The organism is Flavobacterium lindanitolerans (genome assembly GCF_002846575.1).
Lineage (GTDB): Bacteria > Bacteroidota > Bacteroidia > Flavobacteriales > Flavobacteriaceae > Flavobacterium > Flavobacterium lindanitolerans.
In genome coordinates this window covers 1,843,820-1,900,964 of the sequence record NZ_PJND01000007.1, presented here as the reverse complement: position 1 = coordinate 1,900,964, position 57,145 = coordinate 1,843,820, and the positions used below count along the sequence as shown (strand labels likewise).

Sequence of the window (57,145 nt, the reverse complement as noted above, 5' to 3'; positions counted from 1 at the left end):
CCAAAAATCAGTCCAAAGCTGATGGTTATTACACAAAACCACTTTGGAAGCCGCTATGTATATGTGATGAACATTATTGCTGACAGAATCACGACCGACTATCCTAGCTATGGCATTATTGCAACACTAACCAGAGGCTTTAATGAAAAATGGTCCGGGTTTATCGAATTGCAAGGCTATCAGAGTGATTTTTATTCTGACGCTATTGGTCGTATAGGTGCCGCTTACCTTCTTCAACCCAACCTTCAGGTTGATGCCTCCATCAGCAAAAATATAAAAGACACTCCTTCTATTTTTTATGGAGGTGTTGGTGTTTCCTGGAGATTTGACGGTTTTTACAAGGACATTATGATTCAGGGACCAGACAAGAGTGACAAAAAAGACAAAAAGAAAGACAAGAAAAAAGAAGACGAGAAAAAACGAATCGACGAAGTCGGTGGAGAAAAAGAATAGCCTGTAATGATAACAATTAAAGAAGCTAATACCAAAGCCCTGCTTTTGGACTATGTAAAATTTCCATTTTCCTTATACAAAGGCAACAAATACTGGGTTCCGCCTATCATAAACGATGAGCTCGAAACTTTTGACAAAGATAAAAACCCGGCTTTTGCAAGTGCCGAGGCCAAGTTTTATCTTGCTTATAGAAACAATACAATCGTTGGCAGAATTGCAGCCATTATCAACTGGAATGAAGTAAACGACCAGGATAAGAAAAAAGTGCGTTTCGGCTGGTTTGACGTAATTGACGATATCGAAGTGACCAAAGCATTAATGGAAAAAGTTTATGAATTTGGACGCGAACACCAACTCGAATATGTTGAAGGCCCTGTAGGTTTTTCCAATCTGGATAAGGTAGGCGTACTGACCGAAGGTTTTGACCAAATCAGCACAATGATTACCTGGTATAACCTGCCTTATTATAAAGAACATTTTGAAAAGTTAGGAATGAAAGTTGAAAAAGAATATGTTGAGAGCAAATTCTCTTTCACTAACATCAACCCTGAAACTTTTATAAAAGCAAACGAACTAATCAAGCAGCGATACCAGCTTAAACCTTTAAACTTTACCAAAACCAAAGACATCATGCCCTATGTTGACAAGATGTTTGACCTGTTTAACAAGTCTTATGCAAACCTGTCTTCATTTGTGGCAATAACTGATATTCAGAAAGAATATTTCAAAAAAAAATACATCAGTTTTATCAATCCTGAACTGATTAAATTTATTGTTGACAAAGACGATAATATAATTGCCTTTAGCATTGTAATGCCTTCTTTTTCTGAAGCACTACAAAAAGCGAAAGGAAAGATTTTCCCTTTTGGTATTTTTCATCTGCTTAAAGCCCGGAAGCACAGCAAAGACATGATTTTTTACCTGATAGGGATTGATCCGGAATACCAGAACAAAGGTGTAACGGCTATTGTTTTTAACGAATATTACAAAACCTTTAAAGAAAAGAATGTACAGACGTGTTACAGAACTCCTGAATTAGTTGACAATGTTGCCATTCATAATATCTGGAAACATTTTGATCCGATTATTCACAAAAGAAGATGTACTTATGTACAAAACCTATAGCGTAAAATAATTACAAATAAAAAAGTTCCGATTGATTTCGGAACTTTTTTATTTTCTGTGGATTCACTACTTACATGCTACTTTTTTCAACATCATTTTTTCATCAAACTTTATCGATTTTCTGTCTTTGAAAAGTTGTTTGTTTCCTTTTTCGGTTATATCACCATATCCTTGCAGCAGGTTGTCACCTTTGCGTATCAAAACAATTTCCCGGATTGAAGTCATGCCTTCAGATTGGAATGTATAGTCAGCATATAAAGTATCACCTTTAAACATTCCTGAAAACATACCGGTATTACTGTCTTTTTCAAACCAGGCATATTTCAAATCACCTGCTACATTATTGCCATTAGTTGTTGCCATTGACAAATGTATGGTGTCTTTTCCGTTCGTATATTCGTAACATTCTTTGGCTGGTGCTGTCATTTCAGGCTGCTCCATTTCCGGTTCCGTGACTACTTTTGTATCTTCTTTCTTATTGCAGGCTGTCAGACTGATGACCAACCCCATAACTAAAAATCTGATTTTCATGTGCTTGTTTTTTTGATTAGTAGTATTAAAGATACAGTTTTTAGATGGGAATTGGAAATTAAGTTTCTAAGGTTCTAAGGTGTGAAAATCTGAAATCTCAATAAAAAAGCCATTCTTTTCAGAATGGCTTTTTAAATTATCTTTCGTCGCTTACATCGACCGTAGTTCTGGCTGCGATTTCTTTATATGTACCGTTAACCAGTTTTTCGCGTATAGCTTCAAATGCAGCTAATGTTTCCTCTATATCTTCCATAGTATGGGAAGCCGTAGGAATCATTCTCAACAGGATGATACCTTTTGGAATTACAGGATATACAACAATTGACAAGAAAATACCGTAGTTTTCTCTCAAATCGTTTACCATTACCATTGCTTCCGGAATGCTTCCTTCCAAATACACCGGAGTAATACAAGTGTTGGTATCGCCAATATTAAATCCTCTGTTTTTCAAGCCGTTTTGAAGGGCATTCACATTTTCCCAAAGCTTGTCTTTAATTTCAGATGAATTACGAAGCAATTCCAGACGCTTTAAGGAACCAATAGTCTGAATCATTGGCAGTGCCTTAGCAAACATCTGCGAACGCAGGTTGTATTTCAAATAGTCAATAATATCTTTATCTGCCGCAACAAATGCCCCAATATTTGCCATTGATTTTGCGAATGTAGAGAAATACACATCTATTCCATCTTGACAGCCCTGCTCTTCTCCTGCTCCGGCTCCTGTTTTTCCAAGCGTACCAAAACCATGTGCATCATCAACCAAAAGACGGAAATTGTATTTTTCTTTCATTGCTACAATTTCTTTCAGTTTTCCTTGCTGTCCTCTCATTCCAAAAACACCTTCCGTAATGAAAAGAATGCCTCCTCCTGTTTCCATAGCCATTTTTGTAGCACGTTGCAGGTTTTTCTCCATGCTTTCCAAATCATTGTGCTTATAAGTAAAACGCTTACCCATGTGAAGACGAACACCGTCAATAATACAGGCATGTGAATCTACGTCATACACAATGATATCGTTTTTGGTTACCAATGCGTCAATAATAGACACCATTCCCTGGTAGCCAAAATTTAAAAGATATGCGGCCTCTTTCATTACGAAAGCTGCCAATTCATTTTCTAACTGCTCGTGATATTTGGTGTGGCCACTCATCATACGCGCTCCCATCGGATAGGCTGCTCCAAATTGCGCCGCCGCTTCAGTATCTACTTTGCGTACTTCAGGATGGTTTGCCAACCCTAAATAATCGTTAAGACTCCAGTTCAAAATATCCTTCCCATGAAATTTCATTCTCGGTCCCAAATCACCTTCCAACTTAGGAAATACATAATATCCTTCTGCCTGTGAAGCCCATTTTCCAAGAGGACCTTTATTTTGCTGTATTCTTTCGAATAAATCTTTTACCATAATATGATATAGTTAATTTTCTTTTATGAATTGCATCTTTTTAACCTGCGTGCAAAAATAATTATTTATAAGTTATTATGCTTCTGAATAGGCATTTATTTTAAGTAGAAACAGATACTTTTTTGCAATGGCACAGCACCAAAAAGCGAAACCGCTCCTGTGCAGGGGAGCGGTTAAAGGGTTGGGAAAAAATTTGTAGTGTATAGTGGATAAATTTAGAAATTCATTCTGCTAAGCTGGCCAGATGAGGAACTTTTTGCAATTGCTCCATCTCTACCTCTAAGGTTCGGATTTCTTCCTTCCAGACCTGTATTTTTTTGTTTGCTTCTTCAATCTCTTCTTTCCTGTCATCAGTCATCCTTAAAAACTGGAAAGATTTGGCTCCTAAAAGCTCTTGTTTTGCTGCCTCCAGATTTTGTGTTGCCATATCCAGTTCGATTTCTATTTGCGTCATCCTTTTGGCCGCAGCTCCGTTTTCATCTGACGTTAATAAACTTTCCTGTCCGGACAAGGCAATCCCTATTGCCTCATCATTATCGGCTGAACGCTCTCTCCAGAATAACTCTCTGGATAACTGCAATTCATTATAACTTCGCTGTTCGTCTTTAGAAATGCTACTTGTAATATAAAAACTATAAAACAAGATCCCAAATCCAAGAATCAGTCCCAATGCTACAAAAAGCAACAGCCGGTCCTTTAAAAAAGAAGCTGTTTCGTCATTCATAGATTTGCGGAACCCTTCTTTCCTTTTATCCCGGTTTGCCCGAAAAAGCTCTTTTAATTCCGACATGTTTCTGACCCTGGAGCCACGACTTATACCAAAGAACCAAATCAGCGTATCTCTGCCAATTCCTTTTGATTTCAAATCATTCAAATCAAAAGGACCCAGATTTTGTTCCCCACTATTTATGTAATACTTTTTCATAAAAACAGTGAATTCAAAATAGATAGACCTGAGACAAACAATTAATATCAAATGTAATTCTACAAAAACCAATTTCCTTACGGATTTCCGTAAAAGCATTCTTTTTTCAGAAAAAATAATATTAAATTCTCGTAATACTCATAAATCGTGTCGGTTATCATTCTATCAACTATCATTTTTTCGTTTTTGACGTATATTAAATTTTAATTCCATCTTCTTAAAAACAAATATGTCAGAAAAACAAAAACCGCCCGAAGGCGGTTTAGTCCGGATTGCATCACTATTATGGCTAGATCCGCGTGTCCCAACTGTTAATCAAAATATACTTAACTCCAAATTTATATGTATTGAGAATTATTTCCTTACGGCTATCCGTAAAACAATGCTTTTCTTAAAAAAAATATTCACATTACGAGAATTTAAAACCCTTAATTGTTTGTAAAAACTTTCATTTACAGATTTAATTCCAGTAAAAACATGATGATACCCACAGCAAGGGCAAAAAGGAAGAGCAACAAAAATTTATCGATATGCTTGAGGAAAAAGGATTCTTTTTCCATTTTAGAAATATAATATTTTTCAACGCCCTGGCTACTTGTGAGCTCATGACCGGGAATACTCTCAAACAGAGGACGCAGTTCCCTAACGTTTCTAGCAGGTGTCCAGCCCTCAAGCCCTATAAACCATACCATTGTTTCAGGGGATATCCTATGTTCTCTCAAATCTTCCAGACTAAAAGGGCCCAGATTTTCGTCTCCCCTGTTCAAATAATACTTTTTCATGGTTTACATTTTATACACCTTATGTCGCTTTTGTTACATATTGCCAAAAATAGGCTCCGATAAAACAATTGCCTTACGGATTCCCGTAAAACTTATTATTTTTTGTATTTCTGTTACAAATTAGCAAATAAAAAAACCCGAAGCAATGCCACGGGTCATAATTTTTATTAAAATAGTAATTATTTTTTTCTTATTTTAACACATGATGTGCCAATACTTTCTGCACTTCATAGACATTAACCGATTTATTAAACTGTTTTTTAATACTTGGATTGGCTTCGCTGGACACCCAAATTTTTAATTCGGCATCCAATTCAAAAGTTCCTGCTGTTTCTATGCTAAAGCGGCTGATGGCTTTATAGGCAATAGACTTGTATTCGGTCTTACTCCCGGTAAGTCCCTGCACGTCAATCAGGATTAATCTTTTATTAGTAAATATAAATGTATCACGAAGCAGCTTAAAGCCCAATTCTATTGACTCACCTTCTGTTAGAAGCTGCCCGTATTTTTTTTGAAGTTCGTCCTGGCTTACCGCACCTGCGTTGCCTAATAATGCCGAAAATAATCCCATTTTTGTTATTTTTAAATTAAGTTGTTCGATGTTTTAGGGCGCTACCGTCAGAAGAGCATTTTCTATTTTTTTATCGGTTCCGAATGCATCATGGTAGGCTTTGGAAACTTTTTGTGGAGTATCCGATATTGTAATCTGCACCTTTTCTTCTTTTAATCCTTTCGGGTCTGTGTCATATATGATGCCTCTTGATTTTTTGCGAAGCTTTTTTTCAGTATCTATTACAATTGTACCTATATAATAAACTTTTCCTGTTTCGGGTACCGAAAAATTTGCATAGCCTATTGGCAGATTGACAGAACCATAGGGTGTGTATATGTATTTGATAAAATGATTTCCTTTAGGAAGCTTCATCATAACGAGTCCGTCGGCTGCAAGTTTGTAAAACAATACACCTTTTGTATTTTCGTCAAAATAGATTTTGGAATTTTTGGTTACTTCTTTATCCCCATTCATAATTCTGATTTCTCCAATAATGACAGTTTCTGATTGAGATAGCGTGTCTTGGGTTGATAATTTCCCAGTCTTGCATGAGACAAAGAACACAATGACAAAACTGAGCAAAATATAGTTTTTCATAGCCAATTGTTTTTGCTAAGGTACGAGTATTTGTCAAAATATTTTCTTGTTTCGAAAACCTTAAATTTATTTTGTATTAAAGCAATATTTAACACTAAGGAGCAGACTTTCCATTATAATTCTTTAATTAACTTGTCCATTCGATGCTGTGCATTTGGGGCTTTTGATTTTTTAGCTATCAGGTGAAGAATCTTTTTAAGAAAGATTTTTTCCTCTTCTGTCCTCTTTGAATTTTGTTTCCTTTGAGCTATAATTTCATTTCCTTCAACAGCTTCTATATATGTTAATAGCATGTTTTTATCAATATATTGTTGTTTTTCTCTCGTAAGTTTGATTGCTTTATAAAGAACTGAGAGAGAATCCGTCTCTTCTTTTGACAATTTGAAGACGTCAGGAGATAAGGAGTGATTTCCAACTGGCATAACAGAATATCTGTTATGCAGCAAATAACTTTCTTTCAGGTTAATAATTACGTCCATATCAAAATAACCATCTTTCACAAACTCTACTGATAGTAATGAAATTGAAGCCTTCTCCTTACAAGACAAAAATGACAAACCAAATAATACAACCACTATAACTTTAAAAAAATGAGAACTACTCATAATCGCAACATTTCTTTTTTAATCTTTGGATCATTAGATTTTTCTTTTACAATCCCTATTAAAGCCTTGCGCAGCTCGTAAATTCCTTCACCATTATGAATGCTGACAAGTTTGTTATTTTCTATTGCCTGAATAAGGATGGTTTCTCCATCCGGAGGTGTTAATACTTCTTCCTCAGAAATAATGATTTTATCATAGAGCATTACAAGCGAGTCTACTTCGCTATCTGTTAGAGAAATTAAAGTATTTTCACTTGCTTCATTACGTAAAACCCATCTTTCTTCATCAACAAAAGCGCTTAGATTTTTATATAACAAATATTTTTCTTTTACATTAAATACAATTTTTTTCTGAAACCAAAATGAGGGTGAAATCTGCATTTCGATTATTGTAATATCCTTTTTAATTCCTTTTGGAGAACAACAAGTAAAAATTGTAACGATAAATAAAACAAAACATTTTTTCATGGGAAGGATAATGGTTTTACAAATCTAAAGACTGAAATCAGAAACTATTATAATCCTTTAATCAAATCGTCCATTTCACGCTGTACATTAGGATCTTTTGATTTTTTAGCAATGGTTTTCAAAACCGCTTCAAAAAAAGCAATTTCATCCGCATGTCTGTCATTTAGCTGGTCTATATTTAAGACCTTTCCATTATCTGAATGCGCTTCAATAGAAGAATACATGCCTTCGGCAGACTTATTCCGTTCCTGCGGTGTCATGTGTATGGCATAAAAGAGGTCCATAATTTTACTTAGCGACGTTTTATCAAGAGATACTATTTGATTATGGGGTATGGTTTTGTCAGCATCAGCCGAAGCAGCCAATACCACATTCAGATTCTGATACCCAATCTGACTTTTTTGGATATCAATGATAATCTGTGTAGGATACTGTGAATGGCCCAGGTTAATTATAATAGTAGAAAAATCTTCCTTCCGTTCATTTTTCACACAAGAACTTAAGAAGACAAGAGTCATTAAAAAGAATAGTTTTTTCATAACAAAATGTTTTTACTAAGATAAATATTTTCATCTAAAGCAAATTGAAAAGTACGTTTTATCTGATTAATCTCTATTTATATATCTTTATACACATAAGATTTAAAATCACTTACAAACAATCCTTAAATTAACATTTTTATGAAAAAAAATTACCTCTTATTCTTCTTACTCTGTTTTTTTAATTTATCAGCGCAAAACGGCACTTATTACCTGAGCAACTTGCTGACTTCACCGCATAATTTTACAAATCTAAATGACGCTATTAATTATTTGAATTCACAATCAACTCCATCTACATTAATAATGAATGCCAATATTGGCCTAACGTCAGACCTTACGATAACCGAAAAGATTTCTTTAAAATTTCAAAATGGTTTTAAAGTAACAATTCCGAATGGAACTATCTTAACACTAAACTGTCCAATAGATGCAGGTATTTTTCAAATTTTTGATACATCTGTCAGTGGAAAAACAAATGGTTATCCTTTAATAGAACAAGCTTATCCGGAATGGTGGCATAAGCCAAACGATTTTTATTGGACAGAAGCCATTCAAAGCGCTGTCGATTTTTATCCAAAAGTTTTCTTTTCCAGCAAAAGCACTCCTTATGAAATATCAAAATCTATTGCTCTCGATCTTAGCAGAAACGACCAAGCAGGTTATATACTGACAGGTGTCGGACGCAGTTCAGCTTTCAGCAACTATACATCCCAGACACCTGAATTTATTTTTAAATGCGTCAATATACCTGCTACAGGGTATCTTGGCGGACTTAAATTTGAAAACCTGAACTTTTATTGCTACAATGCAATCGCTATCGAATCACCGGGAGGTTTTGGTTCGATGGATGAAAGCTCACCTATCCAAAATGTAAAGATCAATAATTGTCGTTTTTATCAACAAATCAGTAATAGTAATCCCAGTGTTATAAGCAACAACAATGTTGCTATTTCTTTTAGAAAAGTATTTGATTCGGAAATTTCAAATAATTACATTATCGGGTTCGGAACCGGAATCAAGTTTCAGGGTTCCGATATTAATACAATCCATGATAACAGGGTTATGAATTTTTATCACTATGCCATCTGCGATTTGGCTTTCGGTACTTTTGGCTCTCAAAACACTATCATACACAATGATTTATTAGGTTATAAAGGCGACCAAAACAAAGGAGCTTTTATAAAATCAACTTCCCGACACATCATTATCCGTGACAATTATCTTGAAAACCAACCTTCTACTCAAAATCCTCAACATCCTAACAGTAGAATTTATTCCTATATTGACTGCTCTAAACGCAACTTGACTCCTGGCACAGATTACTATCCTGGTGAATTCACAAAAATTATCGATATTACCGGAAATAGAAGTGATGTTGAAAATAATACCTGCACTAACTATATCTACTTTATAGATGAAAAATTCAAGAGCTTGAATTTGGTCGAATCACCTAACATATCTGCTTATACGTTAGGCTCTACCTTCTGTACATATGAAACAAGCAATCCTGTATCCCATATTCTCTTACAGATGGACAATATTAACCGATGGGATAAGGTCATTAACATACAAAGCGAATCCTTTAAAGGTTGGGAAAACTTTTCGTCTTCACGATATTTCGCAGATGCTTCCAATGGAGATCTCCTAATTTCTCCAAAAAACTTTTCTCACACGATCGTACAGGGTCAGTATGAAATGCAAAGATTTAATTCCAGAGGACTTATGCTACAGAAAGACCAGGCTATTTTTGTACAAATTAACCAAAAAGACAGTACTAATCTTTCTTTTGGAAGTTTGCCAAAAAAATTAAATTTTAAAATCAAGGTTCGCAATTATAGAAAAACAGCCCAGGATCCGCTTGACACCAATAACAACGATCTTTATTTCAGTATCAAAACCAGTACTGTAGAAATGCCTCTTCCGTTGTATTGGACCAATATTGAAATTCCTGACGGAGATAACTTCTCAACTTTAAGTGTTACTATTCCTTATCCTTTTTCAAATGCAGCTTCTAATCAGGTACCAGCAGATTATTTCGATCCTAGCAAAATCTATTATATTTCGATTGCAGCACGAAATTCCACAAAAGAAATTAGAGAAATGATATTAGAAGCTGTTCCACCGGTATCTTCTGCAAAACAAAAAGAAAAGGAAGAAGAAGGGAAAGATTTAAAAAGCGATGAAACAGAAGATGAAACTACTGAAGAAATACAACGCATCATTGTAAACAATGAAATAAAAACGTACCCAAATCCGGTTAAGGACAAAATTACTTTTGATATTAAAGAAGGTGATTCTTTAAAAGCTGTAGAACTATATGACACTAATGGAAAGTTCATACAAAACCTGACCAATAAAATAACCGAGAATTCCGTAGATATTAGCACACTGGAAAGCGGAACTTACTTTGTAAAAATCATCAGCCTTTCTACTACTTCAAAAACTATTATCAAAAAATAAAATCAGAAGTTTAGTCCGATAAAAAACAGAGGAGTACTAAAATAGTGCTCCTCTGTTTCTATAAGCCAATACTACAACCGGCTATAATTTTCCGAAATAATAGCTTTACTGCAATATGGCTACAATCTCTTTAAAGCCTCTATTCTTGGCATGCTGCAAAGGACTTACGCCATCACTATCCGGAATATCCAAACGGGATCCGGCATCTTTTAAAATTTGAATAATTTCCTGGTATTTTTTGCTGCCATTTCCTAACACAATTGCTTCCATCAAAGCTGTCCAGCCTAAACGGTTGACATGGTCTATTGGAAAATTTTTAGTATTTGCTAATAATCTGACGGTTTCCACATGTCCGCGTTCGCAAGCCGGAATAAGTGCCGTTCCATTATATTGGTTAAAAAGATCAAAGCGTGCTCCATTGTCTAAATACAGCTGTACCAATTCTGTTTGTCCGCTTGCACCTGCATATAAAAAAGCGCTATCCAAATTATCCGACTGCTGGTTGACATCAGCTCCGTGTTTTATCAGCAACTTTGCCATTTCTGTCTGTCCGTTTCTGGTTGCAATTAATAACAACGAATTTTTATTAGTATCGGCTGTATTTGCATTAGCTCCATTTTCTAGTGCTTTTGTCATTCCATTTACATCATTTTTCTGCACTAATTCTAAAACATTCTGATTCATTTCTTGAGTTGTTTGAGTTAAAGAAGGGCAAGAAGCAGTTACTGCTATCATTGCCATTAAAAGTATACCTTTCATAATAGCTTTATTAAATATTTATACTCTTTTACCGGTAAATTATGGATTGCAATCTTTCTTTAAAATCTATATAAAAGATGATACTGCAAAGATAAAGCGGCTTGTTCTCAAACAAGTAGGACGATTTCTGCCATTGCTTGTAAAATTTATCTCTTTTCTCTAAATGCACTGGGAGTCATTCCTGTCTGGCTTTTAAAAAAATTAGAAAAATAAGCATGGTCAGCAAAACCCAATTCAAAGGCTATTTCTTTGATAGAAAGATTGGTATTGCTCAACAAACGTTTGGATTCTGTACTGACTCGCTGTTGAATCAGTTGTGTAGCAGAAGCCTTTAAATGCTTTCTGCAAAGAATGTTTAGGTAATTGGCAGAAACATGTAATTCATTTGCATAAAAGGCTACCTGCTTCTGTTCTTTAAAAAATTGGTCAACTAGCGTATTGAATTTTGCCAATCTTGGATTAGACTCATAAGCTTTAAGTGTTGACAACAACTTTTCGGCTTCATTGCTAACTAAGCTGGCAATGATAGCAGCACGCAGGTAAATGATATGATTTTGGGAATCGGTTTTTTGTAATTCTTCTTTAACAGCCTTGAATTCATATAGCAAACTGTTAAACGTAGAATTTTCCAACTCAAACACAGGATGATTCTGATAGTCAGTAATCGAAAATCGGAAATAGGGTGCAAACTGTTCAAAAAATGTCCGCTCCGCCATTAACTGATAACCAATTGTACCTGATTTGATATTCCATTTATGCAACTGTCCCGGAAAAAGCAAATGAACCTGGCTATTTTTTATTTCGTATTCAACCGAATCAATCGTATGATTCCCTTCTCCTTTTTCAAAAAGTAATATCGAAAAAAAGTCATGTTTATGCGGTTCGTCAATATGCCTTTCTCCATGAAGCTCATTAAACAAAAGTTCATCCTTACCGGCTAGTTGCCCCGCACGGAACTTTTCGATGTTGAGTATAGGTAATATCATTTTTTGAAGCAATTATAAATTACAACTGATCTATATAATAGAGATTTTCAAAAATTAGTTGAATCTATAATGCATAACTATCACTGCTTTTTAAAAAAACTTATAATAAGTTCGGGTGTTATAGCAAACACATCTTCGTCTTTAATTTCAAAACCATTAATTAAGTAAAATAAATTATTTAAATTGACTGGCAAAGAAAAATCAGACTTAGCGATTTTTTTTAACACTTCAATTCTATCAAGTTTTAAAATCTTTTTCCCTATTACCATTTTTTTATCCAAAATATCTATTATTTCAGAGTTTAAAGATCCCATCTGAAATTTTAACCGGAATTTCGTTCTCATCAGTGCTTCCCAGTTATTATTTTTAAAATGCTTATATGCTAATTCATTAAATAAATTTTTTAATACTATATCATTTGTCTCCAAAGTGGCATAAATACCATTTAACATTCTCTCTTCTTCAGTACGTCCTTGCCAGTCCAATTTACATTTATATCTTAATCCGTGATCGATTTCGTGCCATCCTTCAGAGAGAACTGTTCTTAATTGCAATTCAAAAGTATCATCTATCAGTTCATAATCAATATTTTGTGTCGCCTTTTTGACTTCTTGCATCACTTCTTTTTGATCATTACTGAATTCGCATATAATATTTGTTCGTTTAGGTTTAAAAACTGTTAGATCTAATTCATCTATTTCTTCATCAATAAAATCAAATTTTTTACTTAAAATTTCTTTTACCAAAATTATATCATCTTTAAAGTATGTAACTACTCTTATACCTAACAAATCTTGTATCTTTTTACCTTCAATTTTATATTCTTGTCCTTCTTCAAACTTTCTAGAAATTTTCTCTTTAATTGATTTATCATCTTTAATTCTACCAAATAATCTATAAAACATTCCTATCTTATCTAGTTCATCTTTAATTTTTTCTAAAATTTCTCGTTCAATAATTTTAAATCCTGCATTCATATTATCTATTATGATTTAAATAATTTATAGCTTCTCTAGTAATAAAACCTACATCATCTTTAAAATGTAAATATTCTTTCCTTTTTAGGCCTTCAATTACTTTGCTAACTTCCCTATCTGAATAATCACTTAATGACTTTTTTATATATGAAAACTTTCTGGCTCTTGGTTTTACTCCATCAATCTGAAAAAAATGTCTTAAAACTTCTTCTTCTTCCAATTTTTTATCACTATCTCCAATTGAATAATCTTGGCTGAAATGATCTGCAATATCATTAAGAAAAGTATTATTGGAATACGAAGCATATATAATAAAATCATGGTATTCAATATCACTAGACTGAATAATCAAGGTGCAATCATAGAAATTACAATTTTGAAAAGATGATGTTTTAAATTTTGATAAATTAAATATGCAATTTTCAAAAGTTACACTTGAAAAAATACATTCTTCAAAATAGCAATCATTATTAAATTCGACATTTGATATTGTTTTGTCTGTCAAAAAAAGGTTTTTATAAATTCTATCGAACTTTTTCAGTAAACTATAATCTAACTCAAAATAAAAACTCACATCATATTTGAAAGATGACTCTGAATAAATAGACCATAAAGATTTTTTCTTATCCTTACTTTGAATTTTAAATGAATCTATTGATTTTAATGCAAAATCTTGCGGTATAACTTCTGTAAATTTTTCCTTATAATGTTCTTGAAATTTGTTATAAATTAAATTTTCACCCACAAGGTTTCCAAATATGAAGTCATTCACAAATCCTACACTTCCGTTAGGCTTTCTATCTAAAAATACATGATTCGAAAGCGTGTCGACCAAATCTTCAATTGATGGTCTCTCTTCTGCTTGATATAACTTTAGGCTTTCTTGTAAAATCTTAAGATTATAATCCTTGATTAATTCCTTTATTGTTTCTTTTGATTCTGCTGTAATATTAAATTCAGACATAAATCTCATTAACTTTCGAAAAATTCTCATTTGGGTATCATCAGTTAATTTTAAATTTTGTCTTTGTATTTCTCTTTTCAACAAATACTCTAAATATTTATCAATCAAAGCCCCATCGTCAGATATTTCAATATATCCTTTTAGTTTTTCTATTGGTATGTTTCTTAAATATGAGAGCAAAACTGGATTAGCTATCTGTTCAATAGGAAATGAAGCCTTTGTTATAACCTCAATTTTATCTTTATCTAACCAATTTGCTATTGTAGGTTCTTTTATTTCAAATCTTGCTAGAGAAAATCTATTTGTCGAATCATATATCGAATTTAAAAATTCATCGCTGTTAAATATTGCTGTTTTTCTTGAAGTTATAACAATTTTAGAATCACCTTTTAGTAATTCAATAATTGTAGTTAACATACTTTCTACCTCATCTTTATTACTATCTTTAGAAATCAGCTCATCAAAACCATCTATAATTAAAGGAATTCTCCCTTTATAGATTTGATCTAAGACAATGTTTTGTTTTATTCCATTAGGAAACTGTTCATCAATTTCGTTAAGAAGAATATGTTTAAATACTCGTGCTTCTCTATTTCTTGATAACTCAGTAAAAAAAGGAAGTTTTTTACAATCAGAAGGAGAAAACGTATTTAAAATTTCATTTGCAGTACATGTTTTCCCAAAACCAGCAGGCGCTTCAATAATCATAAAAATTGCACCTTCTGTTCTACTTAAATAATGATTAATTTTATCTATTAACTTATCTTCGGTGCCATTATATGATTGGTTTTCAACAATATTACCATCTTCATTTTGGAAAATTAGATCATATGCTCCGTTTATATATTCGTATTTACTATTTTCTGGCAGATTTTGTAATTGTCTATTGACAAAATGCTTATACCTATTTCTTAATTCATTCCCTAAAGGAGTTTTTATAAAGAATCCTTCAAAAAGATATTCTTCGAGATGGTTTTCATTATCTAAAGTTTTTACATCTGTTGCATACCCCGCATTTGAATATTCATTCTTTATTTCTGTTATATTATATTCTTTATCAAACAAAATTATCTCTGCAGCATGATACATTCCATATCTTAAAGTGTATATCCTTACTTTATGATTAGATTTTTCAGATACTGAGTAATTGTATGATTTAAATAATTGATCTATTTTTCTTATTTTATCTTCAGTCATATATTTTATTAACAATTAACCAAGACTACAAAAAACATTTTAAATAGCTTCACATCCTGCGAACTTTTCGACAAACTGTAAGAAAAGCCATTTCAAACGTAATCCAATTAAACACTTCTTTCATACGGTTTCTCGTAATTTTGAAAAAAACCTTTCCCTTAATTTTTTTATCAAAAAAAAAAAACCTGCCATAAAGCAGGTTCCTCTATAAAAATCCTAAAGTACAGGCACATTGCACTCCAAAATCCAAAATCTCAATCCGTAATTCATAATTCGTAATTCAAAAATTCCCAATTCTTTAAATCCTCCTCTGCTCTTCCGTCTGCTCTCTTGTTTTTTCCTTTAATTTCTGGTTTCCAAAATTATATCGGAATCCCAACCTGAAGTTTTGTGAATCGGCATAAAAGCGTGACTTATTGTACTGGTTGCCATAGTCTGTTCTCAAACCTAATGTCTCGCCCCGATAAACATCGGAAAAAATGCCATATACTTCTCCGTTTCCTTTCAATACTTTCTTCCGTAATGCCAGAGTCAGGTTACTTGTAGGTGTAAAAACAAACGTACCCTGCACCGAAGAGGAGTTATAATCGAAATTAATCTCCCCGTTAAAATCTTTTTTCTTATTCAAAGCAAAACGATTGTTGACATTGAAGTTATAGGTAGGTCGTCCGTTGCTATACAATTTCCCGTCTACTCCCTGAAAACGGTCTTCTACATAACTAAGGGCTCCCTGTATACCGGCATCCCACCAGTCAAAAAATGTCAGATTGGTATTGAATTCCAATCCAAATGCATAATTTTTATCGATGTTGGTAAATTGGTAAACAACCGTATTTGTTTCATAATCCTGATAGACAATTTCCATCGATGGGTCTTTTTCCAATCGGTAATACAGGTCAAAATTATATTTCCCTTTTAGCGTATATAAGAAATTCAGGTTGTGCACAATGGTTGGCAATAACTTCGGGTCTCCCATGCCATAAGAATAATTATTGTTATAGATTCGGAACGGATTAAGTTCACTGTAACGCGGCCTGCTGATACGTTTGCCATAAGAAAAGCCTATTTCATGATTCCCGTTGGGCTTGTACATCGTATAAAAGGTAGGAAACAGTTTGAAATAGTTTTGGTCGTTGACTTCGGAAGTTGTAACCGAATTACCTTCAAGCGAAGTATATTCGCCTCGTAGTCCAGCCTTTACGCTCCATTTACCAAATTCCTTACTATAGCTCATATACCCTGCAAAGATAGATTCGTCATACAGGAACTTACTGATTCGGCCGGGATTAGGTACCAATATTCCATCAATATCATCTCTGTAATCGAGATTACTGTCAGCAGAAACGTTCCCGTATTTTAATCCGGCTTCAAACGTACCATTTGTTTCATTGCTGTAATCGGCCTGCATCGAAAAGAGCTTGATGGCTTGTCGGCTGTTATTTATAAAACGATTGTCGCGATAAGGTGTACCGTCCGGCAATGAAAAGGCCGTCATAATGTCCTGATAGTCCTTGGAAAGATAGTTTGTAAAGTCTGTATTGAATACCAGTTTGGCCTTGTCAGACAACAGGCGTTCGTATAGAAAATTATAAGCCGCATTACGAGCCGGGTTTTTTCTGTTATTTGTTGTCACATATAATGAATCGAGTAGCCCGTCACTACCGTAAATAGACGTTGGCGCACTATACCTGCCTCGCTGCTCCGGGGCCTGAAAACCTGTGGTTCCTATTGAAAACGTATTGAGTGAATCCAGTTCATAGCTTGCCTGTAATCGGTAAGAATGCTGTTCCAACGATTTGCTCTTGCGACGCAAAAAACTATCCCATTCTGAAGCCGTTCCTCCATTTTCATCATAATAACGTGTTTTGTCACGGCTTTCGTTTACATATTCTCCCATTCCAAAAGTATAGCGTCCCATTAAAGAAAGCTTTTTGCCTTTATAAAAATGCCCTGTAGATGTTACTGCTTTTGGATATATGGACTGCACATAGGCCGTATTGACAGAGCCTTTGTAGCCCAATGCTACTACTTTTTTAAGCTTGATATTGATTACAGCAGCTCCCTGAGCATCATATTTAGCCGGTGGATTAGTAATCACTTCAATCGATTTTACGTCATCTCCGCTGGTATTTTCCAGATATTGTTTCAGCTCATCGCCCGACATGTATATTTTTTTGTCGTTGATGGTTACCAGAATACTCTGACTGCCGCGTACGGAAATGCTGCCGCTACCGGTGGCGGTCACACCCGGTGTTTTGGAAAGGATTTCCCATGCATTGTTAGAAGATAAGGAAGAGTTTTCTACATTAAATTCCATACGGTCTACCAGTCTTTTTACAATTGGGCGTTTTGAAACTATTTCAACACCTTCTAGCATTTCTGCTGTTTGTGACAATACAAGAGGCTCCAACTGTAAATCGCCTGTTACATTTATATTTCTATAGGCGCTTGACATTCCAATCGCGCTTGCTTTCAGTATATATTGTCCGTTATCAACTGACCCTATTGTAAAACGTCCTTCCTCATCGGCAAGTACGTTTCTATAAGCGGTAGAATCTTGTGCTTTTAATAAAGCCACATCCGTGAAAGGCACCGCCTTGCCTCCGGTTTCTGTTACGGAACCGGAGAGGCTGTGCTGTGCGCTGCTCCACAAAGGTAGCAGCAGCAAAAAAATAACTAACTGTTTCATGATTTGATTGATGATTGAATCGATTGGATTCAGATGATTAATTGATTGATGATGATTGAAACCCGATGATTGATGATGCAAATCTCAGCAAACGCTTTCTGGAAATGGGTTAACGAAGGGTTAACGAAGGGTTAAACACAAAACGGCACTATGCACTATATTTAACAAAAGAGTCCCTTGCTATTTTGTAGCCCACGACCAGCCTGCAAACTTAACATCAAGTCCTGTTTGTTTTGGTTAAAGAAGGGTTAACGGTTTGTTTTTTAGTACTCCGAAACCAAGAAACACCTAGCTTTGTCCCAACAAACCAGCATTTGTCATGAAACGAAAAATAATGTTATTAATAGCTTCCTGTATTTTTACCGTAGCCGCACTTGCGACAATACAGGGCTATTTTATATACAATACCTATAAACTGACCGAAAAGGAAGTCAGCGCCAAAATCAAGAAACAGCTTGTGGATATGGAAGATACTGACGAATGGTATGACCTTAATAATGCCTGGATGCGGCTTACAGGCCAGTTTATCAAAGATTATGCGTACAAAAGAGTAAAAAAAGATGAGTTTGTCGCTTTTATGACTAAAAAATCAGACTCTCTAAGCAGCCTCATGTCTGATTATATGGCCAAAAAGAAAAAGCCCGGCGACTATGACATAGGTTATTCCGTTTATATCAACTCGGCTACGATTCTTGAAAATAAAAAAATGGAAAACTTATATAAAGGTAAGCTGTTTGTAAGTGGAAACCGTATTCGAAACAAGGATGAGATATCTGCTTCTACAGGCCGATGGGAAAGCGATTTGGAATTGAATGTTGAAGACAGCCTCCTGGATCCGATTAAAAAAGATCTTAAATTTCTTATCAAAAGCGAAACCTATTATAGTGTCGCCAATTGGCAAATGACAGTAATCAGTCAAATGGCCGGACTGTTGATTTTTTCTGTACTGCTTATGGCATTTGTGGTTTATCTCTATTATTTATCGCTTAAAAATTTGATTAGTCAGAAACGTATTGCAGATATCAAGACCGATTTTGTAAACAATATTACCCACGAATTCCAAACCCCACTGGCTACGATGGATATTGCCATCAAAACCTTACAACGCAAAGAGAAGGACATGACTGAAGAGCATTACAGGCATACTTTGTCACTACTTGAAAGACAGAATGAAAGACTACAGAAGTTATTCCGTCAGGTTACTGATGCTTCATTGCTGCCTTCAACACGCTCAGAAAACGTTAAGGAAATCAGCTGCAGTGAAATTCGTGATATTATAGATGATTTTAAGCTTTCGCATCCGGACACTGTTATTAACTGTCATCAGGAACAGAAAAGCCTTCACGCTAAGATTGACCCGTTCCATCTGAACACTATTATTGTAAACCTGCTGGAAAATGCGGTAAAATATGGTGCGACAAAAATTGACATTGAAATGAAATCTCAAAAAAACAGCTTTGTTATGAGCATTCAGGATAATGGACAAGGTATTGCTACAAAGGAACAGTTCGCGATTTTTGATAAGTTTTACAGGATTGAAAAAGGAAATATACACGAAACAAAAGGGCTCGGACTAGGACTGTTTTATGTCAAGCAGCTCATCGAATCCTATAAAGGCACAATCAAAGTAGAAAGCGAAGAAGACAAAGGAGCCCTATTTTTAATTACACTACCATTATGAAAAAGCACATCTTATTAGCAGAAGACGATTTCGACTATGCTTCCATTTTGAAGCAATATCTGGAATTTTCCGGATTTGACGTCACCTGGGCCAAAGACGGCAAAGAAGCCCTTAAGCTATTTCCAGACGCCCAACCTGACATTTGTGTCTTTGATGTAATGATGCCGCAAATGGATGGCTTTACGCTGGCTGAAAAAGTTGTTGACACCTATCCGGAAACGCCTTTTATTTTCCTGACAGCTAAATCCATGAAGGAAGACAAGATAAAAGGTTTACGACTTGGAGCTGATGATTATATCGTCAAGCCTTTTGAAGTAGAAGAATTGATATTGCGAATTACGAATATATTGAAACGTGTGCAAAAAACGGCGCCACAGCACACAGCAGATAAAAAATTCAAAATTGGGCAATATCTGTTCGACAGTGAAAACTATCTATTAACACATGAAAATATTACACACCGAATAACGGAAAAGGAGGCACACCTGATCCAGTTTTTATATGCCAGCAAAAACAAGCTTGTAAAAAGAGAAGACATTCTAAAAGAAATCTGGGGCAACGACGATTTCTTTTCCGGCAGGAGCATGGATGTCTTTATCAGCCGATTACGGAAGTATTTCAGCGAAGATCCTGCCATATCTATTCCAAGCGTGAGAGGCTTGGGTTTTGAGTTTAACATTAAAGAATAACATTATGAGACTAATTATCACCATCGCATTTATGGCTTGTAGCTATTTGGCAAGCGCACAGAAGACTCCTCCTACACCGCCAACGCCACCAACACCACCGACTCCGGCAACGTCGGTTAAGGTTTCGGCTAACGTTAATTCAGTAGTAACAATTAATGGAAAAACGTATGTTTCCAGCAGTTCATCTACTCCTGTAAAAGCAGAAGCCAAAAGCAGCAGTAAAAAAAGTAAAAGCAGCAGCTCTAGTTCAAGTTCCAGCTCTACTTCTGTTTCTGTCAATAATTCGGATTTTACGTATTCGATACGGGCAAGCTTTGATGACTATAAGACTGAAAAGATTCGAAAAATTTTGATGGATAATCTTGAAAAGGACTATTTAAGCAGCAAGGGTGACACCTATACATGGAAAAGACTTGAAGATGGCGAAGCGGCTTATAGTTATGTTTTGTCAGAAGGAAGGTTGAAAGGTACAGTTAATAAGGAACTAAATTCCAATAATGCAGTAGACAAGTTTATTATTTTGGGAGAAAAGATTTCGGAAGCCTTGTCTAATGATTAGAGATAAAAAAACGGCTGAATGTTAAACATTCAGCCGTTTCCAAACTAACAATGAATCAAATCAGCTAACAGCGTTTGAAGCTTTGTCGTTTACTCCGGTAGCAGCATTTATAGCTTTTCCGGCAATATTTTTACTTTCCTGAATCACAGAATCGGCTTCGGCTACTGCCGAATCTTTTATCTTGCCTAAGGTATCTTTTACTTTTCCGGCCATATCGCCTGCCTTATCCAGCATCGAGCCGAAATTAATATATCCTTTTTTGTTGCAAATTATTCCTACTACTGCTAAGGCTGCGACTCCCGCCGCAATTCCTAAAATTAGTTTCTTATTTGTCATAGCGCTGTTTTTATATAATAATTTGATTCGTAAACTAACTTGTAATAATTTTTTTTACCTAGATGAAAAGTGGAAAGCCATATTCTTCATCTTGACCTTCTAACTCTTGGTCTTCCTCCTCTTCTTCGAAGATTTCCATTCTGTTCCATACCGTTTTGATAATGGTCACTAAAGAGAGACCTACAATTCCGATCAATAAAAGGCTTTTTGTTTTCATTTTCAGTGCGTATTATTTTGGGTTATTAATTATTAATTCGTCATGAAGATACGACAAAATAAGCAATCCGAATGTTGATTTAATATAACTTTAATACAAAAACCTCGGATTTTGTAACAAAAAGGAAGAAACGTGTAATGAGATTTTTTAAGGATTTATGATTTTGGATTTATGATTTTAGATTTTGGATTTATGATTTTAGATTTATGGTTTTAGATTTATGATTTATGTTTCAAACTGCCAACTAAAAACTATCCACTACAAACTATCAATTATCCACTATAATATTAACTATAAACTAAAAAAAGCTTGCGGTTCTAATAAATAAGAGTACATTTGCACCGAGAGACCTGGAAACAGGGTTACGCTCTCACCGCTAAAGTCGATCGCTCCAGGTCGGCTTTTGCATTTTTATATAGGTATGGGTTTGGATAATAGATGATAGAGAATAGATGAATAGACTAATAACTATCCATTATCAACTAAAAACTATCCACTTACCACTATCAACTATCCACTATAAACTATCCACTATAAACTAATCAATTCCTTCCCACCATTTATTTTTGCTATCCAGCACATTTAAATCCAGTACTTCCCCAATCATAGGATGCACAATAGGTTGGCCGGTCTTTTCGGCAGCAGCTACTGCCCTTATAATAGGTTCGTCCCAATCGTGAAGCGCAAGCGGGAATTTGGCCCAATGCACTGGAAACAATACCTTAGCATTTAGGTCTAATGCGGCCTGTACCGTTTGTTCCGGCATCATATGAATATACTTCCAATTCTTGTTGTATTGTCCGCATTCCAATATCGCAAGGTCAAAAGGCCCAAATGCATCGCCTGTTTGTCTGAAAAAAGTATCATAGCCGGAATCACCTCCAACGTATATTCTTTTCTGTGGCGTATCGAGCACAAATGTCAGCCAGATGGCCTGATTTCTCTTAAAACCTCTGCCTGAGAAGTGGCGTGCCGGAACCGTATGAATCTTAAAACCTGAGCCCAAATCCAGTGACTCGTGCCAATTAAGCTCGTCAATCATTTTCATATTAAAATTCCATCGTTCGAAATGTTCACCTGTCCCTAATCCTGTAATGATCCGTTTTACCTTTGGTCTTAATTGGAGCATTGTATCATAATCCAAATGGTCCCAATGATCATGTGATATAAGCAAGAAATCAATCTCAGGCATATCGGCAGCACTATACACATTAGAACCTTTAAATGCATTTACAGTAAACGATAAGGGTGAAGCATGGTTACTAAACACCGGGTCAACCAAAAAAGTCTTGCCGCTTAGCTGCATAAAATAAGACGAGTGACCAAACCAGACCAATACATCTTTTTCGGGATTCAGATTTTTCAGGTCGGTCTTTTGTGAAGGAATAACACCTGATGGAATATTTCGCTTACTTTTCCCGAAGAAAAAGTCTTTTAACACTGTAAACAGATTCGCCCCATCAGTAAGATCTGGCGTATTGGAAATATTTTGGAATTGCCCGTTTCCATAATTTGAAAGTTTTTTGATACGTTCCATTCGGTTGCCTGACGGTCGTCTTCCAAATTTGGGATGGTTAAAAAAGAAAAAGACAGAAATTGCCAGCAGTATACACAGAGTAAAAATAAAAGTCATCTGATTTTGAGATTTAACTATGCCAAAGCTATCGATAAATTGGATTCAAAAAATAAAAGCTATGCTAAATATAATATAACAAAAACAAAAAAACTGTTGGATTTATCATAACTGTCATTTCATTTTTAAATCGTATATTAGTAAGACAATTTTATAAAATCAGCCACCATGAACGATAATTTCAAGAACATCATAGAATCACTGATTAAAAACGGCTTCATAGAATCTGAACAGCATATACGGGAACTGGGAAACAAACTCGATTTTAAGATTACACAATATTCTCTCAATACGCCTCTCAGCTTTAAGTTCCATAACAGTGATGAGTTTGTCACCTTTCTTAACTTCTCCAATCCGGAAGAGCTCGATGAAGAAAAGATTGGACTTATTAATGCTGCCATACTGGAGCAGGGTTTGGATCCGGACGACTTTTTTTATGTAAACTTTTTTAAGAAGGAAATCAACGAATTATAGTTTATAGTGGATAGTTGGTAGTAGATAGTTTAGTAGTTAGTCATAAATCAAAAATATGCCATCTATCGATTTCAGATATAAGATTTTAGATTTGGGATTGAAGTCCACTTCATGATGTTCGTAAATCAAAAATATATCTAACGCATTTATGGATTTCAGATATTAAGATTTGGGATTCAAACACATTTCATAATACTCATAAATTATAAATCTCAAATCAAAAATATGCCATCTATCGATTTCAGATATAAGATTTTAGATTTGGGATTGAAGTCCACTTCATGATGTTCGTAAATCAAAAATATACCTAACGCATTTATGGATTTCAGATATTAAGATTTTGGATTCAAACACATTTCATAATACTCATAAATCATAAATCTCAAATCAAAAATAAATTTTAAGACGCATCTGCATTCATAAATCTTAAATCACAAATCTTAAATATAGTTCCCAAAACTTTCTATTGAAGTACATTTGCATTCATAAATCATAAATCCCAAATCATAAATCACAAACCCTAAATCATGAAGCTCGTTTTCGCATCCAACAACAAAAACAAAATTAAAGAAATACAAAACCTGCTTCCTGATGACATACAGATATTGAGCCTGGAAGATATTGGATGTTATGAAGATATTCCTGAAACCGCAGACACAATTGAGGGCAATGCTATCCTAAAAGCAGATTATGTTACCAAAAACTACGGTTACGACTGCTTTGCTGATGATTCAGGATTGGAAGTCAACGCTTTGGATGGCGCTCCCGGCGTCTACTCTGCCCGTTATGCCGGCGAACAGAAAAATGACCAGAATAATATTGACAAACTGTTACTGGAACTGGAGAATAAAACCGATAGAAAAGCCAATTTTAAAACCGTTATTGCATTGAACCTAAAGGGTCAGCAGACATTATTTACAGGAAAAATATTTGGAACTATCATCACAGAACGACGAGGAACGAATGGTTTTGGTTATGACCCGGTATTTCTTCCTGATGGTTTTTCCTACACTTTTGCGCAACTTTCACTCGAAGAAAAGGGCGCTGTAAGCCATCGTGCGCAAGCCGTAAGACAACTTATAGAGTATCTAAAAAAAATAACTTTCTGATTTTCAATTATTCATAAAAAAATAAACTTCATTTTTGCATTAGTTTTAATGATATATTAAACGTACCTTTGCACCCTATTTTAAATAAATATATGAACAAATTTGAACAATTAGGATTGAGTGAGTCGCTGCAGAGGGCGATTTTAGATCTAGGATTTGAAAATCCGACAGAGGTGCAGGAAAAAGCGATTCCCCTATTATTGGCACAAGACACAGACATGGTTGCGTTGGCTCAGACAGGGACAGGGAAAACAGCAGCGTTTGGTTTTCCGCTTATCCAAAAGATTGATGCCGACAATAGAAATACTCAGGCGTTGGTTTTATCACCAACACGCGAACTTTGTTTGCAGATTACAAATGAAATCAAAAACTACTCTAAGTACGAAAAAGGTATTAATGTAGTTGCGATTTATGGCGGTGCCAGCATTACAGAGCAGGCTAGGGAAATTAAGAGAGGAGCACAAATTGTTGTAGCTACCCCGGGAAGAATGCAGGACATGATCAATAGAGGATTGGTGAACATTACACAAATCAGCTATTGCGTACTTGACGAAGCAGACGAAATGTTGAACATGGGATTTTATGACGATATCGTAAACATCCTTTCAACTTCACCAGACGACAAAAACACATGGTTATTCTCGGCTACGATGCCGGCTGAAGTAGCTAGAATTGCAAGACAATTCATGAGCGAACCATTGGAAATTACTGTTGGAACCAAAAACTCTGGTTCTGCTACAGTTTCACACGAATTTTATTTGGTAAATGCCCGTGATCGTTACGAGGCATTGAAAAGATTGGCTGATGCTAATCCGGATATATTTTCTGTGGTGTTTTGCCGTACGAAACGAGACACACAGGCAGTTGCTGAAAAATTAATAGAAGACGGATACAGTGCTGCTGCATTGCATGGAGATTTATCTCAGGCACAGCGTGATGGCGTTATGAAATCATTCCGTGGAAGACAAATCCAGATGCTTGTAGCGACAGACGTTGCGGCACGTGGAATTGATGTTGACAACGTGACTCACGTAATCAACTACCAACTTCCGGATGAAGTAGAAACCTATAACCACCGTTCCGGAAGAACCGGACGTGCGGGAAAACTAGGAACTTCTATCGTAATTGTAACTAAAAGCGAATTGCGTAAAATTTCTGCTATTGAAAAAATCATCAAGCAGAAATTTGAAGAAAAACCAATTCCTTCCGGAATCGAAATCTGTGAAATCCAGTTGTTGCACTTAGCTAACAAAATCAAGGATACAGAAGTAGATCATGAAATTGACAATTATCTTCCGGCAATCAACAACGTTTTTGAAGCCCTGACAAAAGAAGAGCTTATCAAAAGAATGGTTTCGGTAGAATTTAACCGTTTCATCAACTACTACAAGAAAAACAGAGACATTTCTGCACAATCAGCCGGAGAAAGACGTCCTTCAGGTGAAGGTGCTTCAAGAGAAGGCGGTGCAGTACGTTATTTCGTGAATATTGGCTCCAGAGATAATTTCGACTGGATGTCATTAAAAGACTTCCTGAAAGAAACGTTAGAATTAGGACGCGACGACGTTTTCAAAGTAGACGTAAAAGAAGGTTTCTCTTTCTTCAACACCGATGCTGAACATGCAGACAAAGTTATGGATGTATTGAACGGAATCGAAATGGACGGAAGAAGAATCAATGTTGAAATCTCTAAAAATGACGGAGGTGGCAGAAACAGCTCCAGAAGAGACCACAACGGCAGAGGAAACAGATCTGGCGGTGGCGGTGGATTCAGAAGCGACAGAAATTCTGCTCCAAGAAGAGAAGGCGGATTCAGAAGCGACAGAGGCGGATCATCAGACAGACCCGGACGCAGAAGCGAAGGCTTTTCTTCAGATCGTTCAGACCGTTCTGACCGTCCAAGAAGAGAAGGTGGATTTTCTGAACGCTTTCCAAGACGTTCTGAAAACAGATCGGAATTTCCGAAAGCAAGAAGGACTAGAAGAGACTAAACCTTTTAGTTAATTTTCTTATAATTATAAACAGACTGCAAAATATCTTAAAGAGTTTTATTACTTTTAACGCTTCTAACAAGGCTATGAGATATTTTGCAGTTTTCTTTTTCTTTTTCGTAACCTCTTTTGCTTTTGCACAGGATACAAAAATTTCGGCTACAGTAATAAACGACAATACTTTGCTCCCCCTCGCAGATGTTAGCGTAATTAACCTCAACAAGGTTAAAGGAACAACAACAAATGCTAGCGGTTACTTTGAATTGGTTGCCGAAGTAAACGATACACTTCACATTTCAACTCTGGGATACAAATCTATCAAGGTAAGAGTTACCAACGACTGGTTCAAGACTAAAAGCACAAAAATTAAAATGACCGAAAAGGCTTATGCTTTGGAAGAAGTGGTCATTAACCAATACAACCTAACCGGATATCTGGAAATCGATTATAAAATTATTCCAATAAAAGAAAATTTCAGATACAGCATTTCAGGCCTGTCACAAGGTTATGAAATGGGAAGATACTCACCAGGCGCTTTCTCGAAAGTAGTAGGTTCTATCTTCAACCCGGCTGACATGCTTTACAATTTCTTCGGAAAAAAGCCTACAGAACTCAAAAGGCTGAAAGAAATGAAAAAAGATGATGCCGTGAAAAACCTGCTGGCTTCCAAATTCGACAGGGAGACTCTAGGTGCCTTATTAGGCGTTACTCCTAACGAAATTGCCGAAATTCTGGAACGTTGCAACTACTCTGAAGCATTTATCAAAACGGCTAATGATTTGCAAATCATGGATGCGATTAATGAGTGCTACGAAGAGTATAAAATCCTGAAAGGCAAGAAATAATCCTATTTCTATCCGGAAATATTATTCATTTCCATATACCGCTGCTCTATTCTTTTGATATCGCGGATTGAATTTTTTGCCCAGGCCAGTCTTCTTGAAAGTATTTCATCTTCAGTCAGTTTCCAATCTACATCAGACTGACGTAATCGGCTTGTAATGTCCTGTATTACTATTGCGGCTGAAACTGAAATGTTCAGACTTTCTGTAAAACCAACCATCGGGATTTTCAAAAAACCATCCGCTTCTTCCATTACTTCTTCAGAGAGACCTCCTCTTTCAGTACCAAAAAACAAAGCAGAACGCTTTGTAATATCAAATTCATGCAATAAACAGGAGTCATTATGAGGCGTAGTGGCAATAATCTGGTAGCCCTTTTCCTTTAAGGTCTTTAGGCATTCTGTATTGGAATTGTATCGGTTTACATCAACCCATTTTTGGGCTCCCATAGCAATTTCCTTGTCAATCTTCTTACCGTATTTTTCTTCAACTACGTGAAGATTCTGAATACCAAATACTTCACAACTTCGCATAACCGCACTCGTATTATGAAGCTGATAAACATCTTCCAATGCAATTGTAAAATGATTGGTGCGTTGTTCCAATATTTTTAAAAACTTCTCTTTCCTGCTTTCCGTAAGAAATCCTTCCAGATAAGCGAGATAATCAAGTTCCCAGACTTTTTCTTTCATTAATGAATGGTTTTATAAAATAGTTTCCTTAAATTGGCTTACCTAAAATCTAGCCATGTCTCAGGAAGAATTGCTACAGCAAATTTATAAAAAAGACGATAGAGCCTTCACACTGCTCTATGATATGTATTCTAAAAGTCTTTTCAGTGTCATTTATAATCTGATACGCGACCATGAGGAAGCTGAAGATATACTTCAGGAAACTTTTGTGAAAATATGGAAAAATATCGAAAGCTATGACGAATCCAAAGGAAGATTCTACACATGGATACTCAATATTTCGCGAAACGCCTCGATTGACAGGCTTCGTTCCAAAGGCTTTAACAACAGGCAAAAAAACCTCTCGTCTGATAATTTCGTACATCTTCTTGACGAAAGCAATAAAATGAACCATAAAATTGACACCATCGGAATCAGGGAATTTGTCAAAAAATTAAAGCCGAAATGCATCCAGATTCTCGACCTGTTATTTTTTAAAGGGTATACACAGCAGGAAGCATCGGAAGAATTACAGATTCCGTTAGGAACTATAAAAACCCAAAACAGAAACTGTATCAATGATTTAAGAAACTTTTTAAAAGTATAATGGACAAACAGGAATACATAGAATCAGGTATTTTAGAATTATATGTCTTTGGACAATTGGAAGAACCGGAATTCAGCAAAATCACGGAAATGGCCAAAAATGATGAAGATATTCGCAATGAAATTATCTCCATCGAAAAAGCTATCATTAATTTCTCTGAGAGCATGGCTCCTTTTCTTTCATCAGAAAATTATGAAAAGATTCGTACCTCATTAATGCTCAAGCACAGAATAACAGCAGAAGAAAAACCAAAACCTGGCATTGCCTTGTATTTGGGATGGGCAGCGTCTATATTGCTTATGATTGGTGTAGGATACCAATACGTACAGTTAGAAGACAAAAAAGATACAATCCAGACTATAGAAACAGAAAAAAGCAAATTGCAGCAATCTGTAACCGACCTTAATTTACAGAACAAAAATACCGAAGCTGCCTTATCCGTCATTCGGGACAACAGCAACACTGCTGTAGCTATGGAAGGACAGGAAGTTTCACCACTATCTTACGCAAAAGTTTATTGGAACAAAACCACTAAAGCCGTACATATTGATGCGTCCGGATTACCTGAACCGCCAGAAGGAATGGTGTATCAGGTATGGGCATTAAAGCTCAATCCGCTGACGCCAACAAGCATTGGCCTTCTTGATAATTTCAAAGACAACACAAAACGTTTCTTTGCCATTGAAAAGGCAGAAGAAGCCGAGGCTTTCGGGATTACACTGGAACCGGCTGGCGGAAGCCCATCGCCTACTTTAGGACAGCTTTATACTCTGGGAAAAGTTTAATTAGTCTCTAAGGTTCTGAGTTACTAAGTTTTGTTTTCGATTGTACGAAGTGCTTTTTTAATGATATAATCTGTTTCCCTGCACGGAGATTCTTTGCGCCATCTTTCACAGAGTTCCATTACAAATTTGGGCTGTGATTTGCTGGCATCGTTGAGCCAGTTACCAACGCTGTCCTGTACATATTTTGCCTTGTCGGAACGCAAGGGTTCCAAAATTGGCAGTCCCAGTTCCGGTTGCTGTTTGAGCGCATCAATATGTTCGCACCAGACTCCGCGAGGTCGGGTTGCTTCACTGGCAAAACGCCTTACATTTTCGTCATTGCTTTTGGTCCATTCTGAAAGGATTTTTATGCTTTCGCTAATATCCGCAGAAATTAATTTTCGTACCGAAAGCCAGGAAATCTCCCTTACTCCAAAATGTTTATCTGCCGCAAATGGCTTTATCAATTCTAATACCTCCTCTACACTATGATTCTTATCAGATGCAATATAATAGGTTGCCCAACAACGAACCAAATCAGAAGGATGCGTGGCAATTTCCTCCAGAAAATGAGAGTCTCCTGCTTGTGATACCACACGATAAAGTCCCTTTCCTATAGCTTCATTGATGGTATTGACCGTTTGTTTTTTTAACTGCTCAATAGTTTCTAAAACAGGAGCCAGATAAGAGGTCCTTCCTTTTTCTTCCAACAAATTTTCAAGTAGTATTCTTTGGTCGACTGCCAGCCATTCCGTAAGATTTACAGTTTCTATCCTGCCCCTGTTCAACTGTTCCAGAATAGTTGCTGGAATATCTTTTGCGGAGCGGGCTCCTTTTCTTTTAATTTCTGCCATAACTTATATTGTTCAGAAATGATTCACCGTGTAATCTTTCTTTGATTATTTTTGTAAAAATCCTAAATCCGGAACAGATAAGCAATACCGCATATTTTTATCCCCTGGTGAACAAAAAGTCAATTTTATGAAAGCAAAGGAAAGAGCAACCGAAAATAAAATCTGTCCGTTAGAAATTGCTGTAAATTCCATATCCGGAAAATGGAAAATCCCTATTGTGTGGCAAATGAACGAAGGTAAAAAACGTCCAAGCGAATTTCTAAGAGGCATTGCCAAGGTAGACCGCCGTGTATTGAACCAGCAATTAAAAGAAATGGAAAAAGACGGTATCTTAACCAAAGAAACTTTTAATGAACTGCCACCTCGTGTAGAATATTCCTTAACCGAATTGGGAGAAAAGCTGGTTCTGGTTTTATGGCAGTTAAACGATTGGGGAAAATTACTATTGGAAAAAGAACCCCTCACTACAGAAACACAAACAGTATGAAAAAGAAACTTGTAGTACTTACCGGAGCCGGAATCAGTGCTGAAAGCGGCATTAAAACTTTTCGCGATTCAGACGGATTATGGGAAGGCCACGACATTATGGAAGTCGCATCTCCGGAAGGCTGGAAAAAAAATCCTGTCCTGGTTTTGGATTTCTACAACAAAAGGCGCCAACAACTTAAAGAAGTCCTGCCAAATGCCGCACATATAATCCTGGCAGAATTGGAACAACACTTCGATGTACATATCATTACTCAAAATGTAGACGATTTACATGAAAGAGCCGGAAGCACGAAAGTATTGCACCTGCACGGAGAATTGCTAAAAGCACGCAGTACCCAAAACCACCGTCATATTATAGAGTGGCAAGACGATTTGTTTTTAGGCAATCTGGACACTAACGGGCATCAGCTCCGCCCGCATATTGTATGGTTTGGCGAAGCAGTACCTGCTTTGGACGAAGCTGTAAGAATCACACACGAAGCTGATTTTTTTGCCGTAGTAGGAACTTCATTACAGGTTTATCCGGCAGCAGGACTCGTTGATTTTGCAAAGCCGGGAACACCTTTATATTATGTCGATTTAAATCCCGCCCGAATTACAAACCTGAGTAACGAATTGGAGATTATTCCCAAAACAGCTTCCGAAGGCATGAAAATCTTAAAAGAAAAGCTGCTTCGGCTTGCCTAATATCATTCTTTTGACTTTTATACTTCAGACAGATAAAGTATATTTGCGCTTAATAACAACACAAAATGACAACTCTAACTGAACTAAACGCTATATCTCCAATTGACGGGCGATATAGAAGCAAAACGTATTCCTTATCACACTATTTTTCAGAAGAAGCACTGATTCGCTATCGCGTGCTTGTTGAAATAGAATATTTCATTTCACTTTGCCAGATTCCGTTGCCACAGCTAAAAACTGTTGACGCATCGCTATTTGACAGTTTGAGAAACATCTACAAAAATTTTAGCGCTGATGATGCTAAAGCTATAAAGGAAATTGAAAAAACGACTAACCACGATGTCAAGGCTGTTGAATATTTTATAAAGGAAGCATTTGACAAGCTCGGACTATCCGAATATAAAGAGTTTATCCATTTTGGATTGACTTCTCAAGACATTAACAATACGGCAATCCCGTTATCGACCAAAGAAGCTTTCCAGGAAGTATATCTGAAATCGCTGATTGAGCTGACTGCCAAACTTAAAGAATTAAGTACCGAATGGGCAGATGTGCCAATGCTGGCCAGAACTCACGGACAACCGGCCTCTCCTACCCGATTAGGCAAAGAAATAGCTGTGTTTGTAGAAAGGCTGGAAGAACAGATGCGCCTTCTTTTTAATGTTCCTTTTGCTGCCAAATTTGGTGGTGCAACCGGAAATTTCAATGCCCATCATGTGGCTTACAGACAAATTGACTGGAAACAGTTTGGAAAAGATTTCGTTGAAGGAACGTTAGGATTACAGCATTCGTTTCCAACAACGCAAATTGAGCATTACGACCATTTTGCTGCTTTTTTTGATGCATTGAAACGAATCAACACTATCCTGATTGACCTTGACAGAGACATCTGGACTTATGTATCGATGGATTACTTCAAGCAAAAAATCAAAGCCGGTGAAGTAGGTTCTTCTGCCATGCCACACAAAGTAAATCCTATTGATTTTGAAAACTCGGAAGGAAACCTTGGAATTGCAAATGCCATTTTTGAACATCTTTCTGCCAAACTACCCTTATCAAGATTACAGAGAGACCTTACGGATAGCACAGTATTGAGAAACATAGGCGTACCTATGGGCCATACGATTATCGGTTTTGAAGCAACCTTGAAAGGATTAAACAAACTGTTACTGAACGCTGCTAAATTTGAAGAAGATTTGGAGAAAAACTGGGCTGTTGTTGCCGAGGCTATCCAGACCATCCTGCGAAGAGAGGGCTATCCAAATCCGTACGAAGCCTTAAAAGGTCTTACAAGAACCAATGAAGTAATGAATAAGGAATCCATCCATAATTTTATCAAAACTCTGGATATTTCTGATGCCGTGAAAGCAGAATTGCTGGTAATTACGCCAAGCAATTACTTAGGAATCTAAAATTTCAAAATTCAAACACTATAAAAAAGTCCCGGGCAAAATCATACAATACTGCCCGGGATTTTTTTTTGCTGATTTTCTTTTTTTTCCCGACATTTAAATAACTGAAATACAACCCCAACTATACACTATCCACTACCAACTGTCAACTAAATCCGATGTCGAAGAACAAAATTCTAATATTGTTTGCTCACCCTCTATTCGAAAAATCTTTTGCGAACAAAATCCTGACGGAACATATCCCCGACTCACACAGCATCACTTTTCACGATTTATACGAAACCTATCCCGAATTTGATATTGATGTAAAACACGAGCAGGAACTCTTAAAACAGCACGACATCATTATCTGGCAACACCCAATGTATTGGTATAGCTGTCCGCCTTTATTAAAACAATGGATAGATATGGTTTTGGAATATGGCTGGGCCTATGGAAAGTATGGATTGGCATTACAGGACAAAGTTATTTTCCAAGCCATAACCACAGGTGCCAATGCGGAAAACTATTCGGCAGAAGGATTACATCTGTTTACAATACCAGAACTGTTGCGGCCTTTTAGCCAAACCGCCAAAGTATGTCGTATGGAATATTTACCTCCATTTGTAATTCACGGCACCCATAAAATGGACGAACAGACCTGCCACGAAAAAGCAGCCTCCTATGCACAACTGCTTATGTATTTAACAAATAACGAAGTTGATATTCGAAAGATACAGGAGTTTCCTTATATGAACGATTGGATGCAATCTAAAAACATTTGACATGGAAAATAGTTTTTTTCTTCAGGCAATAATCTATCTGGCAGCAGCCGTAATCTGCGTCCCAATAGCTAAAAAAATTGGATTGAGTTCAATTCTGGGCTATCTGTTTTCTGGAATAATTATTGGTCCATTCGTCATGGGCTTTATAGGTTCTGAAGGACAAGACCTGATGCATTTTGCAGAATTTGGCGTAGTCATGATGCTTTTTTTAATCGGATTGGAATTAGACCCCTACAAATTCTGGAAAATGAGGCGCTTCATCTTAGGCATGGGATCGCTTCAGGTGGGTCTTACCTCTTTGGTACTTTTTACCTGTTCTTCCATTATTTTTGACTGGAGCTGGCAGACGGCATTAACTATTTCACTCGCATTATCGCTGTCTTCAACCGCTATCGTATTACAGACACTTAAAGAAAAAGGAATGCTACAGACATCGGTTGGACGCTCTTCCTTTGCTGTTTTGCTCTTTCAGGATATAGCTGTTATTCCTATACTTGCTCTCATTCCTTTACTGGCTTCCAGTTCCCACATAATTCCTGAAGAAGACCTGCATCATTCCCTGATTTCAAATCTGGACGGCTGGTTACAGACTTTAATTGTAACAGGAGTTATTGCGACCATTTATTTTGGTGGAAAATATATTATTGTGCCTTTGCTCCATATTATTGCTAAAACCAGGCTGCAGGAACTATTCACTGCTTCGGCCTTACTCCTTGTATTGGGCGTTTCCTACCTGATGCAAATTGTCGGGCTAAGCCCTGCTTTAGGTGCTTTTATGGCGGGAGTCGTTTTGGCCAATTCTGAATTCCGTCATGAACTGGAAGGCGATATTGCTCCTTTTAAAGGATTGTTTTTAGGATTGTTTTTTATTGGCGTTGGCGCTTCCATAAATTTCAGGTTGATTATTGACAATCCGGCTTTTATCCTGATTTTCGGGTTTATACTGACTATGATAAAATTCTTTGTCTTTTTAGGAATCGGAAAACTATACAATAAAAAAATCGACCAGAACTTTATCTTTTCGATTGGCTTGAGTCAGGCAGGAGAATTCGGGTTCGTAATCATGAGCTTTTCCATGCAGTTGAATATCATCCCGAATATGCTCGCAAACCAGATTATGGCTATTATTGCCATCAGTATGATTGCTACACCGTTCCTTTTGCTGATAAATGAAAGATTAATTGACCCCTATTTTGGCGTAAAAGAAAAAGAATCCAACACCTATGATGAAATCAATGAAAATAACAAGGTGATTATTGCCGGTTTTGGAAATTTTGGAAGTACAATAGGTCGTCTTTTAAAAACCAATAAGATTCCGGCAACCATTCTCGACCTCGATTCTGACCGTGTTGATTCGCTTCGAAAAATGGGTTTTAAGGTATATTATGGCGATGCTACCCGACTGGAACTGCTCAAAGCTGCTGGTTGTGAAAATGCGGAACTTTTTATTGCAGCCATTGACAACCCAACCGTAAACCTCATCGTAATTGAAATGCTTAAAAAACATTTCCCGCATTTAAAAATTCTGGCAAGGGCCCGAAACAGGAATGATGCTTTCGAAATTATTGATATGGGAATTGAAAATATTTACCGCGAAAATCTTTATAGTGCCGTACACCTGGGCATAGATGCCTTAGTTTATCTGGGACACCGTCGTTATTCCGCAACGCGGCAAGGGCAAAGGTTTATCAAATATGATGAAGATGCAATTTTCAGGCTGGCCAAAAAACGCCATGACAAAAAGGCTTTTATGATTTCGGCTATGGAAGAAATAGAAATGCAGGAACAGCTTTTCAAAAGCGACCTGCTCAATCCAATGGGGCCTGATGACCATGCATGGGATAGCGAAAACCTGAAAAAAGACACTTAGCCTAATAAAAAACCGGAGAACAAAATGAACCCCGGTTTTTTATATAGCATTATGAAAAATTATCTTGAATAATTTGGCGCTTCTTTTGTAATGGTCACATTATGCGGATGGCTTTCACCAATACCGCTGGCAGTAATTCTTACGAAACGGCCTGTTTCCTGTAGAGTTTGAATGTCTTTTGAACCACAATAGCCCATTCCTGCTCTAAGTCCGCCCACAAACTGAAGCATACTTTCCAACAATTCACCTTTATATGGAACACGTCCAACAATTCCTTCCGGAACAAGCTTTTTGATATCGTCTTCCACATCCTGGAAATAACGGTCTTTAGAACCTTCCTGCATCGCTTCAACCGACCCCATTCCTCTATACGATTTGAATTTTCTTCCTTCAAAAATGATGGTTTCACCCGGAGATTCTTTAGTTCCTGCTAAAAGCGAACCTAACATTACACAATCAGCACCGGCTGCAATGGCTTTTGGGATATCTCCCGTATAGCGGATACCTCCATCGGCAATTACCGGAATTCCGGAACCTTTAACAGCTGCCGCAACTTCCAATACAGCAGAAAACTGAGGAAATCCAACACCTGCTACCACACGGGTTGTGCAGATAGAACCTGGGCCAATTCCTACTTTTATTCCATCCGCTCCATTTTCTACTAAATATTTTGCAGCTTCCGGCGTAGCAATATTACCAACAACCACATCCAGGTCAGGAAAATTCTTCTTTACCTCTTTCAAAACTCCCACCACACCTTTTGTATGTCCGTGAGCCGTATCGATAATAACCGCATCAACTCCGGCAGCTACTAAAGCACCCGCTCTTTGTACCGCATCTGCTGTAACACCAATAGCTGCTGCCACTCTCAGACGGCCAAACCGGTCTTTATTAGCGATTGGTTTTTGTGTCAATTTGGTAATGTCCCTAAAAGTAATAAGACCCACCAACTTATAATCAGCATTAACAACCGGAAGTTTTTCAATTTTATTTTTTTGCAATATTCCTTCTGCAACCTCCAACGTCGTTCCTTCACCGGCCGTAACCAGTTTTTCGGTTGTCATTACCTCTAAAATAGAACGGGAATTATTTTTTTCGAAACGCAGGTCGCGATTGGTAACGATTCCTTTCAGTATCTGGTTTTCATCTACAACAGGAATTCCTCCAATGCTGTATTCTCTCATTACCTGTTTTGCATCACCAACTGTTGCTGTCAGAGGTAAAGTGACCGGGTCGATAATCATTCCTGACTCGGCTCTTTTTACTTTTCTTACCTCAGCAGCCTGCTGGTCGATTGTCATATTTTTATGCAGTACGCCAATACCGCCTTCCTGAGCCATTGCAATTGCCATAGCGCTTTCTGTAACCGTATCCATTGCTGCGGAAACAATAGGAACGTTTAATGTGATATTGCGTGAAAATTTAGATTGAATGCTTACTTCCCGGGGTAAAACTTCAGAATAATTAGGAATCAGGAGGACATCATCGTAGGTAAGACCTTCTCCAATAACTTTAGTTGAGTGTGCTTTCATTGTTGCAATTTGTAGTTAAATTGCGTGCAAATATAGTTAATTTTCAGGAGAAAAGGAAATCTCAATATTTATTTAGAAATTTTTAGCTTTTGGCAAAGCGGCAATAAATTCTGTTCCCTGATTTTGATGGTACACAATATCCAGTTTACCATTATTGTCTGATAGGAACTGCTTTACGAGAAGCAATCCAAGACCTGTACCTTCCTCAAATCCGGTTCCTTTTTCAGATACCATCCTTTTATCAAAATTCAGGATTTCTTCAATCTTGACCTGAGAAATTCCCGCTCCGGAATCGGTTATATGTACATTATGGAAAATATCATCCTCAGAATATCTGATTTCAATCGTTCCTGCCAGCGGCGTAAACTTAATCGCGTTGGATATGAGGTTATTGAGTATGATATGAACATGCCCTTTATCTGCATCTATAATAACATCTTCATGCGAATTGATATGGACAATATTAATTTCTTTTGCTTTTGCCGTTAATTCCAAAGCGGCAATCGAATCCCTAACGGCACTTTCCAGATCAATGTTTTCTTTATTAATCTTTGCACCGTCAAGCTGTGTCATTGACCAATGCAAAATAGTATTGAGCATAATAGAAGTACTGTCTACCTGAGTAATGAGGTGTTCAGCCAAAACCTTTAGTTCTTCATTGCTGATTTCTCCTTCTTTCAATAATCCTAAAACCTGTTGGATTGAAGCAATTGGCGACCTTAAATCATGAGACAATATCGAAAACAGCCTGTTTTTTGTCTGGTTCAATTCACTCAAATTATGGTTTTGCGCCGTTATAAGTACTTTTTGGTTTTCAATATCGCGGTTCTTAATCTCCAATTCGTTGTACAGCTTTTCTTTAATCTTACTGTTTTTGGTATACTGGTATATGATTGTCAGGAGATAAAGCATAAATAATATTACAGAAACAGAAAACAATCGCGTATTTTTCAGCTTGTGCTGTGCCGCTTCGTTTTTTGCTATCAGCTTTTCGTTTTCGGCTTCTTTTCTTTTTAATTGCAGCAGATTAATCTCTTTCAGCTTCGTATCGTTGAATAACGAATCGTTATATGATTTACAGATAGCCAGATATTTGAAAGCCATCTCATAGTTATTTTCACTTTTGTAGGCAATCGACAAAATTTCAGCTGCCCGGGCAATATCCCATTTGGCCTGTACTATTTTTGCGGCTTCAAAACCTTTTAATCCGTATTCCTGTGCTTTTTTGTAATTCCCTTCCTTAATATAAACTTCCGAAAGCCCCGTAAGAGCAAATGACTTTTCCCATTCATTAGGTTGATAAGAATCGGTTATTACTTTTTGATAGTAGTATACGGAAGAATCTAAATCATTCTTCAAATAATGGATATTCCCCAGCCTGTTAAAAACAAGATGCTCCATATTTGCATCCTTATTTCTGACAGCCAGTTTCATCGCTTTATGGAAATTCTTATAGGAACTTTCATAATCTTTCAACTCAATCTGGGATATTCCTATATTAAAGTACACTTTGCTCTCCAATACAGCATCTTTTAAATCGCTGATAAGGATATTGGCGTCTCTAAACAGCTTAATAGCTTCCTCGTTTCTGCCAATTCCCTGCTGAATCAGTCCTTGTCCTATCAGACATTTGGCAATTCCCAACGTATGATTGTTCTCTTCATACAGCAGAAGAGCCTCCATAAACTTTTTTAGGGCGACATCATAGGAACCTACCATATAATAGCTGGCGCCATAATTATGGGCCACATCTGCCAACAATATAGGGTCATTTGATTTTTTAGCAACAGTTTCTGCTTTTTTAAGCAGTTTTTCTGCAACTTTAAAATCACTGTATACAATTTTTTTTGATTCGGCTAAATAATAAGAAACAGAATCTTTCTGCAGGTTAAAAGAATAGCTTTTGGTTTGGGGTAAAACCAGAAAAATGAATACGATAAGAAAGCTTATAACGGTTCTGGGCAACTATTTCTAAGTTTGAAAATTCCTCGCTATAAAGGTATCAAATTTCGAGCCGTAATTTAATGATATACGGTAAAAATCTTTGTAGCCTCATTATAAGCGCTTTCAAAACTCATCGGGCTAGTGTGTGTGGCCACCTTTTCTGCCGTAAAATAAGAAAGCATTTTTTCTGTTGGCATATTGCCTGTCAAATCATCTTTTGCCATAGGACAACCGCCAAAACCTTGTATGGCACCGTCAAATCTTCGGCATCCTGATTTATAAGCTGCATCTACTTTTTCAAACCATTTGTCCGGCGTTGTATGAAGATGGGCTCCAAATTCAATATGCCTGTATTTTGGAATCAGATTAGAGAAAAGATAATCGATTACTTCAGGAGTTGAAGAACCAACAGTATCTGAAAGCGAAAGAATCTTAACGCCCATATTGGATAATTTTTCTGTCCATTCGCCTACAATTTCCACATTCCATGGGTCGCCATACGGATTTCCAAATCCCATAGAAAGATAGGCAACCACTTCTTTATCTGTAGCGTTGGCGATATCCAGAATTTCCTGCAAAGTCACCAGCGATTCCGCAATAGTTTTATGTGTATTACGCATCTGGAAATTCTCTGATATAGAAAACGGATAGCCTAAATATTGTATCTCCTTATGTTTTGATGCCATTTCGGCTCCTTGCGTATTGGCAATAATAGCCAAAAGTTTGCTGTTGGTTTGCGAAAGGTCAAGCTTTGACAAAACCTCTGCGGTATCAGCCATTTGAGGAATGGCTTTAGGAGAAACAAAACTTCCAAAATCTATGGTATCAAAACCAACACGCAATAAGGATTGGATATAGTCCACTTTTTTTTCTGTAGGGATAAATGCCTTAATTCCTTGCATTGCATCCCTCGGACATTCTATAATTTTAACTTGTTCCATAGAAATCCAAAGATAGGAAAGAATTCTATTTTACGAAATCGTTTTTTCCTAATTTTATGCTAACAGATTATGGAATAATCTTACTTTTTACTGAGTATTTTTTTATTGATTTTTTTGATTAATGCCGGGCCTTCATAAATAAATCCGGTATACAATTGTACCAGACTGGCACCGGCTTCCAATTTCTCCAAAGCATCTTCTGCAGAATGAATACCTCCTACTCCAATAATAGGAAACGATTTATTGCTTTTTTCAGACAGGAAACGGATAACTTCTGTAGAACGTTTTGTCAACGGCTTGCCTGACAAACCACCTGTTTCTTTCTGGTTTTCGGATATAAGACCTTCACGTGAAATAGTAGTATTGGTAGCAATTACTCCTGCAATCTTGGTGTCATTTACAATATCTACAATATCCAAAAGCTGTTCGTCTGTCAAATCCGGAGCTATTTTCAGCAGAATTGGTTTTTGTTTTGGCTTTGTCGTATTTTTTTGTTGCAACGTCTGCAACAATTGGGTCAACGGTTCTTTATCCTGCAAGGCACGCAGGTTTGGCGTATTAGGCGAACTTACATTCACGACAAAATAATCAACGTAATCATACAAAGCATCAAAGCAGATTTCATAATCTGAAACCGCATCTTCGTTTGGAGTCAGTTTGTTCTTTCCAATGTTTCCTCCTATCAGAACACCGTTATTTTTTTTCAATCGTTCCACGGCTTCAAAAACACCTCCGTTGTTAAAACCCATCCTATTGATAATTGCCGAATCTTCTTTAAGTCGGAAAAGACGTTTTTTAGGGTTTCCTTCCTGTCCTTTTGGCGTAAGCGTTCCAATTTCAATAAAACCGAATCCCAGATTTGAAAGTTCTTTATACAATTTGGCGTCTTTATCAAAGCCCGCTGCCAGGCCAACAGGATTTTTAAATTTCAGACCGAAAACCTCACGCTCCAAACGTTTATTATCGACCTGGTATAGTGATTTAAAAACGGAACTGGCACCCGGAATCTTATTCAGAAATCGTAATGTGGAAAAAGTAAAGTAGTGGATTTTTTCTGGGTCAAAGCCAAAAAGTATGGGACGGATTACCGATTTATACATTGTAGTTGTGTTGTGTTGTTGTTCTGCAAAAATAGAATTATCCGACCGATTATTAAATGCTTAAAAAGATTTTTTTGTTGGATAATGCAAACAGGCACAAGCAAAACTTTTTTATCTTTAACATAAGAAACATCATACGCTATGAAATTTGAAGAACTACGTCCCATACTCCGGACAGAGGAATTAGATGAAACCATCGATTTTTATACCAAAATACTCGATTTTACTTGCGATGAAAGAAATGATGATTGGGGCTGGGCTTCCCTGCATCGGGACGACGTCGTAATCATGCTGGCCAAACCTAACGCTCATGAGGGATTTGCAAAACCTGCTTTTACAGGCTCTTTTTATATTTCAATAAATGATGTTGATGCCTTTTGGGAAAAACTAAAAGACAGGGCCAATATCTGCTACCCTATAGAAAATTTTGAATGGGGCATGAGAGAATTTGCCATTTATGACAACAACGGTTATATCCTTCAATTCGGACAGGATATCCCTGATTACAACTAATTATGACAAGACCAAAACTCATTGGAATCGCTCCACAGCTCATTGTTCCTGATGTTGTACAGACAGCAGAATATTACCGTGATGTATTAGGTTTCGAGATTATAGGTTATTTTCTGGAACCTCCGGTTTACACCATGGTAAAACGAGATGAATTCCAGATACATTTTGGAAAAGCGGATGCCGATTTTGAAATAAACAAAAATGCGTATTATAAAAAGGGATGTACAGATTTGATTATCTGGGTTCCTGAAATTGATGCTTTTTACGAAGAACTTCGTTCCAGGAATGCTATAATCTTTCAGGAAATAACAAAACGCATATATGGCAGTCGTGAGTTTATCATTCAAGACTGTAATGGCTATTTGATAACTGTTGGAGATTAATTATGCAAAAAAAATTACAGCAAAAATTCACGGACATATTCCAAAAATATGCTACGGATTCCTCTTTGGAAAAAAAATTCTGGCAGGAAATAGAAAAACAGTATTCTTCCAAAAAACGACATTATCATACGCTTTTGCATTTAGAAAATCTTTTTGGTGAACTCGAACCTATAAAGGAAAAACTTGAAGATTGGGATACAATACAGTTTTCCGTATTCTATCATGACATTATTTACAAGTCTTTCAAAAGCAACAATGAAGAAGAAAGTGCATCGTTAGCTGCAGAAAGGCTTCGTGAAATTGGTTATCCGGAAGAAAAGATTGTCAAATGCAAGAATCAGATACTCGCCACAAAAGCACATAATTTTGACGATAACGACACTAACTATTTTACTGATGCGGACTTATCCGTTTTAGGAAAAGACTGGGCAACGTATGCTATTTATTACCAGCAAATCCGCAAAGAATACAGCCTTTATCCTGATTTTCTGTACAACAACGGACGAAAAAAAGTATTGGAACATTTTCTGGATATGGAAAGCATTTTCAAAACAGAATATTTCCGGAACAAATACGAAAACCAGGCACGATTGAATATTGAAAAAGAGCTCCAAATACTCGATAAATAATCGTTAAACCTTGACACAAAAAAGAATAAAAACTTAAATAAATCGTAACTTCGCGACACATTTTTAAACTTATATTATGCAACATATCATTGACCGTTTTATCAGTTATGTGACTATTGATACGGAATCAGATCCAAATTCAAATACAACTCCAAGTACAGAAAAACAATGGGATTTGGCTAATAAACTAGTCGAAGAATTAAAGGCAATCGGAATGGAAGATGTTACGATTGACGAAAATGCCTATATCATGGCTACCCTGCCAAGCAATGTGGATTATGACGTGCCAACAATCGGGTTTGTTTCGCATTTTGATACGACTCCTGATTTTACAGGCGCCAATGTCAAACCGCAAATTGTAAAAAATTATGATGGCGGGGATATTGTCCTGAACAAAGAACAAAACATTGTACTTTCTCCAGGCTATTTTAAAGACCTGTTGCAATACAAAGGACAGACTATCATCACTACAGACGGTACTACACTTCTGGGTGCTGATGACAAGGCGGGAATTACAGAAATTGTTACGGCAATGGAATTCCTGATTCAAAATCCTGAAATCAAACACGGAAAAATCAGAGTAGGCTTTACTCCTGATGAAGAAATTGGACGTGGTGCCCATAAATTTGATGTAGCAAAATTCAATGCTGACTGGGCTTATACAATGGATGGAAGCCAGATTGGTGAGTTGGAATATGAAAACTTTAACGCTGCCGGTGCAAAAATTACCTTTAAAGGAAAAAGTGTACACCCGGGTTATGCAAAAGGAAAGATGATTAACTCTATGTTGATTGCCAACAAATTCCTTTCAAAATTGCCAAAAGACGAAGTGCCTGAAAGAACAAAAGGCTATGAAGGATTTTTCCACGTGCATCACCTGAACGGTACTATTGAAGAAACCGTATTGGAACTGATTATCCGTGACCATGACAAGAAAAAGTTTGAAAAAAGAAAAAAACTGATTCACAAAATCACTAAAAAAATCAACAAGAAATTTGCCGAACAATTTGGTGGTGATATCGCTGTTGCCGAAGTCAAAGACCAATACTACAATATGAAAGAAAAAGTAGAACCGGTTATGCATATTGTTGATATTGCTGAAAAAGCAATGAAAGAATTGGGAATCAAGCCAATCATTAAGCCTATTCGCGGTGGAACTGACGGATGCCAGCTTTCGTATATGGGACTTCCTTGCCCAAATATCTTTGCCGGCGGACATAATTTCCACGGGAAATACGAATATGTTCCTGTTGAAAGTATGCAGAAGGCAGTAGAAGTAATCGTTAAGATTGCCGAGCTGACCGCTGCAAAAAAGTAATTTTCGCTATGGAAGAAAAACACACCTGGGATAAAACCAATCAATGGGAAGAAGAATTGGATTATCTGAAGTCGATTATTATCAGGACAGAATTGGTTGAGGCTATTAAATGGGGAGCTCCTGTTTATACGCTGAACAATAAAAATGTTTTGGCAATTGGAGGCTTCAAGAATTTTTTTACCATCTGGTTTTACAATGGTGTTTTTCTGAAGGACACGAAAAAAGTATTGGTCAATGCCAATGAAGGTGTAACCAAAGCTTTAAGGCAATGGCGCTTTCAGTCAAAGGAAGAAATTGACGAGAAACTGGTTCTTTCTTATATCAGGGAAGCGATTGAAAATGAAAAGGCCGGACTTACAAGCAAGCCTTCAAAAAAAGAGGCAATAGTTTCAGAATTCATGGAAAATCAATTCCAATCTGATTCGGAACTAAAAAAGGCATTTGAATTGTTTACTCCTTTCAAACAGAGAGAGTTTCTGGAATATATAGAAAGTGCCAAGCAGGAGAAAACCAAAATCACGAGATTTGAAAAAATCAAGCCGATGATTTTCGACGGAATTGGCCTGAACGACAAATACAGATAATAAAAAAAGTCCCGAGAAATCGGGACTTTTTTATTTTATACAAAACTTATTATTTAGCTTCGTTTGCCATTTTGCTCAATTCCAAAGAAATTGCAGAACGCTCCATCTTCAGTTTTCCTGACATGGTTTCAAGAACAATAGTTCTTTCTGCAAGCTCAGAAATTCTTCCGTGAAGGCCACTTTTCGTAATCACCTTGTCGCCTACCTTAAGACCGGCTTCGAATTCTTTTTCTGCTTTTGCTCTTTTTTGTTGAGGCCTGATCATGAAGAAGTACATGACCACAAACATTCCACCGAATAAAAGTAAATTTGCGTATTGTTCCATAATAATTTTAGTGATTTGTCACTCCAATTCCGCCTGCTTTAGGCGTAACCTCTGCTTTAATAGTTAATAATTCGTTTCCGCTAGCTGTGTTAGCCGTGATATTTACAGACTTTTGTTGCTTTCCAGGTTTTCCTGTAGAATCAAAAGTAACTTTCATTGTGCTTGTTTCACCCGGCTTGATAGCTTCTTTTTTATACTCAGGAACCGTACAACCACAGCTTCCTTTAGCATCTGCAATAATCAAATCAGCATTACCTGTGTTAGTAAATGTAAAAACGTGCTCTACTTTGTCTCCTTCTTTAATAGTTCCGAAGTCAAATTCTTTTTCAGTAAAACTCATTACCGGTACTTTTCCGGCAGATTCTTCGCGCATGGCAGTTTCCTGAACATTAGAAGCCTCGATTTTTGAAGACGCATTGTCTTTGCAAGAAACGGTTAAAACCAGCGATGCAATTGCCAGCAAACCTACAGTTTTTCTAATCATAATTATGAATATTTAAGTTACATTAAACCTCTTCCGGTCTTGTTTAATTTATTTGCTGTTTGGTAATCTTTTACAAGATTATCTAAAATTCCGTTGATAAAAATACTGCTTTTTGGCGTAGAATATTCTTTTGCTATTTCTAAATATTCGTTAATAGTTACTTTCACCGGTATGGAAGGGAATTTCAATAGCTCACAAATAGCCATTTTTAAGATAATCGTATCCACTTCTGCTATCCTGTCTGAATCCCAATTTGGAGTTTTATCAATAAATTCTTTTGATAATTCCGGTTCATTCAATACCGTTTTTCGGAATAGGTTTTTAGTAAATTCCTTATCCTCAGAATCTTTGTAAACTTTTGGGACTGAAAAATCTTCGTCCGTAGACTTTATTGCTTTTAACTGTTTCGAGATGTGTGTATTTACTAACGGAATGTCATCAATCCAGGTCAGCTTATTATCTTCAAGATATTCGTAAAGCTTTTCGTTTGGGGCAATCAATTCTGTAAAAACAGAAACAACAAAACGCTTGTCTTCTTCAAAATTGTTCACACGATTGCTCATGTATTCTTTATAAAGGTCGCTGTTTTTGATTTCTTCCAGAAGAATTCTGATATAGTCGTCATTCAGATGCCAGTCATTGATTTTTCTATTCTCCAAAGCCATGCTTAAAGAATTGCTTTCAAGTAACAACTGTAATACCTGATTGTTTATAAATTTCTTGTTAGGATTGCGCTCATCAGGAGTCGCAAGGTGCTTCTTGCTGGATTTGTCAAGAAAATCTTCTTCTCTTTTTTGGATTTCTACCAAAGAAGACAGCATGATAAGGTATAAATCTTGGATGTTTTCGATACTGTAGAATAAGAATTTTTCTTCTTTTTCAAGATTATCGGAATTGTTTTGATGCATGGCATATACTGACTGCATTACTTTTACACGGATATGTCTTCTATTTAACACCTTATAAGAACTTTTAAAAATTAACAAAGCGAAAGAGATTTTCTTTCGCTTTGCAAAAATAGTAATATTATTGAAACCCTAAATTATTTAGCGTTTTCTTTTTTTCTGTCGTCAATACGCTTTTGAGCAATTGATAAAGCAGCCTGGTGAGTAGTAATGCTGTTTGTTTCAGCAAAATTGAAAATCTCCAATGTAGTATTGTAAATGTTTTCAGTTCTTCTTAAAGCTTCAGCACTGTCATAACCTACGATTTCAGCATATACGTTGATAATACCTCCGGCGTTGATTAAGAAATCAGGAGCATAAGCAATACCTCTGTCTTTCAGGATTTTTCCGTGGATTTCTTCATTAGCCAACTGGTTGTTAGCTGCTCCTGCAATTACTTTTGCCTGGATTTTGTTTACTGTAGTATCGTTAATTGTAGCACCCAATGCACATGGAGCATAAATATCAACCGGAGCACTGTAAATATCTTCTCCTGTAAAAATCTGAGCACCATATTTTTGGCTGATTTCTTTCAATTTGGCTTCGTTGATGTCAGTAATCTGTACCAAAGCGCCTTCTTTTGTAAGGTGGTCAATAAGTGTCTCACCTACGTTTCCTGTTCCCTGAACCAGGATTTTCTTACCTTCCAGATTATCAGAACCAAACTGGTATTTAGCTGCTGCTTTCATTCCCATGTAAACACCATACGCTGTTACAGGCGAAGGGTTACCGGAACCACCTCTTGACTGGGAGATACCTGTTACATATGGAGTAACGTCTCTGATAAGGTCCATATCAGGAGTCGTAGTACCTACATCTTCAGCAGTAATATATTTTCCGCTTAGCGAATTGATAAATTCACCAAACTTTATCATCATTTCCGGAGTTTTGTCAACTTTTGAATCGCCAATAATGACGGCTTTTCCACCTCCTAGGTTCAATCCCGAGATAGCAGATTTAAAAGTCATTCCTCTAGACAGTCTCAAAACGTCGTTAAGAGCTTCCCATTCGTTGGTATATTTCCACATTCTCGTTCCACCCAAAGCTGGTCCTAAAACTGTGTTATGAATGCCAATTATTGCTTTCAAACCAGTATCTTTGTCATTACAAAATACGATTTGCTCGTGATTGTCAAATGATAATTGTCCAAAAACCGGGTCGATTTTGTGAAGCTCACTTGCTTTTGCTACTTCTGTTATCATACTATCTTTTATTAAGTGGTTAATTATGATTTCATCAAAAAGATGTCGCAAAATTAAGATTTAAATCAAAACTTTGCAATGAAATTAACCTTTATTAGCAATCCATTAATGAAAATCGCTTTTTTACATTTTAAATAAAAAAATATTTTATTTACATTTTTAACATAAAAACAATACATAATTATATCACTTCCACAATACAATGAAAGAACTTCAATATTTAAACAAATATTTCACTAAATACAAATACCATTTTTTATTAGGAATTATTACTACAATTGCGGCACAGATATTTTCCCTGTATACGCCTAAGCTAATCGGAAATTCTATTAACGCATTGACCCAGAAACAGTTTGATTCCGAAACCACAAAAAACATACTTTTAGAGAACATCGTATGGGTTTTGGTTACCACAATTATTGCGGGTATACTTACTTTTTTAATGCGTCAGACCCTAATCGTGATGTCGCGTTATGTGGAATTTGACTTAAAAAACGAAGTTTTCAGGCAATATGAAAACCTTTCGCAGAATTTCTACAAAAAAAACAGGACAGGCGACCTTATGAACCGTATTAGTGAAGACGTCAGTAAAGTCAGGATGTATGTTGGTCCTGCCGTAATGTATACCATCAACACCTTTATTCGTTTTGCCGTTGTAATCGTACAGATGTATATCATTTCGCCAAAACTTACCTTATATACTTTATTGCCTTTGCCAATCCTCTCCTATTTAATATTCAAACTCAGCAATGAAATCAATATAAGAAGCGGGATTTTCCAACAGAATCTTTCCCAACTGTCAAGCTACACTCAGGAAGTCTTTTCCGGAATCCGTGTCATCAAAGCCTACAGTCTGGAAGATAAATCACAGGGTGAATTTTCGGAACTATCAGAAGAAAGCCGTGAAAAGAGTATGAAGCTTGCCAAAACCAATGCACTGTTTGGCCCATTAATGATTCTGTTAATAGGAATGAGTAACCTGGTTGTGATTTATGTTGGCGGTATGATGTATATTAACGGCTCTATAAAAAGCATTGGCGTTATTGCAGAGTTTATCTTATATGTCAACATGCTAACCTGGCCGGTAGCATCTTTAGGATGGGTTTCTTCTATGATACAGGAAGCGGAAGCATCACAAAAAAGAATCAACGAATTCTTGAAAATACAGCCGGAAATCAAAAACAAGACATTGGAAAGTTCTATCATTGAAGGCAAGATTACGTTTAACCACGTAAGCTTTACCTATGAAGACACCAATATTACAGCATTAAACAAAGTAAGTTTCACAATACAAAAAGGAGAAACATTGGCCATTCTTGGAAAAACAGGTTCCGGAAAATCAACTATCTTAAATCTTATCAGTCGACTATACGATATTAAAGATGGCGAAATCACTATCGACAACCATAACATCAAAGACCTGAATCTTCACGATGTCCGAAACAGTATCGCTTTCGTTCCACAGGATGCCTTCCTTTTTTCAGACACCATTATGAACAATATCAAGTTTGGAAAAGAAAACGCTACAGAAGCAGAAGTAATAGAAGCCGCTAAAAAAGCCGTTGTACACAATAATATTATGGGCTTCAACGAACAGTACCAAACCGTAGTTGGCGAAAGAGGAATTACGTTATCCGGCGGGCAAAAGCAACGCGTTTCTATTGCAAGGGCTATTATCAAGGATTCCAACATCTTACTGCTTGACGACTGCCTTTCTGCAGTTGACACAGAAACCGAAGAAGCAATCCTGAACAACCTTCTTGAAATCTGTAAAGACAAGACAACTATTTTGGTGAGCCACAGAGTTTCGTCTGCCAAAAACGCAGATAAAATCATCATTCTCGACAACGGACAAATCATCCAACAAGGCTCTCATAATCAATTGGTAAACCAGGAAGGATATTATAAAGACCTGTATCTGAAACAACTTTCTGAAAAAGAAATCCTATAAAAATGTTGTTTAATTCAGCTATTTTTTAGATTTTTGGTTTCCAGATAACACAAACCATTTGAACGACGGATTATGAGAGAAAATGACATGCTAGAAAAAGAAGAGATTTTTTCTAAAGTATTGAGAGCGGGAAGAAGAACATATTTCTTCGACGTTAGAGCCACTAAAGCTGACGACTATTATATCACAATTACGGAAAGCAAAAAATTCACTGAAGAAGACGGCTCTTTTCATTTTAAAAAACACAAAATCTACCTTTATAAAGAAGATTTTGCTGCCTTTTCAGAAATCTTAGAAGAAATGACTTCCTATGTCTTGAACCACAAAGGCGAAGAAGTAATTTCAGAAAGACACCAAAAAGATTTCAAAAAAGAGTTTTATACTGAAAAAGCTACCGCTGAAACTACTGCAACAGCAAGCTTTACGGATATTGACTTTGACGATATTTAATCTATACGATACTAAAAAATTCCCGAAATGACCTTTCGGGAATTTTTTGTTTATACAAGATTCTGGTTACTTTCTTTTCAAACCTAACATCATAACAAACCCCACATGAAATATCTCTCTGTCCTATTCCTGTTTTTAAGCAATTGTCTTCTTGCACAAACCAAAATTGCCGGGACTTACGACACAAAAACACAAAAGTTCACGCCCGAAGACAAGAACTACAATATCCAATATTTCTTTAAAGGTTATGCTTCTGTCACAGACGGCAAATCTTCAGGAATAATCGACAGCACCGGAACCGTTATTGTCCCTCTTATTTATGATATGACAGTATCAGGTTTTACCGAAAATAGAGCGATGGTCAAAAAAGAAAATTTATATGGTTTTGCAAACAAATCCGGTAAAGAAGTAATTCCATGTATTTATGACGAAGCCAAAGGTTTTTCAGAAGGTTATGCCTGGGTAAGAAAAGGAGAGAAATGGGGGCGTATTGATGCTTCGGGTAAAGAAAGCATTCCTTTTATGTATGAAACAGCCGGCTTTTCTTCAGAAGGTATGACTCGGGTTCGAAAAGACGGGAAATTTGGAACCCTTAATCAAAAAGGACAAGAAGTCGTTCCTTGCATCTATGATGAAATTGGCTTCTTTAAAGATGGACTGGCAGCAGCCACAAAAGGCTCAAAGCGTGGTTATGTAGACAAAACAGGAAAAACAGTTGTTCCTTTTATTTATGATATAGCAGATGATTTCAAAGGCGGCATAGCCATTGTCAGAAACCACAACAAATGTGGACTGATTGATAAGACCGGAAAAGTTATAGCTCCCTTAATTTATGATGGAATGGGTAGTTTTGACAGTGACCAATCCGGATTGGCAAGAGTCCAGATAGACAATAAATGGGGTTTTATCAATAAAAAAGGGAAAGAAATCGTTCCATGCATCTACATCAAGGCCAATTTTTTCAGTGAAGGTCTGGCATTAATCGTTACAGACAAAGGAGAATCTGGATATGTTGACACCACAGGAAAATTAATCATTCCGTTTACAAAATATACTAGGGCTGAAAATTTCAGAAATGGAAAAGCAGAAGTCAGAAAAGGCAATGATGTTTTTTACATTAATAAACAAGGACAAACAGTCAACTAATTCAATTCGATACTGTTTTATATAAAAACAGCCTCACAAGAGGCTGTTTTTTTTAGCCAATTCTCAAACCATTTTCGACCTTGAAATCCGGAGACAATAAAATAACAGAACCTTCCTCGCCTACTGCTCCTAAAACCAGGCATTCGCTCATGAATTTGCCAATCTGTTTTTTAGGAAAATTTACAACGGAAACAATTTGCCTGCCCACTAAATCAGCCTTTTCATAATGTTTGGTAATTTGGGCGGAAGTCTTTCTGATTCCAATTTCGGCACCAAAATCAATAACCAGCTGATAAGCCGGCTTTCTGGCTTCCGGAAAATCATTCGCTTCTATAATGGTTCCAACCCTCATTTCTACTCTTTCAAATTCGGACCATGATAAATTATTCTGTAATTCTGAATTCATAATTTTAATTTTCTATTCTAAATACTGTTTTTCAAATTTCGAAAATTTCTGCCTATATTTAAAGCTCAAATTTTATTTCAACTGCCATGGCAAAAACACCATCAAACATGCTCCCTCTTGGGACTTCTGCTCCACAATTCAGGCTAAAAGATACCAATTCTAATTTTTACTATTCTTTTGATGACCTGAAAGGCAAAAAAGGCACTTTGGTTATGTTTATCTGCAACCACTGCCCTTATGTTATCCATGCCTTGCCGGAAATTTTGATGGTTGCCAATGATTACCGCGTACAAGGTATCGGAATTATTGCAATTAGCAGTAATGATGTTGAAAAATATCCGCAGGACGGACCGGAAATGATGACTGAATTTGCTTTCAGCAACAGTTTTGACTTTCCCTATCTCTATGACGAAACTCAGGAAGTGGCCAAAGCTTTTGATGCAGCCTGTACCCCTGATTTTTATCTTTTTGATTCGCAGGACAAATTATTTTATCGGGGACAACTGGACGATTCCCGACCTTCAAACGGAATTCCTTTAAGCGGCAGCGACCTGCGAAATGCAATCGACGCCCTGATTTACAACAGAAGTCTGCCAGAAATCCAAAAGCCAAGTTTGGGCTGTAATATTAAGTGGAAATAATTATTTGTTCTTGATTATCTGAAAATTTCTTTTCTTGCTTTTCTGCTCTGCGACTTTGCGAGCAACTATTTCACGCAAAGGCGCAGAGCCGCAAAATTCTTAATCTAGAAATAATGGATGTTACTATCAGGCATAAACTTTCCTACAGTCATTTATTTCTTTTCCAACACAATATCAATCGGACGGTTCATTTTAGGGCCAAACTGTACTTCACGAGCCTTGCTGGAACATAACACATACATATTAAAGCTATTTAGCTTAACGATTTGCGTTTTAAAATGACCTCCATTTTCCTCACCGTCAACATCTTCAACTTTCAAACTAAAATCATCACCCGGAAACGTGTTTTTAACAGAAAGCAGGTAATTGTCTTTTGCGAAAGGAAAAAACCAGCGTTCTTTTGAAACTTTAGAATCGCTTGTTATTCTATTGCCCTTATCGTCCACTTTATAATTGGCCATAAAAGTCAATGGTTTTCCGGCACTTGTCCAGCTGTATAGGTTATTGATATTCAGCAAATCAAGACCCAGGCCGTTGATAATTGTAATTTTTAATCCGGGAATATTCTCTTTTTTGCCTGCTTCGTGCACATTCAATACAAAATAAGACGTAAAATCATAACCGCAATGCTGAGCAACCTGGGCTTTTGAAGAAAGTGAAAACAGAAAAAGAATAAAAAATAAAAAACGCATCGGATGAATATTAGTAATGGCAAAAATACAAAAGCAAATAGCATTCCAAGAAAAAAGCACCCCGAATGAGGTGCTTTTAACAACTATAAATCGAAATCTGATTATTTTACATCCATTAATTCTACGTCAAAAACCAGAGTAGCATTTGGAGGAATAACACCTCCGGCACCGCGAGAACCATACCCTAAATGTGATGGTATAACAAAACGAGCCTTGTCTCCAACCTGAAGCAAAGCGATCCCTTCATCCCATCCTTCAATTACATGGCCTTTTCCTAAAGGAAATTCAATAGGCTTTTTTCTTGGATAAGAAGAATCGAATACTTTTCCATCTTCCAACTGTCCTGTATAATGAACAGAAACCACTTTGCCGTTTTCTGCTTTTTTACCATTCCCTTTTTGAATCATTTTATAACGGAGTCCGCTTTCGGTCTTATCGAATCCTGCAGCCAATTTTTCCATTTTGGCTTCGGCTTCTTCTCTAGCCTGTGCTTCGCGTTTTGCACGGGAACCTTCAAATACTCTGAAAGCCTCAATAGCATTCCATTTTTTAGCCTCGTCTCCTTCGCGGATAATTTCAATACTTTGGATCTCATCGCCTTGAGCAATCGCATCCACAACATCCTGTCCTTCTACCACATGGCCAAAAACAGTATGTTTGTTATCCAGCCAACTGGTTGGAACATGCGTGATAAAAAATTGTGAACCGTTAGAACCCGGACCTGAATTAGCCATAGACAATACACCAGGCTTATCGTGTTTCAATTCCGGATGGAATTCATCGTCGAACTGGTAACCAGGACCACCCGTTCCTGTTCCTTGCGGACAACCTCCCTGAATCATGAAATCAGGAATCACGCGGTGAAATTTAAGCCCGTCATAATAAGGCTTTCCTTGTGGTCTTGATTTATTTTCTAAATTTCCTTCAGCCAATCCAACAAAGTTACCTACAGTTCCAGGCGTCATATCATGAGTCAATTTCACTAAGATTGCCCCTTTTGGAGTATTGAATTTTGCGTATATTCCGTTTTCCATTTTATTAGTTTTATTTTTGAATCACGCAAAATTACGAATTAAAATGTGAAAATAAATACAATTAATGACCTGGGTCAAACAAAGAAACTAGGTATTTACTTAAATTTGCGTCACAGAAAAAAGAGAATTCTCCGTTCTGAAATAAAATAACCAACCACATGAACAGCATTTTTCATCCAGAAGGAAATAAGAAACTAATTGAGCGCATTGAGACGCTCACTCCAATTACTCATAATGAATGGGGAACGATGAATGTAAGCCAGATGCTTGTGCATTGCCAGATGCCCATCAAGGTTGCTTTTGGAGAACTAAAAATTAAAGTTGGGTTTATGGGCCTGCTATTTGGAAAATTGGCCAAAAAAAGTGTGACCAGCAAAAACCCTATCAAAAGAAACCTTCCTACAGCTAAAGAATTTGTCGTTAAGGGACATCCTGATTTTGAACAGTCAAAAACAGAACTGATTTCCCTGATTTCAAAATTTGCCAACGAAGGTCCAAAAGCGATAAAAAACCCAAAGCATCCTTTTTTCGGAAATCTTACTACCGAAGAATGGGATTATATGCAATGGAAACACCTGGACCACCATTTAAAACAATTCGGAGCTTAAAATAATATTTGATTTGTGATTTAAGATTTCTGAACTGAAATCACAAATCCTAAATCTAAAATCCTAAACCCCAAAATGAGAATCGACATTATCACCGTACTTCCCGAATTATTAAGAAGCCCTTTCGAAGCCTCTATCATGAAAAGAGCGATTGACAAAGGACTGGTAGAAGTCCATTTTCATAATTTGAGAGACTATACAACAAATAAACAGAAGAATGTTGACGATTATCAGTTTGGCGGAGGTGCCGGAATGGTAATGATGATTCAGCCTATCGATGATTGTATTGCAAAGCTTAAAAGCGAACGCAACTATGATGAAATCATCTACATGACTCCGGACGGAGAAACCCTAAATCAGGGCATGGCCAATAAGATGTCGTCATTAGAAAACATTATTATTTTATGTGGTCATTATAAAGGTGTCGACCAAAGGGTTCGTGACCACCTGATTACAAAGGAAATTTCGATTGGAGATTATGTGCTTTCGGGTGGAGAATTAGGAGCTATTGTATTGTCTGACGCTTTAATCCGACTGATTCCGGGTGTATTAAGTGATGAAACCTCAGCCTTGACAGACAGTTTTCAAGACAACCTGTTATCGCCGCCAATCTACACGCGACCTTCCGACTACAAAGGCTGGAAAGTACCGGATATTTTGCTAAGCGGGCATTTTGCCAAAATTGACCAATGGCGCGAGGACAAAGCTTTTGAGCATACGAAGAATAGAAGACCGGATTTGCTGGATAGGTAGATTTCAGATTTTAGATTTTAGATTTCAGAAGGCAGACGACTAGCAACCACCCGTAAAAGCAAAATTAAATTTTACCCCTGTTGAAGTGGCTTTTTAATGGCTAACCTATTCTATAGATTGTATAAAATTTTTCCAGTCAATTAACAAAACCTTTTCAAGCTCATTTTTTAATGATTTGAAATCGGAAGGCTTCTTGAAATATGAGCTTGCTCCCAGTTCATAGGCTTTTGTAATGTGGTTCATGTTTGAACTTGTAGAATATATTACCGTAGGTATTGAATTTAAGACTTCATCCGTTTTTATCAGGGATAGGGCTTCAAAACCGTCCATTATAGGCATGTTTAGGTCGATAAAGATTATATCAGGAAGCAGACAGCTGTTATGGAGCTTATCCAGAAGCTCCTGTCCGTTGCTGGAAATCGTAAGATGGAAGTCAAAAGTTATTTCATTTAGCGCATCCTTGAAAAATTCGACATCATCGCAGTCATCATCTGCGAGATAAATGTTTTTTGACATAACCAATAAGATTTTCTTTGCGAACTTGCAAAAAGTTAGTTTGAAAGAAAATCTTTAAGAGGTTTAGAAAGTTTCGCTTAGAAAGTAGCTTTCGGTAAATCCGATTTAATAATTATTCAAAGATAGTGATAATTAATCGAATATTATAAAATAAATTTAACACAAATCACCTGAATTACTAAGGAATGACTTTTTAATACTTGGAATTATGTAATCTGCAAACTTAAAACTGCTATCTGCAAACTTATATTTACCATCTCCTTCTTTCATTCATTCATATTTTTCATAAAAAAAATCTCCCATTCATATTTCATAATTCATAACTTTTCCTATCTTTGCACCCACTTTGGACCAACCTCTGGCGATAATCGTGAATGTTGCTCTGATAATCAAATATTTAAATCAAACAAAATGGCAGATTTGATGAAATTCGTTAAAGACGAATTTGTAACAAAAAAAGATTTTCCTGAATTCGGAGCTGGTGACACAATCACAGTTTACTACGAAATTAAAGAAGGTGAAAAAACAAGAACTCAGTTCTTCAAAGGAGTTGTAATCCAAAGAAGAGGTTCTGGAACGACTGAAACTTTTACAATCCGTAAAATGTCTGGTTCTGTTGGAGTTGAGCGTATCTTCCCTGTGAATATGCCTGCTTTACAGAAAATTGAAATCAACAAAACCGGTAAAGTTCGTAGAGCAAGAATTTTCTACTTCAGAGAACTTACAGGTAAAAAAGCTAAAATTAAAGACAAGAGAAGATAATCTAACGTCTTTTAGTTATAAAAAAATCCCGAATTACTTCGGGATTTTTTTATGCCCAATTTTTAAGATACAATATGAAATAAAAAATCATACCTTTACCTATTGTATGCAACTTTCCTAAAATCAGACATTATGAAAAAAACAGCTTTACTATTTTGTCTTGCCATACTTCTTTCATGCTCCAACGACGACTCATCGCAACCGCATGATACTACAGCCGATGTACTCTTAAAAAAGACCATCACTCAAAGCAATGGCACAAGCTACGAAACGCTTTATAAATATGACGGCAAAAAATTACTGGAAGCAAGAAGCGTCAGGGAAAATAAAAAATTTGATTACAACGGAAACAATATCTCAAAAATTAGCTGGTACACCAATCCGGACACCGACAATACATTAACGCAAACGGTAGAATTTGAATACCTTCCTAATGGGAAATTAAAAAAATTCGTCCAGGAAAGTGACAACCCATTGACTGTTGAGTTTACCTATGTTGGACAGGATACCGTAAATTTTGTTGCTAGAGCCTATAGAAGTTCTTATGATTTTGTAGGGTATTTTACGATGAAAGACGATGAAATTTCAGAATATGTCTATTTGAATGGCGGAAGACCAAGA

61 protein-coding genes (2 of these 61 cut by a window edge) are annotated in these 57,145 nt (G+C 36.5%); 30 read left to right on the top strand and 31 right to left on the bottom strand.

What is annotated here, in order from left to right:
- Positions 1-453, top strand: partial view of a transporter gene (locus tag B0G92_RS08430; RefSeq protein WP_101471780.1) — the end only. The gene continues 513 nt to the left of window position 1, outside the view; 453 of the gene's 966 nt are visible here — the last part of the coding sequence; the start codon falls outside the window, past its left edge; the stop codon is at positions 451-453.
- A gap of 6 nt (positions 454-459) precedes the next feature.
- Positions 460-1,578 (top strand): GTP cyclohydrolase, encoded by a 1,119-nt coding sequence (locus B0G92_RS08425; protein WP_101471779.1) that lies wholly within the window; start codon positions 460-462, stop codon positions 1,576-1,578.
- Positions 1,579-1,644: 66 nt separating this feature from the next.
- Here B0G92_RS08425 and B0G92_RS08420 read toward each other — a convergent pair whose 3' ends face one another.
- The 9 genes from B0G92_RS08420 to B0G92_RS08380 form a co-directional block, all read right to left on the bottom strand.
- Entirely contained in the window at positions 1,645-2,109 is a 465-nt protein-coding gene (locus tag B0G92_RS08420; RefSeq protein WP_143395008.1) for a hypothetical protein, read from the bottom strand.
- A 136-nt stretch (positions 2,110-2,245) separates the two neighbouring features.
- Entirely contained in the window at positions 2,246-3,514 is a 1,269-nt protein-coding gene (gene capB / locus B0G92_RS08415; RefSeq protein WP_056070614.1) for a cysteate-C-fatty acyltransferase, read from the bottom strand.
- A gap of 223 nt (positions 3,515-3,737) precedes the next feature.
- Entirely contained in the window at positions 3,738-4,439 is a 702-nt protein-coding gene (locus B0G92_RS08410) for a GYF domain-containing protein (protein ID WP_101471777.1), read from the bottom strand.
- A 452-nt stretch (positions 4,440-4,891) separates the two neighbouring features.
- The gene (locus B0G92_RS08405) at positions 4,892-5,221 is read right to left on the bottom strand and encodes a DUF4339 domain-containing protein (RefSeq protein WP_056070608.1); all 330 of its coding nucleotides are present in this window, start codon (positions 5,219-5,221) and stop codon (positions 4,892-4,894) included.
- Positions 5,222-5,411: 190 nt separating this feature from the next.
- A complete protein-coding gene (locus B0G92_RS08400; RefSeq protein ID WP_056070604.1) occupies positions 5,412-5,792 on the bottom strand; it encodes a PH domain-containing protein in 381 nt (126 codons plus the stop codon).
- Between the two features lie 33 nt (positions 5,793-5,825).
- Positions 5,826-6,371: a hypothetical protein gene (locus B0G92_RS08395; protein WP_101471776.1), complete on the bottom strand. Its 546-nt coding sequence runs from the start codon at positions 6,369-6,371 to the stop codon at positions 5,826-5,828.
- A gap of 113 nt (positions 6,372-6,484) precedes the next feature.
- Complete coding sequence (locus B0G92_RS08390; RefSeq protein WP_101471775.1) at positions 6,485-6,976, bottom strand: hypothetical protein; 492 nt, start codon at positions 6,974-6,976, stop codon at positions 6,485-6,487.
- Positions 6,973-7,443 (bottom strand): hypothetical protein, encoded by a 471-nt coding sequence (locus B0G92_RS08385; RefSeq protein ID WP_056070595.1) that lies wholly within the window; start codon positions 7,441-7,443, stop codon positions 6,973-6,975. Before B0G92_RS08385 ends, B0G92_RS08390 begins: the two co-directional genes overlap by 4 nt.
- Before the next feature lie 47 nt (positions 7,444-7,490).
- Entirely contained in the window at positions 7,491-7,982 is a 492-nt protein-coding gene (locus tag B0G92_RS08380) for a hypothetical protein (RefSeq protein ID WP_143395007.1), read from the bottom strand.
- Between the two features lie 141 nt (positions 7,983-8,123).
- On the opposite strand from B0G92_RS08380, the gene B0G92_RS08375 reads away from it, so the two are divergent.
- Entirely contained in the window at positions 8,124-10,445 is a 2,322-nt protein-coding gene (locus B0G92_RS08375) for a T9SS type A sorting domain-containing protein (RefSeq protein ID WP_101471773.1), read from the top strand.
- A 105-nt stretch (positions 10,446-10,550) separates the two neighbouring features.
- On the opposite strand, the gene B0G92_RS08370 is transcribed toward B0G92_RS08375, so the two are convergent.
- The 5 genes from B0G92_RS08370 to B0G92_RS08350 all read right to left on the bottom strand — a co-directional run bounded on the left by B0G92_RS08370 (position 10,551) and on the right by B0G92_RS08350 (position 18,017).
- Positions 10,551-11,204 (bottom strand): ankyrin repeat domain-containing protein, encoded by a 654-nt coding sequence (locus tag B0G92_RS08370; protein WP_101471772.1) that lies wholly within the window; start codon positions 11,202-11,204, stop codon positions 10,551-10,553.
- A 146-nt stretch (positions 11,205-11,350) separates the two neighbouring features.
- Complete coding sequence (locus tag B0G92_RS08365; protein WP_101471771.1) at positions 11,351-12,190, bottom strand: helix-turn-helix transcriptional regulator; 840 nt, start codon at positions 12,188-12,190, stop codon at positions 11,351-11,353.
- Positions 12,191-12,270: 80 nt separating this feature from the next.
- Positions 12,271-13,167, bottom strand: a complete 897-nt coding sequence (locus tag B0G92_RS08360) for a RelA/SpoT domain-containing protein (protein WP_101471770.1) — start codon at positions 13,165-13,167, stop codon at positions 12,271-12,273.
- 1 nt (position 13,168) lies between these two features.
- Positions 13,169-15,328, bottom strand: coding sequence for an NACHT domain-containing protein (locus tag B0G92_RS08355; RefSeq protein WP_101471769.1), 2,160 nt, complete (start codon positions 15,326-15,328; stop codon positions 13,169-13,171).
- Between the two features lie 298 nt (positions 15,329-15,626).
- Entirely contained in the window at positions 15,627-18,017 is a 2,391-nt protein-coding gene (locus B0G92_RS08350; RefSeq protein ID WP_101471768.1) for a TonB-dependent receptor, read from the bottom strand.
- 319 nt (positions 18,018-18,336) lie between these two features.
- On the opposite strand from B0G92_RS08350, the gene B0G92_RS08345 reads away from it, so the two are divergent.
- From B0G92_RS08345 to B0G92_RS16600, 3 genes are read left to right on the top strand one after another with little or no spacing between them, the layout of a single operon-like run.
- The gene (locus B0G92_RS08345; RefSeq protein ID WP_101471767.1) at positions 18,337-19,698 is read left to right on the top strand and encodes a sensor histidine kinase; all 1,362 of its coding nucleotides are present in this window, start codon (positions 18,337-18,339) and stop codon (positions 19,696-19,698) included.
- A complete protein-coding gene (locus B0G92_RS08340; protein ID WP_101471766.1) occupies positions 19,695-20,387 on the top strand; it encodes a response regulator transcription factor in 693 nt (230 codons plus the stop codon). Before B0G92_RS08345 ends, B0G92_RS08340 begins: the two co-directional genes overlap by 4 nt.
- Positions 20,388-20,391: 4 nt before the next feature.
- Positions 20,392-20,946, top strand: coding sequence for a hypothetical protein (locus tag B0G92_RS16600; protein ID WP_143395006.1), 555 nt, complete (start codon positions 20,392-20,394; stop codon positions 20,944-20,946).
- Positions 20,947-21,006: 60 nt separating this feature from the next.
- On the opposite strand, the gene B0G92_RS08325 is transcribed toward B0G92_RS16600, so the two are convergent.
- The 3 genes from B0G92_RS08325 to B0G92_RS08320 all read right to left on the bottom strand — a co-directional run bounded on the left by B0G92_RS08325 (position 21,007) and on the right by B0G92_RS08320 (position 23,132).
- The gene (locus tag B0G92_RS08325; protein ID WP_101471763.1) at positions 21,007-21,282 is read right to left on the bottom strand and encodes a hypothetical protein; all 276 of its coding nucleotides are present in this window, start codon (positions 21,280-21,282) and stop codon (positions 21,007-21,009) included.
- 58 nt (positions 21,283-21,340) lie between these two features.
- Positions 21,341-21,499 (bottom strand): hypothetical protein, encoded by a 159-nt coding sequence (locus tag B0G92_RS16675; RefSeq protein WP_180326416.1) that lies wholly within the window; start codon positions 21,497-21,499, stop codon positions 21,341-21,343.
- Positions 21,500-22,037: 538 nt separating this feature from the next.
- The gene (locus B0G92_RS08320) at positions 22,038-23,132 is read right to left on the bottom strand and encodes an MBL fold metallo-hydrolase (protein ID WP_101471762.1); all 1,095 of its coding nucleotides are present in this window, start codon (positions 23,130-23,132) and stop codon (positions 22,038-22,040) included.
- Between the two features lie 168 nt (positions 23,133-23,300).
- On the opposite strand from B0G92_RS08320, the gene B0G92_RS08315 reads away from it, so the two are divergent.
- The 4 genes from B0G92_RS08315 (at position 23,301) to B0G92_RS08300 (ending at position 27,551) form a co-directional block, all read left to right on the top strand.
- Positions 23,301-23,606: a hypothetical protein gene (locus B0G92_RS08315; protein WP_056070563.1), complete on the top strand. Its 306-nt coding sequence runs from the start codon at positions 23,301-23,303 to the stop codon at positions 23,604-23,606.
- A gap of 527 nt (positions 23,607-24,133) precedes the next feature.
- Complete coding sequence (locus B0G92_RS08310) at positions 24,134-24,715, top strand: non-canonical purine NTP diphosphatase (protein ID WP_101471761.1); 582 nt, start codon at positions 24,134-24,136, stop codon at positions 24,713-24,715.
- A gap of 92 nt (positions 24,716-24,807) precedes the next feature.
- Entirely contained in the window at positions 24,808-26,706 is a 1,899-nt protein-coding gene (locus tag B0G92_RS08305; RefSeq protein WP_101471760.1) for a DEAD/DEAH box helicase, read from the top strand.
- A gap of 86 nt (positions 26,707-26,792) precedes the next feature.
- Positions 26,793-27,551, top strand: a complete 759-nt coding sequence (locus B0G92_RS08300) for a carboxypeptidase-like regulatory domain-containing protein (RefSeq protein WP_056070554.1) — start codon at positions 26,793-26,795, stop codon at positions 27,549-27,551.
- 8 nt (positions 27,552-27,559) lie between these two features.
- Here B0G92_RS08300 and B0G92_RS08295 read toward each other — a convergent pair whose 3' ends face one another.
- The gene (locus tag B0G92_RS08295; RefSeq protein ID WP_056070551.1) at positions 27,560-28,240 is read right to left on the bottom strand and encodes a TrmH family RNA methyltransferase; all 681 of its coding nucleotides are present in this window, start codon (positions 28,238-28,240) and stop codon (positions 27,560-27,562) included.
- Positions 28,241-28,295: 55 nt separating this feature from the next.
- Here B0G92_RS08295 and B0G92_RS08290 point away from each other — a divergent pair, with 55 nt between their 5' ends.
- The gene (locus B0G92_RS08290; protein ID WP_101471759.1) at positions 28,296-28,826 is read left to right on the top strand and encodes an RNA polymerase sigma factor; all 531 of its coding nucleotides are present in this window, start codon (positions 28,296-28,298) and stop codon (positions 28,824-28,826) included.
- Positions 28,826-29,611 (top strand): anti-sigma factor, encoded by a 786-nt coding sequence (locus tag B0G92_RS08285; protein WP_101471758.1) that lies wholly within the window; start codon positions 28,826-28,828, stop codon positions 29,609-29,611. The genes B0G92_RS08290 and B0G92_RS08285 overlap by 1 nt, the downstream gene beginning before the upstream one ends.
- Positions 29,612-29,634: 23 nt before the next feature.
- Here the strand turns inward: B0G92_RS08285 and B0G92_RS08280 are convergent, their stop codons facing one another.
- Positions 29,635-30,444: a DNA alkylation repair protein gene (locus B0G92_RS08280; RefSeq protein WP_101471757.1), complete on the bottom strand. Its 810-nt coding sequence runs from the start codon at positions 30,442-30,444 to the stop codon at positions 29,635-29,637.
- Between the two features lie 127 nt (positions 30,445-30,571).
- On the opposite strand from B0G92_RS08280, the gene B0G92_RS08275 reads away from it, so the two are divergent.
- From B0G92_RS08275 to B0G92_RS08255, 5 genes are all read left to right on the top strand, one after another.
- A complete protein-coding gene (locus B0G92_RS08275; protein ID WP_101471756.1) occupies positions 30,572-30,931 on the top strand; it encodes a winged helix-turn-helix transcriptional regulator in 360 nt (119 codons plus the stop codon).
- On the top strand, positions 30,928-31,620 hold the full coding sequence (locus tag B0G92_RS08270; protein ID WP_101471755.1) for an SIR2 family NAD-dependent protein deacylase: 693 nt from the start codon (positions 30,928-30,930) through the stop codon (positions 31,618-31,620). Before B0G92_RS08275 ends, B0G92_RS08270 begins: the two co-directional genes overlap by 4 nt.
- Before the next feature lie 65 nt (positions 31,621-31,685).
- On the top strand, positions 31,686-33,032 hold the full coding sequence (gene purB, locus B0G92_RS08265) for an adenylosuccinate lyase (RefSeq protein WP_101471754.1): 1,347 nt from the start codon (positions 31,686-31,688) through the stop codon (positions 33,030-33,032).
- Between the two features lie 158 nt (positions 33,033-33,190).
- Entirely contained in the window at positions 33,191-33,796 is a 606-nt protein-coding gene (locus tag B0G92_RS08260; RefSeq protein ID WP_101471753.1) for an NAD(P)H-dependent oxidoreductase, read from the top strand.
- Position 33,797: 1 nt separating this feature from the next.
- Positions 33,798-35,666, top strand: coding sequence for a monovalent cation:proton antiporter-2 (CPA2) family protein (locus B0G92_RS08255; RefSeq protein ID WP_101471752.1), 1,869 nt, complete (start codon positions 33,798-33,800; stop codon positions 35,664-35,666).
- A gap of 59 nt (positions 35,667-35,725) precedes the next feature.
- Here the strand turns inward: B0G92_RS08255 and guaB are convergent, their stop codons facing one another.
- The 4 genes from guaB to B0G92_RS08235 form a co-directional block, all read right to left on the bottom strand.
- Positions 35,726-37,198: an IMP dehydrogenase gene (gene guaB / locus B0G92_RS08250; protein ID WP_101471751.1), complete on the bottom strand. Its 1,473-nt coding sequence runs from the start codon at positions 37,196-37,198 to the stop codon at positions 35,726-35,728.
- A gap of 72 nt (positions 37,199-37,270) precedes the next feature.
- Entirely contained in the window at positions 37,271-39,163 is a 1,893-nt protein-coding gene (locus B0G92_RS08245; RefSeq protein ID WP_101471750.1) for a tetratricopeptide repeat-containing sensor histidine kinase, read from the bottom strand.
- A 56-nt stretch (positions 39,164-39,219) separates the two neighbouring features.
- Complete coding sequence (locus tag B0G92_RS08240) at positions 39,220-40,083, bottom strand: hydroxymethylglutaryl-CoA lyase (RefSeq protein ID WP_101471749.1); 864 nt, start codon at positions 40,081-40,083, stop codon at positions 39,220-39,222.
- 80 nt (positions 40,084-40,163) lie between these two features.
- Positions 40,164-41,183: a quinone-dependent dihydroorotate dehydrogenase gene (locus B0G92_RS08235; protein WP_101471748.1), complete on the bottom strand. Its 1,020-nt coding sequence runs from the start codon at positions 41,181-41,183 to the stop codon at positions 40,164-40,166.
- 141 nt (positions 41,184-41,324) lie between these two features.
- On the opposite strand from B0G92_RS08235, the gene B0G92_RS08230 reads away from it, so the two are divergent.
- From B0G92_RS08230 to B0G92_RS08210, 5 genes are all read left to right on the top strand, one after another.
- Positions 41,325-41,696 carry a VOC family protein gene (locus B0G92_RS08230; protein ID WP_101471747.1) on the top strand — a complete coding sequence of 124 codons (372 nt, stop codon included), beginning with the start codon at positions 41,325-41,327 and terminating at the stop codon, positions 41,694-41,696.
- A gap of 2 nt (positions 41,697-41,698) precedes the next feature.
- The gene (locus tag B0G92_RS08225; protein ID WP_101471746.1) at positions 41,699-42,079 is read left to right on the top strand and encodes a VOC family protein; all 381 of its coding nucleotides are present in this window, start codon (positions 41,699-41,701) and stop codon (positions 42,077-42,079) included.
- 2 nt (positions 42,080-42,081) lie between these two features.
- Positions 42,082-42,708, top strand: a complete 627-nt coding sequence (locus B0G92_RS08220; protein WP_101471745.1) for an HD domain-containing protein — start codon at positions 42,082-42,084, stop codon at positions 42,706-42,708.
- Between the two features lie 76 nt (positions 42,709-42,784).
- Positions 42,785-44,026, top strand: coding sequence for a peptidase T (gene pepT / locus B0G92_RS08215; RefSeq protein WP_101471744.1), 1,242 nt, complete (start codon positions 42,785-42,787; stop codon positions 44,024-44,026).
- A gap of 8 nt (positions 44,027-44,034) precedes the next feature.
- On the top strand, positions 44,035-44,610 hold the full coding sequence (locus tag B0G92_RS08210; RefSeq protein WP_101471743.1) for a YdeI/OmpD-associated family protein: 576 nt from the start codon (positions 44,035-44,037) through the stop codon (positions 44,608-44,610).
- Between the two features lie 49 nt (positions 44,611-44,659).
- Here B0G92_RS08210 and yajC read toward each other — a convergent pair whose 3' ends face one another.
- The 4 genes from yajC to B0G92_RS08190 form a co-directional block, all read right to left on the bottom strand.
- Complete coding sequence (yajC, locus tag B0G92_RS08205) at positions 44,660-44,935, bottom strand: preprotein translocase subunit YajC (RefSeq protein ID WP_056070503.1); 276 nt, start codon at positions 44,933-44,935, stop codon at positions 44,660-44,662.
- 7 nt (positions 44,936-44,942) lie between these two features.
- Complete coding sequence (locus tag B0G92_RS08200; RefSeq protein ID WP_056070499.1) at positions 44,943-45,419, bottom strand: DUF1573 domain-containing protein; 477 nt, start codon at positions 45,417-45,419, stop codon at positions 44,943-44,945.
- A gap of 17 nt (positions 45,420-45,436) precedes the next feature.
- Positions 45,437-46,345: a transcription antitermination factor NusB gene (gene nusB / locus B0G92_RS08195; RefSeq protein WP_056071430.1), complete on the bottom strand. Its 909-nt coding sequence runs from the start codon at positions 46,343-46,345 to the stop codon at positions 45,437-45,439.
- Between the two features lie 116 nt (positions 46,346-46,461).
- Positions 46,462-47,565 carry a Glu/Leu/Phe/Val family dehydrogenase gene (locus tag B0G92_RS08190; RefSeq protein WP_056070497.1) on the bottom strand — a complete coding sequence of 368 codons (1,104 nt, stop codon included), beginning with the start codon at positions 47,563-47,565 and terminating at the stop codon, positions 46,462-46,464.
- Positions 47,566-47,767: 202 nt separating this feature from the next.
- Between B0G92_RS08190 and B0G92_RS08185 the strand changes: the two genes are divergently transcribed.
- From B0G92_RS08185 to B0G92_RS08175, 3 genes are all read left to right on the top strand, one after another.
- Entirely contained in the window at positions 47,768-49,516 is a 1,749-nt protein-coding gene (locus B0G92_RS08185) for an ABC transporter ATP-binding protein (protein WP_101471742.1), read from the top strand.
- Positions 49,517-49,588: 72 nt separating this feature from the next.
- On the top strand, positions 49,589-49,966 hold the full coding sequence (locus B0G92_RS08180; protein ID WP_056070489.1) for a PUR family DNA/RNA-binding protein: 378 nt from the start codon (positions 49,589-49,591) through the stop codon (positions 49,964-49,966).
- A 105-nt stretch (positions 49,967-50,071) separates the two neighbouring features.
- A complete protein-coding gene (locus B0G92_RS08175; RefSeq protein ID WP_101471741.1) occupies positions 50,072-51,112 on the top strand; it encodes a WG repeat-containing protein in 1,041 nt (346 codons plus the stop codon).
- Between the two features lie 52 nt (positions 51,113-51,164).
- On the opposite strand, the gene B0G92_RS08170 is transcribed toward B0G92_RS08175, so the two are convergent.
- Entirely contained in the window at positions 51,165-51,518 is a 354-nt protein-coding gene (locus B0G92_RS08170) for a tRNA-binding protein (RefSeq protein ID WP_101471740.1), read from the bottom strand.
- Positions 51,519-51,604: 86 nt separating this feature from the next.
- Between B0G92_RS08170 and B0G92_RS08165 the strand changes: the two genes are divergently transcribed.
- Complete coding sequence (locus B0G92_RS08165) at positions 51,605-52,159, top strand: thioredoxin family protein (protein ID WP_101471739.1); 555 nt, start codon at positions 51,605-51,607, stop codon at positions 52,157-52,159.
- Between the two features lie 152 nt (positions 52,160-52,311).
- On the opposite strand, the gene B0G92_RS08160 is transcribed toward B0G92_RS08165, so the two are convergent.
- Positions 52,312-52,851, bottom strand: a complete 540-nt coding sequence (locus B0G92_RS08160) for a hypothetical protein (RefSeq protein WP_101471738.1) — start codon at positions 52,849-52,851, stop codon at positions 52,312-52,314.
- Between the two features lie 101 nt (positions 52,852-52,952).
- Positions 52,953-53,885, bottom strand: coding sequence for a peptidylprolyl isomerase (locus B0G92_RS08155; RefSeq protein WP_101471737.1), 933 nt, complete (start codon positions 53,883-53,885; stop codon positions 52,953-52,955).
- A 158-nt stretch (positions 53,886-54,043) separates the two neighbouring features.
- Here B0G92_RS08155 and B0G92_RS08150 point away from each other — a divergent pair, with 158 nt between their 5' ends.
- Both B0G92_RS08150 and trmD read left to right on the top strand, forming a co-directional pair.
- Complete coding sequence (locus tag B0G92_RS08150) at positions 54,044-54,493, top strand: DUF1569 domain-containing protein (protein WP_056070470.1); 450 nt, start codon at positions 54,044-54,046, stop codon at positions 54,491-54,493.
- A gap of 75 nt (positions 54,494-54,568) precedes the next feature.
- Positions 54,569-55,246 carry a tRNA (guanosine(37)-N1)-methyltransferase TrmD gene (trmD, locus tag B0G92_RS08145; protein ID WP_056070468.1) on the top strand — a complete coding sequence of 226 codons (678 nt, stop codon included), beginning with the start codon at positions 54,569-54,571 and terminating at the stop codon, positions 55,244-55,246.
- Between the two features lie 105 nt (positions 55,247-55,351).
- Here the strand turns inward: trmD and B0G92_RS08140 are convergent, their stop codons facing one another.
- Positions 55,352-55,762, bottom strand: a complete 411-nt coding sequence (locus tag B0G92_RS08140; protein ID WP_218971848.1) for a response regulator — start codon at positions 55,760-55,762, stop codon at positions 55,352-55,354.
- A 411-nt stretch (positions 55,763-56,173) separates the two neighbouring features.
- Between B0G92_RS08140 and rplS the strand changes: the two genes are divergently transcribed.
- Positions 56,174-56,524, top strand: coding sequence for a 50S ribosomal protein L19 (gene rplS, locus B0G92_RS08135; protein WP_056070461.1), 351 nt, complete (start codon positions 56,174-56,176; stop codon positions 56,522-56,524).
- A gap of 132 nt (positions 56,525-56,656) precedes the next feature.
- Positions 56,657-57,145: the 5' portion of a hypothetical protein gene (locus B0G92_RS08130; protein ID WP_101471735.1), read on the top strand. Its footprint extends 273 nt past the window's final position; 489 of the gene's 762 nt are visible here — the first part of the coding sequence; it begins with the start codon at positions 56,657-56,659; its stop codon lies beyond the right edge, outside the window.

What these genes read in the sequence shown, in the direction of transcription:
- B0G92_RS08175 (WP_101471741.1), top strand. Translation starts at nt 50,072, where the DNA reads ATGAAATATCTCTCTGTCCTATTCCTGTTTTTAAGCAATTGTCTTCTT.
- B0G92_RS08260 (WP_101471753.1), top strand. Translation starts at nt 33,191, where the DNA reads ATGTCGAAGAACAAAATTCTAATATTGTTTGCTCACCCTCTATTCGAA.
- B0G92_RS08395 (WP_101471776.1), bottom strand. Translation starts at nt 6,371, where the DNA reads ATGAAAAACTATATTTTGCTCAGTTTTGTCATTGTGTTCTTTGTCTCA.
- B0G92_RS08180 (WP_056070489.1), top strand. Translation starts at nt 49,589, where the DNA reads ATGAGAGAAAATGACATGCTAGAAAAAGAAGAGATTTTTTCTAAAGTA.
- nusB (WP_056071430.1), bottom strand. Translation starts at nt 46,345, where the DNA reads ATGCAGTCAGTATATGCCATGCATCAAAACAATTCCGATAATCTTGAA.
- B0G92_RS08240 (WP_101471749.1), bottom strand. Translation starts at nt 40,083, where the DNA reads ATGGAACAAGTTAAAATTATAGAATGTCCGAGGGATGCAATGCAAGGA.
- B0G92_RS08355 (WP_101471769.1), bottom strand. Translation starts at nt 15,328, where the DNA reads ATGACTGAAGATAAAATAAGAAAAATAGATCAATTATTTAAATCATAC.
- pepT (WP_101471744.1), top strand. Translation starts at nt 42,785, where the DNA reads ATGCAACATATCATTGACCGTTTTATCAGTTATGTGACTATTGATACG.
- B0G92_RS08295 (WP_056070551.1), bottom strand. Translation starts at nt 28,240, where the DNA reads ATGAAAGAAAAAGTCTGGGAACTTGATTATCTCGCTTATCTGGAAGGA.
- purB (WP_101471754.1), top strand. Translation starts at nt 31,686, where the DNA reads ATGACAACTCTAACTGAACTAAACGCTATATCTCCAATTGACGGGCGA.
- B0G92_RS08380 (WP_143395007.1), bottom strand. Translation starts at nt 7,982, where the DNA reads ATGAAAAAACTATTCTTTTTAATGACTCTTGTCTTCTTAAGTTCTTGT.
- B0G92_RS08210 (WP_101471743.1), top strand. Translation starts at nt 44,035, where the DNA reads ATGGAAGAAAAACACACCTGGGATAAAACCAATCAATGGGAAGAAGAA.
- B0G92_RS08170 (WP_101471740.1), bottom strand. Translation starts at nt 51,518, where the DNA reads ATGAATTCAGAATTACAGAATAATTTATCATGGTCCGAATTTGAAAGA.
- B0G92_RS08360 (WP_101471770.1), bottom strand. Translation starts at nt 13,167, where the DNA reads ATGAATGCAGGATTTAAAATTATTGAACGAGAAATTTTAGAAAAAATT.
- B0G92_RS08235 (WP_101471748.1), bottom strand. Translation starts at nt 41,183, where the DNA reads ATGTATAAATCGGTAATCCGTCCCATACTTTTTGGCTTTGACCCAGAA.
- B0G92_RS08365 (WP_101471771.1), bottom strand. Translation starts at nt 12,190, where the DNA reads ATGATATTACCTATACTCAACATCGAAAAGTTCCGTGCGGGGCAACTA.
- B0G92_RS08420 (WP_143395008.1), bottom strand. Translation starts at nt 2,109, where the DNA reads ATGAAAATCAGATTTTTAGTTATGGGGTTGGTCATCAGTCTGACAGCC.
- B0G92_RS08200 (WP_056070499.1), bottom strand. Translation starts at nt 45,419, where the DNA reads ATGATTAGAAAAACTGTAGGTTTGCTGGCAATTGCATCGCTGGTTTTA.
- B0G92_RS08390 (WP_101471775.1), bottom strand. Translation starts at nt 6,976, where the DNA reads ATGAGTAGTTCTCATTTTTTTAAAGTTATAGTGGTTGTATTATTTGGT.
- B0G92_RS08290 (WP_101471759.1), top strand. Translation starts at nt 28,296, where the DNA reads ATGTCTCAGGAAGAATTGCTACAGCAAATTTATAAAAAAGACGATAGA.
- capB (WP_056070614.1), bottom strand. Translation starts at nt 3,514, where the DNA reads ATGGTAAAAGATTTATTCGAAAGAATACAGCAAAATAAAGGTCCTCTT.
- B0G92_RS08385 (WP_056070595.1), bottom strand. Translation starts at nt 7,443, where the DNA reads ATGAAAAAATGTTTTGTTTTATTTATCGTTACAATTTTTACTTGTTGT.
- B0G92_RS08140 (WP_218971848.1), bottom strand. Translation starts at nt 55,762, where the DNA reads ATGTCAAAAAACATTTATCTCGCAGATGATGACTGCGATGATGTCGAA.
- B0G92_RS08270 (WP_101471755.1), top strand. Translation starts at nt 30,928, where the DNA reads ATGAAAAAGAAACTTGTAGTACTTACCGGAGCCGGAATCAGTGCTGAA.
- B0G92_RS08255 (WP_101471752.1), top strand. Translation starts at nt 33,798, where the DNA reads ATGGAAAATAGTTTTTTTCTTCAGGCAATAATCTATCTGGCAGCAGCC.
- B0G92_RS08375 (WP_101471773.1), top strand. Translation starts at nt 8,124, where the DNA reads ATGAAAAAAAATTACCTCTTATTCTTCTTACTCTGTTTTTTTAATTTA.
- B0G92_RS08320 (WP_101471762.1), bottom strand. Translation starts at nt 23,132, where the DNA reads ATGACTTTTATTTTTACTCTGTGTATACTGCTGGCAATTTCTGTCTTT.
- B0G92_RS08300 (WP_056070554.1), top strand. Translation starts at nt 26,793, where the DNA reads ATGAGATATTTTGCAGTTTTCTTTTTCTTTTTCGTAACCTCTTTTGCT.
- B0G92_RS08305 (WP_101471760.1), top strand. Translation starts at nt 24,808, where the DNA reads ATGAACAAATTTGAACAATTAGGATTGAGTGAGTCGCTGCAGAGGGCG.
- B0G92_RS08285 (WP_101471758.1), top strand. Translation starts at nt 28,826, where the DNA reads ATGGACAAACAGGAATACATAGAATCAGGTATTTTAGAATTATATGTC.
- B0G92_RS08185 (WP_101471742.1), top strand. Translation starts at nt 47,768, where the DNA reads ATGAAAGAACTTCAATATTTAAACAAATATTTCACTAAATACAAATAC.
- B0G92_RS16675 (WP_180326416.1), bottom strand. Translation starts at nt 21,499, where the DNA reads ATGAAAACAAAAAGCCTTTTATTGATCGGAATTGTAGGTCTCTCTTTA.
- B0G92_RS08190 (WP_056070497.1), bottom strand. Translation starts at nt 47,565, where the DNA reads ATGATAACAGAAGTAGCAAAAGCAAGTGAGCTTCACAAAATCGACCCG.
- B0G92_RS08280 (WP_101471757.1), bottom strand. Translation starts at nt 30,444, where the DNA reads ATGGCAGAAATTAAAAGAAAAGGAGCCCGCTCCGCAAAAGATATTCCA.
- B0G92_RS08315 (WP_056070563.1), top strand. Translation starts at nt 23,301, where the DNA reads ATGAACGATAATTTCAAGAACATCATAGAATCACTGATTAAAAACGGC.
- B0G92_RS08150 (WP_056070470.1), top strand. Translation starts at nt 54,044, where the DNA reads ATGAACAGCATTTTTCATCCAGAAGGAAATAAGAAACTAATTGAGCGC.
- B0G92_RS08310 (WP_101471761.1), top strand. Translation starts at nt 24,134, where the DNA reads ATGAAGCTCGTTTTCGCATCCAACAACAAAAACAAAATTAAAGAAATA.
- B0G92_RS08230 (WP_101471747.1), top strand. Translation starts at nt 41,325, where the DNA reads ATGAAATTTGAAGAACTACGTCCCATACTCCGGACAGAGGAATTAGAT.
- B0G92_RS16600 (WP_143395006.1), top strand. Translation starts at nt 20,392, where the DNA reads ATGAGACTAATTATCACCATCGCATTTATGGCTTGTAGCTATTTGGCA.
- B0G92_RS08400 (WP_056070604.1), bottom strand. Translation starts at nt 5,792, where the DNA reads ATGGGATTATTTTCGGCATTATTAGGCAACGCAGGTGCGGTAAGCCAG.
- B0G92_RS08370 (WP_101471772.1), bottom strand. Translation starts at nt 11,204, where the DNA reads ATGAAAGGTATACTTTTAATGGCAATGATAGCAGTAACTGCTTCTTGC.
- B0G92_RS08410 (WP_101471777.1), bottom strand. Translation starts at nt 4,439, where the DNA reads ATGAAAAAGTATTACATAAATAGTGGGGAACAAAATCTGGGTCCTTTT.
- B0G92_RS08345 (WP_101471767.1), top strand. Translation starts at nt 18,337, where the DNA reads ATGAAACGAAAAATAATGTTATTAATAGCTTCCTGTATTTTTACCGTA.
- rplS (WP_056070461.1), top strand. Translation starts at nt 56,174, where the DNA reads ATGGCAGATTTGATGAAATTCGTTAAAGACGAATTTGTAACAAAAAAA.
- B0G92_RS08165 (WP_101471739.1), top strand. Translation starts at nt 51,605, where the DNA reads ATGGCAAAAACACCATCAAACATGCTCCCTCTTGGGACTTCTGCTCCA.
- B0G92_RS08155 (WP_101471737.1), bottom strand. Translation starts at nt 53,885, where the DNA reads ATGGAAAACGGAATATACGCAAAATTCAATACTCCAAAAGGGGCAATC.
- guaB (WP_101471751.1), bottom strand. Translation starts at nt 37,198, where the DNA reads ATGAAAGCACACTCAACTAAAGTTATTGGAGAAGGTCTTACCTACGAT.
- trmD (WP_056070468.1), top strand. Translation starts at nt 54,569, where the DNA reads ATGAGAATCGACATTATCACCGTACTTCCCGAATTATTAAGAAGCCCT.
- B0G92_RS08160 (WP_101471738.1), bottom strand. Translation starts at nt 52,851, where the DNA reads ATGCGTTTTTTATTTTTTATTCTTTTTCTGTTTTCACTTTCTTCAAAA.
- B0G92_RS08275 (WP_101471756.1), top strand. Translation starts at nt 30,572, where the DNA reads ATGAAAGCAAAGGAAAGAGCAACCGAAAATAAAATCTGTCCGTTAGAA.
- B0G92_RS08325 (WP_101471763.1), bottom strand. Translation starts at nt 21,282, where the DNA reads ATGACAAATAAGAAACTAATTTTAGGAATTGCGGCGGGAGTCGCAGCC.
- B0G92_RS08405 (WP_056070608.1), bottom strand. Translation starts at nt 5,221, where the DNA reads ATGAAAAAGTATTATTTGAACAGGGGAGACGAAAATCTGGGCCCTTTT.
- B0G92_RS08340 (WP_101471766.1), top strand. Translation starts at nt 19,695, where the DNA reads ATGAAAAAGCACATCTTATTAGCAGAAGACGATTTCGACTATGCTTCC.
- B0G92_RS08350 (WP_101471768.1), bottom strand. Translation starts at nt 18,017, where the DNA reads ATGAAACAGTTAGTTATTTTTTTGCTGCTGCTACCTTTGTGGAGCAGC.
- yajC (WP_056070503.1), bottom strand. Translation starts at nt 44,935, where the DNA reads ATGGAACAATACGCAAATTTACTTTTATTCGGTGGAATGTTTGTGGTC.
- B0G92_RS08425 (WP_101471779.1), top strand. Translation starts at nt 460, where the DNA reads ATGATAACAATTAAAGAAGCTAATACCAAAGCCCTGCTTTTGGACTAT.
- B0G92_RS08220 (WP_101471745.1), top strand. Translation starts at nt 42,082, where the DNA reads ATGCAAAAAAAATTACAGCAAAAATTCACGGACATATTCCAAAAATAT.
- B0G92_RS08225 (WP_101471746.1), top strand. Translation starts at nt 41,699, where the DNA reads ATGACAAGACCAAAACTCATTGGAATCGCTCCACAGCTCATTGTTCCT.